Genomic DNA, 57,356 nt, shown 5'->3' with positions numbered 1-57,356 from the left:
TCTACGATAATGGCACTCGCGATTTGAAGAAGATCCAAATTCTTACGATGCTCTTTGAAGTCATTTATTATTTGCTGCTTTAGTGAAACGTCGAACTCAAATCTAAATCGTGGGTAACCACCTTGGTCTTCATATTGGATAACAAGGTATTGTGAATGGCTATAGAACATAGATGAGTAGAGCTCAAAAAGCTCATCAATTCTTTCAAAATCAGCAGTAGTGAAACTAAATTGATTGTGTCTGAAATCGAAATCGGTGATTTCTAGCGTGTTAATTAACGTTATCGTGAGCATGTAACAAACCAACTTTGGAGCTTTGATAAAACCTGAGTTGGTTGGCTGTTTATCCATGATTTCTAAGCATGAATTCGAGCGTAAGTTGTTGGTAAGGTAGGCTACTTGCGGAAGTTCGCTGATGTTAAATTTAATCATTGTGTATCGCTCTTTTTGTTGAAAGATTACTAGAAAACTGGCACGACAAATCCACCGCTGTTAAGCAGTGTCGAATTGAATGTCTGAATTTGATTGCTGAGTTGTTCATCATGTCTCCAATTTGCCAATAAAAATACAGTTCACACTTACTCGACGAATCGAGCGTTTGGTTATTAGTATTTTTATTAACAGTCGGATACACGAATCAATAGAAGGCATATCTGAACACCAAAGAGTAGTCTTTGGATGCAATTAACTTAGTCAGTAAAATTTCATCGACAAGGCTGAGTAAGCAAAAAATTCTTAGATGTGATCTAGGTCTCTAAATTGTGGGTGATTGCTCTAAAGCTGTTTAAGCCATTACTCATTTGATAAAGGGAGGGCCACTTTCTCCATTTATATATAAATATCCAAAAGTGGCTAAACCAAAGCTTCGCTTTGAAGAGAGTCGATTGGTTCATGAGCGCAGCTCATGGGGTACCTATGTTGTAGAACTGCTATTCCTGAAGTGGTGGGAAAAAGCGGTAAAGCAAGACAAATGGTATGCTGGTCAGTCATCACAGGATTATGAACTGGTTTTCGTTGAAGGAAGCCTGGATGTAGGAGCAGCCACTGGTGCAATCTTTATGATTTGTGATTGGATGAGTGAAACTAACACTGGGCACGCCAGTAGTAATGTATAGGGGGAGTGATGGATAACTTATCAGTTTTTTGCGCTGATGTTGGTTCAATCAGTGCCAAGAAGTTTGGGTGGGCTGCAAAACTATGGGGTCAAGCTGAGATTATCACAGGCACTGATATCGAATCATTCACGGTGTTGATTTCTAAATCGATTTTACGAAACGAAAAGGTTGCTCTTGGCTTTGAGTGTCCCCTTTTTGTTCCTATGCGACAAGATCCTAAAAGAGTGAATTCGGCTAGGTTCGGAGAGGGGAATAGAAGTTGGAGTGCAGGGGCTGGTACTGGCGCATTAGCCACGGGGCTCGTAGAAGCTCTGTGGGTTATGAACAGACTGAATGAGCTGCTAGGCTGGTCTCCAAACGCAGAGTTTTCTTGGAAGAAATTTCAGGAAACTGATGCTGTTTTTTTATGGGAAGCGTTTGTAACTGCTGGTGCCAAAGGTGTGAGCCATTCAGATGATGCGGTCATCGGCATCAATACGTTCTTAAACTCACTATCAGACTTTGAGGCCTCCAATGCAATTGATGAAAAAACTGTGTTGTCTCTTGTGGGGGCTGCTGCACTCAGGTCGGGGTGGAGTAACGATATAGAAATTTTAAGTACTCCTTGCCACGTGATAAAGGCCCAATGAAAAACCAAACTTAATGACTCTCGCAAATAGTAGCAAGCTCTGTAAGCATCACATTTGCTTATATAAGTGGTTAATTCGGCTTTTTAAAGCTCAGTTACAGCAGTAACCATCTGAGTGTGAAAAAAGGGCCAGCTTTGTGGCTTAGTCTGTACCAGCCCCAAAGTGAAGCTCTCTATGACAGTTGGGACAAAGTGCTAGAGTATTTTCAATAGTGTCTTTACCTCCATCGGCAAGCCTGATGATATGGTGTACCTCTAAGTAAGGGGTCTGATTACTTTTTCTAGTGAAAGGTGCGGGTGACTTACATCGTTCGCATGTACCTTTCGCTCTGAGTAATACTTCAGCCACGACATCAGGGTTTCTTTTGAAAACAGTTATTGTCGCTTGAACTTTCTCTGGATACTCCGAGGCTTGAGATAATCTCTTCGCTCTGTTTTCAGGAGTATCCAACAGTGCATGATTGATGGCGCTCTCTAGATTCTGATTGATGTAATCTATATGAGAACTATTTTCGATTGATGGTTTCTTATGCGGGGCAAGGGTTGCAAATATTTCTTCTGCTGAGTTGATCTCGAAGTAGTAAACCGTCAAATTCTGTTCGCTTCGTTGACGAAGAGCTAATTTACTTAGCTGTAAGTCGAACCTTCGAAAGTCACCTGTGAGCTTGATGTTAAACTCATTACTATTCGATTTAGGTGATACCCAAGCAGTAGACTGAGTTGAAAAGTCGTGTCGCCTAATACCCCAACGCCTGTTGTTATGTTTGGGTTGATGGTGAATGTAGATGTTAAATCCACTTTCTATCATCCCTTGAGCAATTGATAACAGGTGCGTATCTAAGCTGTTTCGTTTCATGGCGTCGTTTTCCAGTAACCAATAAAGAATGGGTATAATCTACATCGTTTTATGGACAAATTCAGTTGTTTACCATCGATAACGAATAGGCCACTTTCTCCATTTATATATAAATATCAAAAAGTGGCTAAACCAAAGCTTCGCTTTGAAGAGAGTCGATTGGTTCATGAACGCAGTTCATGGGGTACTTCTTATTCATTCCTATAGAGTTTAAGAATTCTTAATATGGTTAAGAATTGGTAAGAAACCTCAGGCTAGAGGGTTAGTCTGAGGGCTGTTGAGAGTTAACAGGGCTTAGCTATTCATTAAGGTAGAGCTCAGCCATGCCATCTAAGCGAGTTTTGACTTCTTTCCAGTTCGGCATCACGCTGCTGAGTAACCGCCAAAACTTCTCGCTGTGGTTGTGTTCTGCGATATGACAAAGCTCATGTAAAATCACATAATCAATGCACTCTTTTGGCGCTTTGATGAGGTGTGGATTGAGCATTAAGCTCCCTTTGGCTGAGCAGCTTCCCCATTGCTTTGTCATTGGCAGAACCCGAAAGCTGGGGATGCCTTCAACCCATTTAGCTTGGGGCAGTAACTCCGATAGACGTTCATGGAACACCTGCTCAGCGCGAACCTTGTACCAGTTCTTTACTAGCGCTCGAACCATGGCGGTTTTGTCTTCGTTAAACCTGGTCAAGGTGACCAGTAATTTGCCGCGTGTCATTTTTACTGAGGGCAGGGCATCGGCATCTTCGACGATTTTTAATACGTAGCGGCGACCGAGGTAGAACTGCATTTCACCGCTGATGTATTGCTTAGGTTGTACATACTCCAAGTGGCCTCTGAACTCTTTAAGCGCATCATAAACCCACTTAGCACGCTTCATCACGGCTTGATGAATATCTTCGCGCTCAGCGTCTTCAGGGGCGGTGACGACCACCTCACAATTAGGATGAACCTTAATTGTGATTTTACGCCTTACTTTTTGCTCCGAAGTGGCTTGCACGATTGGTTTACGAACGACTTCATAGCTGACAGCCTCATCGCCATAGACGAAGCTGTATTCCTCGTTGTTGCGCTCGATTGAGCTGACCGATGTCATTAATGGTGACCTGCCAAACCTAATCGAGTGATTTGCACAATTTCGTCGACCAAGATCTGAGCCTTATCGACGCCAAGATCGGCAAACAGTAACGGAAGAATCTCAAGGCTGATCTGGTTTTCGATTTCTACAGGGTTGATAGAAAACTCCGCGACTGCCTTGCGCACTTTCTCGTCAATCTCTAACGCGTAATTAAAGTATTGATCTTCAGTGAGCTGTGCCCCTGCTGTTTCATGTTTCAAAAACAGACCGAAGTAGGCTTGTACATGACGCTTAATTTTGGGGTCTAGCTCTGCGAAGCGATCTGTTGGCATTCCTTCGACTTTGCGCTCCTTCACTTGCTGTTCAAAATCAGCAAATAGGAGATATTGCTTAACAGGCGCATCAAACATCTCTTTGGCTTGTTGAATCGCTTGTTTCAGCAGCTTCGAAAAGTATTCTTGGGCGTATGGGTCATCGGCAAGGTCTTGCTCAATCATCTTAGTGACACGACCTGTGATCGCGTCCTTTTTGTTACGCGCTTCATCATCACTCAGTTGTTCTGGCTTAACATCTTTACCCATGCTACCTACCAGATACGCGCCTTTAGACTCTTGGATCTCAACGCCACCGATGTGCTTGTCTAACATGGTGCGAATACTCTCAGCGTACTCGTCGTAATCAATGGTTTCCTCGGCATCTTCACGTACCTGCTTGCGCAGTTCAGCCATAGACTTAAGTGTTTTTTTGTAGAGTTCGCGTTTATCGTCGAAGCTTTTATCTTCGAAGTAGGTGGCGGATTGCAGAGCAACTTTTAGGCAATTGGAGAAAGCCGTTAACGTTGCGTAGAAGTCTTCACGCTTCTTCTGATTGGTATCGGTGAGCTGTCCTTCAATAGTGTCAATCTTTGGTGCAAGAACCTGACGCAGAGCAGGGCCATCTTGTTTATTTGGCACTTCAGCGAAAATTGCCCATAGCTCACTATAAAGCCCTGGCAGCTTCTTATATTCAGTATCCATGCGGCTGTATAAGCCTTTAAGGTCATCGATATCAAAACCACCTTGGGTGCGCTCGGCCAAGTCTTGGTAGTCCGCAATGGTGGCATCGAGCTCTTTTAAGATGCCACGGTAATCGATGAGGTAACCAAACTCTTTTTTCTGATGCAGACGGTTCACACGAGCGATGGCTTGGATAAGGTTATGTTGTTTCAGCGGCTTATCGATGTACAGCACAGTGTTCTTTGGTTCATCAAAGCCTGTTAGAAGCTTATCCACCACGATCATCAAATCGGGGCCATCGTCTTTGGCGAACTCTTCAATGATGCGTTTGGTGTAGGCTTTTTCATCTTCGTTGCCGACATTATCCTTCCACCAATTTTGCACCATGTCTTTGCTTTCACCATCGACCGTATCGTGCCCTTCACGGGTGTCTGGCGGTGACATAGCGACAACCGAAGTCACTTTGCCAATTTGGTCAAGAAGCTTCTTGTATTGGATGGCAGAGGCTTTTGAGTCGCAAGCAAGCTGGCCCTTTAAACCTTGGCGTTTGAAGTTTTGGAAGTGGTCAGAAATGTCATGAGCGATAAGCTCAATACGACCTTCGGTTTGATAGATTTGGCCTTTCTGAGCGAACTTCTTCTTCAAGTCGGTACGCTGCTTTTCGGTCAGCTTATCAGTGATGCGGTCAAACCAAGCATCGAGCGCTTTGTCGTTGGTGCTTAACTCGGGTACACGTTCTTCATACAGCAAAGGCGTTACCGTTTTGTCTTCCACCGCCTGTTGCATGGTATACGAGTGGATGATCTTACCGAACTTGTTTTCTGTCTTATCATCTTGCAGTAGCGGTGTCCCCGTAAAGCCAATGTAAGCGGCTTTTGGCAACGCTTGTTGCATTCGAATGTTGTTCTCACCGTTTTGGCTGCGGTGGCCTTCATCAACCAGCACAATCATATCTGGGCTGTCGTTATAACACTCTGGCAGTTCAATCGCGGTGCCAAACTTGTTGATGATGGAGAAGATGATGCGCTCGTTGCCTTTGCCGATTTGCTCCGCTAAGCGGCGGCCTGTGGTAGCCATGGCCGTTTTACGATCTTTTTCTGACAATGCACCGCCAGAGGCAAAAGTACGTGCAAGCTGATCTTCCAAATCAACACGGTCAGTAACGACAACAACACGGCACTTGGCGAGCTCTTTAATCCAAATCAGTGCCTTGGACAAAAACACCATGGTGAACGACTTACCCGAGCCTGTTGTATGCCAAATAACGCCGCCGTTACGTGCGCCCTTTTCATCGAAAGAAGTAACACGATCAATCAGGGCTTTAATGCCAAACACCTGTTGATAACGCGCTACGATTTTGCCCGCTTTTTTATCAAATAAGGTGAAAAGCTGGGTCATTTCCAGTAGGCGGTCATGGCGAAGCAACGACACCAACAAGCGGTCTTGGTCTGTCACCATTAAATCACCGCCAGCAATCAGCGATAGGTATTCATCACGTACTTTGGTTGGGCGGTGCGCAAACAGTTTATCTAACTGTTCTGGCGTCAGTGGTGCGTTTTTAAGGCGTGCAAAGGTGGCATCGGTGATCTGTTCTTCTTTCCATTTCGCCCAAAACTTACTTGGTGTGCCGCAGGTGCCGTATAAGCCTTCATTTCCGTTCACCGACATAAGTAATTGACTGTAGGCAAATAGGTGTGGGATCTCATCGACTTTTTGGTTGCGGATGTTTTGCGAGATACCCTCGGCAACCGTCGGCTTGCCCTCATGAGATGAGTCAGGGCGCTTGGCTTCAATCACTACCCAAGGCAGGCCATTCACAAAGCAGACAATATCGGGAATACGTTTACCCGTGCCATGCGCATTTTCGACTTCAAGCTCTTCCGTAAAGTGGAACTGGTTGTTTTCTGGGTTTTGCCAATCAATGATATCAATCGTTGGGTTGGCTTTTTTACCCTCCACAAACTCGGTCACGCTAATGCCGTAGGTGAGGGCGTTATACAGCTTTTCATTCGCCGCTTTTAGCCCTTCATTCATGGCAGGGTTGGCAAGCTCATGGACGATTTTATCCATCGCAGCTTCTGATAGGTGGCGATCTTTACCCATAAACGAGAAGGTTTTGTGTTTGAGTACATCACGCAGTACATCAGGCAAAATGACCGTGGAAAAATTGCCACGTTTCATCACACACTCGTTCGGTGGAATGAATTGATAGCCAAGGTTGGTGAGCAAGGTTAACGCGGGAATTTTCGCGCTTTGTTCTTCTCGGAAGTTGGGTAAATTGCCTGACATTGTCGTCCCTTATTATTGAGTTGTTTTTGTTTTTATTGTTGCTTTTACTTTTAATGTAGTTTGCGTTTTTTGGCTTGATTGAAGTCGATAACGTTATTGGGAATGTCTTCGCTCTGCGTGTCAGGGGCAATCTCTTGGTAATATTCATCGATTGCTTGGTTGAGTTCCGCATTCATCTCGTCCAGATAGCTGTCATCTGGGATCCCACGCTTAACCATTTCAGCGTGCATCATCTGTCGACGCAGAGATCCAAATAACTGGCGGATGAGCTTGTCCTCGTTGTCGCCCAATTCGCTGTAGGTCTGCATCCAATCAATGAACATCTCTTCGTCAGGGTGAAAGTAGTCTTTCTTTTGTTTGGTCGAGCGAATTAAACTGTTGATCCACTCATCAAATTCAGCGCACTGTTCATGCCCTTTGGGTAGGGAGCCGATGCGGTACACTCGGTCTTCAAATTGCCAAGCGACATCATTAATGTGGCTTTGTACACTGCGGTCGCCGCGTTGACAAAAGAAAGGTCTAGGATGAAGTTTGATGAACTCATTGAACATCTCTTCGAAGCTCTCTTCATCGCACATTTCGAACTCTTCACCAAAGAACTGCATGTTGTTAAACAGCCGTTCCAGCAGTTGATTAGTAAATTCGAGCCAATCCCCTTTTTGAATGCCGACAAACACCATGGCGTAGCGGGTTTCGACATGCATGGCAATCAGTACCTTTTTGCGTTGAACGTTGACCGCATGCACCAACCAAGCACTGATTGGTACTGTTGGGGTATTCAACACATTCGCGGCTTCAGTGCCACTGACCGAATCCGTTGGCGGCGCTTCTAATGGAGAGACTTTTTTGCCATTGCGTTTTACGGTGAAAAAGTCCGCAGCGGCTTTGGTGCAGTTAAACACTAACATTGTGTAATACCTAGTTTTGGTAACGGCAATAAAGTGTGACGCAGGGCGTCACACTTTGGCCAACAGTTAAGAGACGCTTTACGCCGCAACTTCTTCATCCACTTTTACTCTGCGCTTACCCGTCAAGAGTTGTTGCATCAGTGCCTTTTTCTCTTGCTTAAAGTGAGCAAGCTTAGTCTCAAGCACTTCGGTTTCTTTGTCGGCAGCGGTGAGTACTGAGGCGATTTTTTGTTGTTCTTGCAGGGGAGGTAAGCGAAAGTGAGCTTTATTTATGCCTCCAATCGATAAACCAAATCTTGTAGCGCCTGTAGCCAATGTGAAGAAGTAATATCTTGTTTTTGGCATGGAAAACAAATAATTGATAAATGCACCATTAGCTTGTTGCTTATCTGTTCTGACAATAGCCAAGTGGTAACCACAAACTACCCCGTTTAAGTCCTCACTAACTAAAGCTGGGACGGCTATATCTCCAGGTGTTTCTGAGTCTTTGGTTATAATCACATCATCAACTTCAAGCGTAAACTTATCTATTTCTGACTGCTTGGCTGTAGCCTTCATGAAAGTAAGTTTTTGGGTGATGTTTGTGTTGTAGTAAACATCAGTGTAATTACACAGCTCTACAGGTATTTCACCTTCAACTGTTTTTTTATCAACAGGGCTTACAATCACTTTCGAAAAGTCATTTAAGTACTTATCTTCCCATTCCCCCTCAAACGCCTTGCCCGTCTCAGGGTTCACCAAACGCTTCTTACCCGTCAAAAGCTGCTGCATCAGGGCTTTGTTCTGCTGCTTGCTGGTTTCAATCAGCTTTTCAGTGGTGGCAATCGCTTTGTCCCATGTTGAGAGAATTTTGGCGATTTTGCGTTGCTCTTGGAGTGGGGGAATCGGTACGTGAATATCTTTTATAATCCCAGCACTAAGGTTTTGCTGACCGCCACTATTTGCTAGCTCACGTATATTTTCATACTGACTAGTTAAATATTGGTAGTAATAGTCCACATCGTGCTCTTTGTGCAAAAGCAAAGCTGCGCATGCCTGATTCGTAGATGCTTCGATGCCTAATTTGGCTACTTGACCTCGGGTTTTTCCCTGCCCATACATCGCCATCAGAATTGTATCTTCAGGAAATAATTTGGCTGATGAGTTATCTAGTCCTTCTTGCGTTATTTTTTGCTCGGTATCGGTAATTACGCCGAACTTTACCTCAGAAGTTGTTACCCAAGGTATATGCCCATTCCAGTATGAATCTTTATTCCTGCTTGGAGTTCCACCTGATGTTACTTTTGCTATATCATCAACGACACCTTTCTTCCAACCATTAGGCACCATAACCTAACTCCTCTAGGTAACCCGCCATTTCTGCTTCAAGGTCAGCCAATTCATTTTGTAGCGCTAAACGTTCAGTACGTACCGCAACCAAGTCGATCTCTTCTTCTTCCTCAAAGGTATCCACATAACGAGGGATATTGAGGTTGTAGTCGTTCTCGGCAATCTCTTCTAGGGTCGCTAGGTATGAGTATTTATCGGTAGTTTCACGCGCCTTGTAGGTATCGACAATCTTCTGGATGTTCTCTGGCGTAAGTTGGTTTTGGTTTTTACCCGACTTGAACTCACGAGAGGCATCAATAAACAGCACTTTGTTATCATCTTTGTGCTTTTTGAAGATAAGGATCGCAGCAGGGATACCCGTACCAAAGAATAGCTTTTCAGGTAGACCGATGACGGCCTCTAACAGGTTTTCATCGATAAGCTGCTTACGGATTTTACCCTCTGATGAAGCGCGGAAAAGCACACCGTGAGGCACAACCACACCCATACGACCTGTTTGCGGTTTTAGTGTCTCAATCATGTGTGAGATAAACGCATAGTCCCCCTTGGTTTTTGGTGGGATACCACGACGGAAGCGACCAAAGTGATCGTTAGCGGCATCTTCAAAGCCCCACTTATCAAGGCTGAACGGAGGATTCGCCGTAACCACATCAAAGTGGAGCAGACCGCCTTCTTTATCTTGTAGTTTAGGGTTACGGATCGTATCACCCCATTCAATGCGGTGGTTATCTTCACCGTGCAGGAACATGTTCATCTTCGCTAGTGACCACGTTGAACCAATCGCTTCTTGGCCGAACAGCGCGTACTGCTTAGAACCAGCAAAGTTCTTTTGCACTTGCTTACCACATTTCATTAGTAGCGAGCCTGAGCCTGCGCATGGGTCACAGATGCTATCGCCTGGCTGTGGCTCTAGGATTATGGAAAGAAGATCAGATACCTCTGGTGGGGTATAGAACTCACCCGCCGATTTACCGCTGCCAGCAGCGAAGTGTTTGATCAGGTACTCATAGGCGTTGCCAATTACGTCCAGTGAACCCACACGGCTTGGGCGTAGGTTTAGTGTGTCTTTGCCAAAGTCTTCCAGTAGGTGACGTAGAATGTCGTTTTTTTGCTTTTCGTCACCTAGCTTGTCGGTGTTAAAGCTGATGTCTTGGAATACGTTCTTTAGCTTAGTGCCGTTGGCTTCTTCAATGGCGTGTAATGCCGTATCTATGCGCGTACCGTTGCCAGCTTCAAAACGCGCTTCGTATAAGTCCCAGAAGGTCGCTCCCGCTGGAATCTTGAAGGACTGTTTTGACATCATGGCGGCGATCATCTGCTCATTGCCATCAAACTGCTTGGAAAGCTCATCAAACTTATCTTGGTGTACGTCAGAGATGTACTTTAAGAACAGCATAGTAAGGATGAAATCTTTGTAGATGGATGGATCTACTGTACCTCGGAAGGTGTCACAGGCAGCCCATACGGCTTTGTTGATCTCATCTTGATTGATTGGTGAATTTACCATGGTTTCCCAGCCTTAATTACTTCGATTTTAATTGGTTAGAATTCTGGATTAAGTCAGTAGCAATAGCATTAAGCTGCTGCTGACGGTTGTTGATAAGCTTATGAAGCAGTGCATTTTCCTTGATGCTGGCTTCATAGAGTTTGGCAATCGTGTTTTGTGTCTCGATATTTGGCAGTGCAATAGGTGTAGAGGCTAACACAGGTTTGCGAATGCTGATCTGTAAACTCCCCTCAGAGCCACGTTTTAGGTAACTCTGTGCAGGAGGTTGGTTTAGTTGCCATGTTATAAACTGTGTATTTACCACACCCTTGAGTTCTGGCTTTAAACGCAACAGAAACAGGCTAGGGGAGCAGACGGTACTTTCCAGTTCAGATCCCACATAGCATGCCAGTTGCCTTGCGCCTTTGGCACTGAATAGCACATCGCCTTGTTGTAGCCAGTCAGGTCGTTTTTTTCCTGTCAGATCGGTAACGATAAGGTTATCGGTTACCAGCTCTCCCAGATCTGAAATGTCCTTAGCTTGTACCGCTCGCACACCACCCGAGGGGATATCTCGGATAGCCCCTCTAAAAGGATATCCAGCCTGAATCGTGACAAGCTCGGATAAAGCGACAGATTGTGAGGTACGTTTTCCCTCGATCATGACAACACATTCTTTCGATATTGAGTAATGCGCTTATTTTGACAGGTTAAACAAATCTTTCAATTAGATTATTACAGTATTCACATGATGCAAAAATAAGTTTGACATTGCTCATATATGCAACTAAATTATTTATTGCAGTATATAAATGGTGCAGTTAGTTGCTAGTGTTCCTATATAGTGCTCCCGTTGTTTTTGAAAGCTAGTCTGAGATGAGGATGTGCAATGTCGAATGTATTGAAAGCGGAAGCATCGGGGTGTGCTGAGCAGTCCCTTTCTCAGTTATTAGCACATGTAAGCGCGGTAATTAAACGTAGCGTCCCTGGTCGGCATTGGGTGACGGCAGAGATAACCAGTGTAAATCGAAATCGTTCTGGTAATCTGTACTTGCAGCTATCCGATAACAGTGACGGTGGGAGTGAATCTCAAGCGCGTGCTGTTGTTTGGTCAAATAGAACCTCTATCATTGGCGCGTTTGAAAGGAGTACTCAAATGACCTTTTCTGAAGGTTTGAGCATTCTTTGTTTAGTCGAAGTTCAGTTTCATACCAAGTATGGACTCAACTTGACCATCGTAGATATTAATCCCAGTTACACGATTGGGGCATTTGAGCTAAAGCTACAGCAGATCCGCAACTGGTTGGCAGATAAAAGGGAATCAGGCTTAAATCAGTCCTTGAGAACACCAACGGAGTTTACAAGGGTTGCCGTGATTGCACCGCAAAATGCGGCTGGGTTGAGTGACTTTCGCAGTGTAGCGCACTTGCTTGAACAGCACGACTTGTGTCAATTCGACTATTTCTACGCATCATTCCAAGGTGAGGCTAGGATAAGAGCCATTGAGATGGCGTTTACTGAACTGGTTCAAAATGAACATGCCTATGATGCAGTATGCGTGATTCGAGGTGGTGGTGATAAGGCTGGCCTTAACGAACTCAGTGAACCTAGACTTGCTCGGTTGGTTTGCCGCTGTCCATACCCTGTTTTCACAGGGATTGGGCACAGTACGGATTCTGTCATCCTTGATGAATTTGCTAATCAAGCCTTTGCGACGCCGACGAAAGTCATTGATCACATCAAACATACGATAATCCAAAATGCTCAATCTGTTCGTGCGAGCTATTCAACTCTTCAAAACATAGCGCAGTCGATATGTGACCAACAGCGTCAATCAATTACACACCAGAAAGAACGCATTGGCATTGGGCAGAGTGCCTCACTAAGTTGTTGGCGGAAGAACGCTGTAGAGCTCGGGGAGCGCTTGTTCGAACGAGCCAATAACCGTGTAAGAGAAAGCGGTGACATGGTCAATCGACAGTTCCAATATCTGAGTGCCAATGCAAACCAGAAACTAAATGCTTCACGTATGGGACTTAATCGCCTTCATGAGCAAGTGTTTCACCAATCAAAAGGCGCGTTGAGCCGTGCCAAATCTGCCGCCCTTGCGGAGCAGCAGATTATGAAACAATCGAGTACAGCTATAGTGATGTTGGCGAAACAAGATGTTTTGTCGGATTACAGAGACTTAAAGCAATTATCCAGACATCAGGTACACAACCATAAGCAAGCAACTCGTCAATTTTGGCTCAGCTTGAGCCAGTATTCCAAAACCTCGATAGATATTGCCAGTAATCAGACGGTTGCTGCCTCAAGTTCATTGATTATGTATGCGCGTATGCATGTACAGGGCCAGCAAAATCAGATCCAACAAGACAAGAATGTCCTCTTTGTGAATGCCAATAGGGCTTTGGCTACTCACCAAGATTTAGTCCGAAATGACAAGCGATTAATTGAGGCCTATGACCCTCAGAGAGTTTTAGAACGTGGCTACGCACTGATGTGTGATGATGAAGGCCACGTAATTAAAAGCACTCAACAACTTGTAAATAATCAACAGTATACAGTCCAATTGCATGATGGCAGTGCGACGGTAACCAACCACTCGTTCCAGAAGGATTCGCAACATGAACCAGCAAACTAGCAGCAGTTACATGGATAATTACTCGAAGCTTAAAGCAGCAGCAGAGGAGCTTTCTCAGCAAAATGTCCCTGATGTTGATCGCATCATTCCATTGGTAAAACAGGGAACAGAAGCCTATCAGCACTGCATGAGCCGTATTCAGCAAGTAGAAAAAATGCTGCAAGAGATAGAGCAGCAGGCGAGCTCTAGCCAGTAAAATGTAAACATACAGAGGTAAAGGCTACTAATGCCTTTACCTCTAATCAAAAATGGGCAGTGCCATTGGGCTCTGATTGACGCAATCCTCGAATTATTTTTAAAGGCCTCCAGTATCTAATCCGTCAAGCACAGTCTTACAAGACCATTCTGAATATCCCTTCAACTGTAGACTGAGAAGCTGTGACTACACAATTAAAATTGATCTACGTCAAATGAATGTAATTTAATTTTATCGCATCCATTCGAACCAACTTTCACAAATATTGACTCAACTTGGTCGTAACTATCTGAATAATAGTGATTTTTACTGATTTTTTACTATTATAAATAATAATCTGTAATTTAATTATTATTTATAATATTTTCAATAAAATCAATGGCTTGAAGTGTTTGTTTCTTTAAGGTTACTATTTGTGTCGAAGGCAAAAACAATAATAAGAATACAACTATCACAACAATATAAAGGCTTTTTGCAATGACAAAAAAATCAAACACAGAGATCCGTAAAGTAAAGGAAGAGCTCGAGAAAGCGCAATCAAGAGCACGAGCCAGAACGTTATCACTGAATAATTTTTACAAGAAGGTCAGCACGCTTCAACAGAGTTTGGATGACGTACTGTACAAGCATGATCAGCGAGGTATCGAGGCTAGTATTACAGTCTATACCAAGGTCGCTAGTGCCTATAATGGTGTGCCACAGGCCACATTCGTCGATTTAATTCGGAACACTAAAGGCTGGAAGTTGGTGGGCGTTCGTCGTGATACGGGGATTCCAGCAGATATCCAGATCCACAATCTAGATAAGTACAAGGAGCAAATTGCTTACAAAATCACTCGTGATAAACACAGGATAGTTTGTCCTGACATACAGGATTAATTAACAAAGCCCTATTCGTAGGGCATCGATACAACAACTAAGGGGAATGCAACACTATGATTAATAAATAAAAAGGAATAATAATGATTCTCAATATACTAAAACGAAACCGCAAATATTTCGCCGCAGAAACAGACAGCAAACGCAAATGTAAACTGCTTATTGATTCGAATTCTGAAAACTTAGAGCTTGGTGAACACTGCCTAGCGGTAGAAGATATCTCTGTACGATCTAAGTATGGAACCGACTTAATTTACAAACTTAGCGCTAGCGCGGAGGCTCAAGCAGAGCAGGGCATAGTGTCGCTCAAGGCCGATTACAACTCTCAGTTAGTTAAAGAGTGCCGTAAGCTCGGTGGCTCGTGGGATAAAGAGCAAAACGCATGGATATTTCCTGGCTTTGTTGCTGATGAGGTAGAAGAGCTGGATGAAATATACAATAGCGCTCTTGTTACAGTAGAGATTACAGCCCTTGATGAAATTCGCGCACGTGCCAGAGGACTTGATTTCCTGGGGCGCCCGCTTTGCAAAGCTTTTTCTCGTGATTCAGGCGCTCGCATTGATAGCGAAGTTGCGCTCATTTCAGGATGCGCGACTTCGGGAGGCTGGCAAGAGAATTGGACTACCGTTCTCAAGGAAGATTCAGTACTTCGTTTTCAAATACCTTCAAAGATCCTTGAGATACATCAAGACGATCGGTTTGACGTCAAGATAATCAAATAGTCATAAAAATTACTGGAAGCTGGCTGCATGTAAGCAGTGCGGCTAGCTTCCCCACACCACTAACAATTGAAAATAAAGGTAATCTATTATGAATGAAGCAGTTATGTTGACGGTAGGTCAACACTATCCAATGCAGATCCCAGCACACGGACAAGGTGCCATTGCAGAATTTATGCGACCATTTGGTAACAGGCTGGTAGTTGTTATGCCTGATATCTCTCAATATGAAGAGAGCATCTTACGTCGTGGTGAGTTGTACTGTGGTCTACTTGAAAAGGATGGCGCTATTTTGTTGCTTTGGCAGTTCCGAGATGGCAAGACAAAGGTAACGACATTTGATAGCCCTTTTGACGCGAGGTTAATTCCTGACATTGTCATGGGAGAACTGAGCACTACAGAATCAAGATATTGTATTGATATCCATATTGTTGACTCTTCTACCCATGTAGTGAGGGGGTTACGCTCAATAACAATGCCACCAGGGTTGTCGAGAGAATTGATGATTGCTATGAAAAAGCAACTGGGAAGTCGCTCAAATGGTGAGGCTCAAATGAGTCGGTGGATGCAGAAGCCCCCACATAAATTAGCGAAGAAGACGCTAATGTGGAAAATGGGAGGTTGGTGCTCTGATAGCCAACAGGCATTTAGTTGTCTTTTGGCAGAAATGACTTAACACGAAAACAACGAGAACAACTGAGCTGAAGCTTTCATAGCGTTAGTACCAGTTCAGAATCTACAGGCCACTTTCTCTATTTATATATAATAGAGTAAAAGTGGCCTTTTCTTTACCCAAAGCTACCGCTTTGAATAATTCGATAGATTCATGGGCACTAGCCCATGGGATTCCAGTCCTTTCTTTTTTTTATTTAACCTCATACGCATGCAGTGGCATTTGAATGATGACTTGGATACTATTCCTATGAATAGAAGAAGGAAACGCTACATGGGAAGTCGTAAAATTGCTGTTCTCATTGACTCTGAGAACACCCCACATTCTAAATTGAGTTCTATCATCGAAGAGTTATCACGCTACGGTCAAATCATCGTCAAACGTGCATACGGCGACTTCTCAACTGAGCAACTCAAAAACTGGAAACAACCCCTCAATGAGCTTGCTATACAAGCGAAGCAGCAATTTGCATACACTACGGGCAAGAACTCCACTGACGCATTGATGATTATTGATGCAATGGATCTGCTTTACAGTCAGCGGTTCGATGCTTTTGCACTCATCTCAAGTGATAGTGATTTCACTAGCCTAGCAACAAGGCTGAGAGAGTCTGAAATGTACGTCATAGGAGTTGGGAAGGCAATGACGCCTGCTTCGTTTAAAAACGCCTGTGATGATTTTGTCGCTATTGAAAACCTAAACGGGGATAAGCCACAGGAAGAGTCCACGCAACCTCCTCAACAATCCACTCAGATAACTGGTGTTGAGAAAGAAATCTGGCAACTGATGCACCGAGCATGGCAAAACTATCATGATGAGTCTGGCTGGGCCAAACTGGGTGAGGTAGGGCAGTATCTTTAACGCTTGAAGCCTGACTTTGACCCGCGTAATTATGGTTTGAAGAAGCTATCTGATTTTTTCGACAAGTTCCCTAACCGTTACTCCACACGTCAATCGAAGCAATCGGGTTTGGAATTTAGACTGGTGACTAAAGGGAGTAAGCATTAGTTCTCGTTTTGCGTTCGATGTTCACAGCATTAGATACGCTCAGCCAAATTAATTTGATAAGACAATCTAGCAAGGCTGCCAAGTGGGTAGATAGATGAACATATGCTATTTGTAGTAATGGCATGGTGTTTCATTTAGAATCACTCGGACAAAGTTGGTCGTATTGGTAGTCAGATGAATAACTGGAAAAGCTGGAAAATCAAATATAGCAAGCAGATAGAACATGTTGCTGGTTATGAAGAAGCATTTGTCGACAGAGTTCTGAGCCAGATCCCTGAAATTTCTCCAGATGATGTTATCCCCCAATATCACTTCGTTGATGATTACAATGGTAATAGATACATAGATTTTATGATCCTTAACAAGGCGAAAGGATACTATTTACCTATTGAGCTTGATGGCACGTATAAAGATGTTAACCATCAGAAATGGAAAGACTTCCTTGTTCGTCAAAACTCATTGATTACCAAGTTCGGCATTGTACTTAGATTTAGCAATAAACAAATGTTAGGTGAGCCCAAGAGTGTTATTAATAAAATCCGACATACTCTGGATATCCAATCAAATAATAAGATAACAGAAGCATCTAAACAGAGAGAGCGAGAAAGTTTAATTTCATGGTATAACAATAAGTTAAGTGAGCTTTCTAGGGAGAATGACAACACCGAAAGCATTACAAGACAAATAACGGATCTGCGAGTTTTAGTTGAAGAAATACGCCTGTCGACTCCTGCGTTTCAGAATGAAGTAAAAGCGAGTCCTGAACCCGTAAAGTCAGAAGGAAAATCTAACTTTTGGCTTGGTGTTAGCATTACGCTCGCAGCGGTGTTACTTGTGGCTATTTTTATGACTAACAATCAAAATGATCCTTTTGAAAGTAAAAATCCTTCTTCTTTAGTGACGTTGAATCCAACGTCAGATAAAGAATCTGAGCACACATTAGCGACATCGAAAGAAAACTTTCAAGCCGTAACGCATGCGCTTGACGAAAATGAATTTAGTGTAGAATCATTACACTCAGTTGATGCTTGGCAAGAAGTTCCCGAAGAAAATATTAAACAGGTGTTATCCAATGAAGATTGGCCGCCTGCCAATACTATTGCTGTTGCATCGGCTTCAAAACACGAAGGGGCCTATAACGTTGTGTGTGGTGTAGTGGTTCAAGTAACTAATTTTTCAAAAGGTACGTACTTGAATTTTGAAAAAGCCTTTCCAGACACACCCTTCACTTCAGTTGTTTGGGATTCTGATGCTGACTATGTCCTAACCAACATCGCTTCGTTTAACGTTTTGAGAAACCAAAAAGTATGCGTTCATGGAGAAATTACCATATACAATGGACGTCCTCAGATGATCGTTAACTCCCCAAATCAAATTGAACTGTTTTAAGGTGAAAGTATGAATCGTAAGCTCGCACTGATGTTTGTAATGCTAAGTACTTCCTTTCTATCCAACGCGAAAGAGCCAAGAATTGAAGCAAGTAAAGCGGCTTTTCATGTAGGTGATACAGTGATGGCTTGTGGGACGGTAGCACAGGTTTCTAAAGGTAAAAAGGCACATTATTTGAATCTTGATAATCGTTATCCAAATCAGACATTAGCAGTGCTAATCTGGGACAGTAACTTACAGGGTTTTGAGCAGCGGTTTGGTAAGATTACTAAGTTTGAAAGCCAACGCGTCTGCGCACGTGGACAGATTACTGAGTACAAGAATTCACTTCAGATGCAAGTTTCAAACCCGCAATTTCTTCGATTGATGAAGTAGAAGTTTGTCTCTATATGCTTGTTTTTATGGCGTATATAGTTTTGGTTTATCAGGTGTGCTCGTAGGCGGCCAATTGTGGTAAATGGTAGTGGTGGTAACAGAGTCAGTAATTATTGTAGCGAAATCATTCAGTAATTGCTGAAGGACATCCTACACTATGACCCACACTTGATGACTGGCAGATCTTGCCATTTCGTTGTGTAGTGGGGCGTTAGCATTTCACGCCGCATGCCCCATTTCTGCGCTATTCCTTGTGCCCCTAGAAATAAGGTGTCAGATCCATAACGCTGGTTTATCGTGTCATACACAGCCATGAGTTTTGGGTCGTTGGGCATAGGGTTAAACAGATCTAACTGTTCATGTTTGCCATCGGTTAAGTCCAGTAGCCCTACGCCAATTTTGTAGAAGCGAACACCTTCAAAAAATAGCTCTTCTGCCAGTAAAGTGGCGGCTTTAGTGATTTGTGTTACATCTGAAGTAGGGTAGGCAAACCTATGAACCGCCCTGCGCGTTACAGCCTTTTCATCGAAGGGGGAGCTGTTAGCGAAGCATAACATCACCTTACACAGGCTTTTCTGCTGACGCGCCTTTGACGACGCTATATTCGCATGCTTTGCTAAAGCCTGGCGCAATGATTCCAGGTCGGTAATACGCTGACCAGCACTCCTTGTAGAGTAAATTTGTTTTTTGTCTGCCCTCGATTGATCCCAAGCTTTGCATGGTTGTCCGTTGAGCTCTCGGATAGTGCGTTCGACTTCGACGTTAAATTCTTTACGAGCTAACGCTGGTGGATAGTTAGCTAGCTCCAGTGCTGTATTGATACCCATGAACTTCAAACGAGCTTGTATTTTCTTACCAATGCCCCAGACGTCACCAGCACTGAGCTTTGACAGTATGGCTCTGCGATCGTTTTCGTTGTCGAGTACACAAACTCCGTCATACCCGTATATTTTCTTTGCGGCATGGTTAGCAACTTTAGCTAGTGTAAGAGTTGCTCCAAAGCCAACGCAAACGGGTAAACGACATTCTCGCCATACAGCTCGCCTCAGCTTCATTCCATGCGTTTTCAAGCATGGAATGGCAGGGTAACAACGTTCGAATGATAGGAAAGATTCATCGATACTGTAGATGTGCTGCTCTGGGGCGTACCGACCAATTACTTGCATCATTTTGGACGAGAGGTCGGCGTATAACTCATAATTGGATGATAAGGCGATTACGCCTTTCTGTTCACACAGTGCTTTAACTTGAAAGAACGGTTTGAACTTCTCAATGCCTGCATCTCTGGCCTGTCGATTTGCAGCCACCACGCACCCGTCGTTGTTAGATAGAACAATGACGGGCTTACCTCGCCAGTCGGGACGGAAGACTTGCTCAGCACTACAATAAAATGAGTTTGCATCTACTAAGGCATACACTATTTTGTTCTCAGTAGGTGGCTTGGCCTGTGACAACGTATGGATCGGATGACCACACCTTCTAAAGAGAAGGAATCACATTCTGTAATCAAGGCTGGTTGGTATTTGTTGTTTGCTGACAGTAGCAGCTTGCGATGAATATCAATCTGCTTACATATGAACTCACCATTGAGATTCGCGACGATAACATCGTTATGTTTTACATCCACATGTCGATCAACGATCAGCAAATCTTGATCAAATATGCCAAGCCCTTGCATAGAGTCACCACACGCACGCCCAATAAATGTTGCGCTGGGGTGCTCTACTAGCAGTTCATCTAGATCTAAAGAGAGCTGAGTGTACTCGGTAGCTGGAGACTCAAATCCAGTGATGCCAGCATGTGCGCTAATTGGAATAACTTTCATAAATAATACTGTATAAATAGACAGTGTTATTTTGGTGTGGAAAAGTCATTTTGGCAAGTGGCTGTGAACTGTTTGCGCAATGTCTCAGCAAATTTAATGTTGCGCTTTGAAGGCGGGTTCCTATGATTTCGTAAAATTACTATTGGCGTTAGCGAGATACTTAACCGATTCTGTAGGATCAAAACTCAAACATCGAAACGTCCTACAATGTGACTTTTGACTCAATTCAACAATGAACAATGCCTTGGTGATACTTTACGACATACAATCTAGATAATGTATAGCAAAACGTATCATTATTTATGAATCCATCAGACCTAGATAAGCTTAAAGAACTATCAATATTTACCACATCAGACGCCGCACAATTAGGCATAACGCGTGCAGCTCTTGGTCGCGCTGTGGAAAAAGGACTTCTAGAAAAACTACAAAGAGGGCTGTACGGATATATTGGTCGAGAAGAGTCAGAAATGCAGTCTTTTGCGGTGGTTAGTGCCAGAGCGAAGAATGGCATTATTTGCCTTCTGTCCGCTCTTAGATACCATAATCTTACTACCCAAGCCCCTTTCCAAATATGGCTATGCATTAAAAAAGGTGATAGGGCACCTAGCATTGAATATCCAAAAATTCAGATAATTAGGAGCAGGGAAACAGAGCACTTTGGAGTTATCTGCACAAAGATTGATGGTGTCCCTGTGCTGGTTACGGACATTGAGAGAACAATTGTTGATTGCTTTAAGTTTCGCAATAAAATTGGTGTTGATGTTGCAATTGAAGCACTTACAGAGGCACAGCGAGCCAACAAGTTGAACCAAGAGAGGATATGGGAGTATGCTAAACGCTACCGAATGACGAATGTGATGATGCGCTACATGCAGGCGCTAAGCTTGACGCTCTGACAGAATTGGAGATTAACGAGAGGGCCGCTGGCTCTCTCGTTTGTTTTTAATTGATGCCGCCGTTGGCGAAGGGGCGAGTTTACTTCTCACTCTCTTTTTTCTTGGGAATTGGGTTTCCTCGTTCTTCTTCGTATGCAATTCTAAACTTGGATACGCCAGATTGTGTGGCTGTGGGTGGAAGAGGAGTGAGTAGAGACTCATCACAGTTTTTAAGTCGCGAAGCTCTATCTCTTGCCAGAACGGCCCTCTTTTGTTCTGCTGTTTTACCAGCGCCATCCTTGCTTTTTCTGTTCTTGAGGCTGTATTTATTGTTAATCGCTTTAGCGATTTCATCATTCTTGTATTTTTCTGTGTTAAAGCTAGTTCGCTCATATCCTAGATTGGTGAGAATTGACTCTAGCCGAGCAACTGCCTGCTGAATGTCTTGTGCTTCATCTGCTCGTAGTTCCGCGACGCCTAGTTCTTCAACTTCTCCGATCCAGTCGCACAACTCATGTATTGGTTTAGCGCTGTTGTAAATCATATTGCTATCCTTGTGCACAAACTTTTCTCTGCGCTCATCAAGAGTCTTTGCTGAGATTTGATTTTGAAGGATGGCATACTGAAGGATTGGCTTCATCTCTTCGAAGTAACGAGGTTTCAGGTGCATGTTCATCCCATGCAGCTCAGGATCGTAATATTCTGTTGCGTATAGCTGCACAACCTCCATTCTGCTCACTGGCATTTTTGTTAGCTGATGCAGTGGAATGGTGATGATAGGCTTGCTGAGAATAACCTCATTGCCCCTTTTAATTAGTGCGCGGATGTGAAGACTAACCTTTTTGTCTTTTACTGTTGCCAGCTCATCCAGTTGATGCAACTTGGGAAATACTTTACTGTACGAAATCGAGTATCCATTATTATCGGATTTAATTTCAGAAGGGGTGTTTAGTTTATTTCGCAGAGCGATTGCTTGTTCTTCAATACTCATTTTAAATGCCTTTATTATTATTTTTATTGGCTTGAATATATGGTTGCATTAACTCACATTAAGGTCAATAATATTTATTAGTAATTGACAAGTTAATTTTATGCATTATGTAATTATTCTCAACTTTTTGTTAGGTTTGTGGGTTTTAATAAATAGTGAATGAATAACCGATTGGTTTACTAAATTAATTAATTTGTCATATTGTGTGTTCTTTATATTTTAAGGTGTTTTAATGTGGTATTTCTAATATTAAATGTCAGCAAGTTGTGGGAGAGATATATCTACCAATTAATATAACTTACGCAAGTTACAAATGTCATGTTGGTTAATATTACTTCACTTTAAATCAATGTCTTACGATAGATTGATAGCAAAAGCAAAGCCACCCGTAGGTGGCTGGAGTTAGAGCGAGAGGCTTGAACTCAAGTCATGGTTTTTGGTAAGGGCTTCGATGTCACTGCCACCAATACGGCTCAGTATCTTATCCAAATCGTCCTCATGGAGTATCTGAGGCTGCGCATTGTGCTTAAGCTTGAAATCATCCTGCTTCTGATAGTCGCCCGCATGCGTTTCAATTTCCACTCCAATAATGCTGAACATTTGAAGAATCCTTTCTATGAATTCGATGAGCATTTCGGCCATGCGCTGATTAACCAGAGCATTGAATTCGCCCCTAGTCATCTTTTTGTTGCTCGACCATTGCTGGTTGTACTCGAACTTATGCCAGCGGCGCTTGGTTGCTTTTACGCGAATGACGAATGCGCGAAGCTTAGGATTGAACCTCATGTAGTCTTTCTCGCCAGTCTGATTAAATAGCCTCTCATAGACAGGTAGGCTGACCGCATTAATAGCTGCTTTGACCTTGGCTTCATCTTTGAGCTTGTAGCGGCACACCACGTTGCAGTAGGCGTTATCCTCGATGGGCTGATTGAAGCCTAGCTGAACGTCTGGGTCAGGACTTATGCCAAACTTCCTCGCACCTTCTTTAATGTTCATCTGGCGAACCATGGACGCCTCTTTATCGTTAAGAGCAAAACATCCTGTTTCTAGCAGTGAACTAAACTTGTAGACGCCGCCGTGGCCGATCTTGCTACCTGGAATGTATTTGGCAGCGTTAATGCCATCCTTGCCACTGTTATTGCCATTATTAGCAGTTAGGCTCTTTTTCGCGTTCCTAGAAAGTCGGAAGCTAATGCCTGCGGGGTGTTTGTCGCCAAGTTTTTTGTAGCTAAGACTTGCAGCCACTCCAGCAAGTTCAAGTTGCTCCAAGAACTCAAGCAGGGTGGGCTGATAGTCAAGAACTTCATTTTGCTTGATGACGCTGCTAATGGCCCTTGCAATCCGTGCTTTTTGACTTGTTTGCCTTGCGGCTTTCGATTTGCCAATCTTGCTTTTATCGGTGTAGTCTTCTGTAACATCTTGGTCAAGGCGGTCGCCTGGATTTGGTACTGCTTCGAGTCCAAACCATCTTTCGTACTTCCTCATTAATTTGGTGGCTTTCTTTCGATCTTGCCAATGATTCAGTACTTTTTTAGTTACAGCATCTGTACCGCTATACACAAGGTGTATGTGCTCTTTTTTAGTGTCACGGTGTATAAAAAAAATGTACTTAGCGCCTTGCAGCCCGAGCTCTTTAACGTAATCTCTGGCAAGTTGAAGCCATTGCTTGCGTGTTAGATGTTCGCCTTCTCGGAGGCTAATCATCTCGTGAATCGGATCTTTTATTAAGCCTTTCATGCTTTTCACTGAGCCGATTTCCCTACCAATATGCGACCAATCCATTTGATGGTGTGGCAGGAAGGGGGTTAGTAGAGTCGGCAGTGGAGAGGCGATATTACCGCTAGTCAGGAACTCGGTTTTTGAGCTCAGAGGGTCGTGGTCATTGTGGTCTTTTGTTTTGCCCGCCACGTAGTTTGCTCTATTTAGTCCATCGAGCTGGTCGAGGTCTTTAGTTGTGCCAGCAACATAGTTAGCGCGGTCTTCGCCTTTCTGCGTAGCGCCATTATTCTTGGGCACGTTTTTGAATCTAATTCTGATCATGTGAGTTACCTTTATTATTATTTTTGGTGGTAAGTGGAGTAGGAAAGGCAAACTCGACTTGCTTTTGATTTGCTTGCAAATCAAGTTTGCTTTAGTTGTAGTAGCTTACGGTTTTTTATTGAATTGATAGCTCGTCATTTAGTGCTTTGTTGTCAGCGAGCTCTTGGAGCTGCTCTGCGCTAAGGAACTGATTTGCGATAACGATAGCTGTCTGTTCATCGAACTCTCCAATTCGCTGCTGACGGTGTGCTGTGACTACATTTTGAATGTCTTGCAGAAAGTTGAAGATGTTCATCACTTCTTCGTTATTTAGCTTCTCTTGCATTAACGAGTACTGAAGAAGACTGACGACCTCACCCATGGTGTCTGAAATGAACTGTTCAGAAGCGGTATTGGGCAGACTTGTCTCTTCTACTCTAAGTTGCGGAGTTAAATTGAAGCAGATCTGCCTTAAGTAGTCGCTTATATGCTTGTAGCCGAGGCGCTTTGCTTTTTCTCTCAAGAGCTTCTGCTCAGCTTGGGTCACATTCGCAGTAATCTTTTTTGTCTGCTTCTGTTCTTCGCTTTTTGTAGGTCGACCACGCTTGGAGCGTTTTTTAATGGCGATTTCTATTAGTTGTATGCGTTCGATCTTTTCTGTATTACTCATTTCTTCACTTTGAAAAGTGTCAGTTCGCATTTGTTCAAGTTCTTTTTTGCTGAGTCGAGCTATAAGCTCTTCGAAAGTTAGTTTAATCATTTTTGTAACCTTTATTATTATTATTTTTGGTAGGGATTTTTGGCGCAGAACCGTAAGGTTCGAGCACCACAGGCGTAGCCGAGGACGCCTCGCAGAGCAAGCGACTGGGATTTTCGAGGAACGAGAAAATATCAGTACTGGCTTGTTGCATGATATTTATTGAGTGCGATGACCTTATTGTTAAGTATCGTCCCGCACTCAATGAGTGTGATGTGTATTTGAGTTTTTAAAGAGCGTTTGGGATGTTTATTTATGACTATGTATATATGTTAAGGTTATTATTGTTACTAATCAACTGACATATATACTATTGTCTGGTAGGTTATTTGATTTTTCTGTTTGATGTTGGTTACACACAAATATCTTCCATTAAATGTGGATAATTAACAAAATGGAATATGCTTATGTTAGAAATCTCATTCATAAAAATGGTTGTTTGCGGAGTTTAACTTAATACAAAGTAAATTAATTTAGTCAAGTCACAAAGATGCGCTCACAAATGTTAGCTCAAGGGTTGAGGAGCAATATGTAGAGTTAGAGTGGGGTATTTAAATGGCAGAAAGGAACGCAAGAGTTCATATTTCCGCCGTTGGCGAATGCTCGAGTTTGCTTTGTGTTGTTGCTTAGCTCACAGAACAACGATGTCAGATATGGCCAGCCTTTAATGCCTAGTCTACTGACTATGTAGATATCTTTGATACTCACAAATATTTCGCCCATTATGGCGATTAAAATTTAGGCTTAAATATCCATTTGCTACATTATTTTCTCGGAGATGTGAGCATCAAGAGACTGACTGATTGTTACAATCAAAAAAGGAGCACATAGAGTGCTCCAAAGGAAAAGGGCAGTGTTTGGTTTACCTTATGCGGTGGCGAACTTGTAAGTGCGATAACCGCCAATCAGGTTACGGGCCTTGAAGCCATTATTAACGAGCTGACGATATGCAACGTTACCGCGTAACCCAACTTGGCAGTAGATTACGATTTCCTTGTCTTTTGGTAGTTCGTCCATACGGTGACGCAATTGGTCTACAGGAATGTTGATCGCATCTTTGATAAAGCCAACATTTTCAAGTTCGCCAGGATTACGTACATCAAGCAGGACTTGCTCGTCTGTTAGTGAGTCCATTTCATCAAAGTGAATTGGAGTGGCGTCACCCTTAATGATGTTGTTTGCCACAAAGGCTGCTTGGTTGATCACATCTTTTGCACTGCCATACGGCGGCGCGTAAGTGAGCTCAAGGTGTTGAAGCTGCTCGACCGTCATGCCCGCACGTTGTGCTACCGCCATCACATCAATTCGTTTATCGACACCGTCTTTACCCACTGCTTGCGCACCGAAGATCTTGCCTGTTTTTGGATCGAACAACATCTTGAACGAGACAATCTCAGCGCCTGGGTAGTAACTTGCATGGCTTGCGGTATGAACGTAGACCTTTTCGTACTCAACACCATCACGTTTAAGTTGTTTCTCGTTTTTGCCTGTTGAAGCAACCGCGAGGTCAAAAATCTTACAGATAGCGGTGCCTTGTGTACCTTGATAGGTTTCACTGCGTCCAAGCATATTGTCGGCAGCCATGCGACCTTGACGGTTAGCAGGGCCAGCAAGCGGCACCAAAGTTTGTGCACCTGTGACAAAGTCTTTTTCTTCGACCGCATCACCCACAGCGTAAATGCTAGGATCGCTGGTCTGCATCATTTCATTGGTGTAGATACCACCTAGTTCACCAATTTGAAGCCCTGCTTCTTTTGCCAACTTAGTCTCAGGGCGCACACCGATAGCCATGATTAAGATGTCAGTAGTTAGTGACTCACCATTGCTTAGAGTAAGATTGAGTTCACCTTCAATATGCTGGTGTTCGGTATCTTCACCAGAGCCGATGCTGGCTATATGCTCGTTCGGCACGTACTCGATAGCTTGAAGAGCAACGCCTAGTTTAAGGTCAATACCTTTCTCGCGAATTTCAGCGTGAGCAAAGCCCGCCATTTCACGGTCGACAGGTGTCATCACCTGATCGGCCATCTCAATTAGCGTGGTTTTAATTCCCAATTGGTGGAAGGCTTCCATCATTTCTAGACCGATGAATCCACCACCGACAACCGTTGCGTGCTCTGGCTTGTTCATCTGGATCGTTTGAATGATACGATCCATGTCTGGGATGTTACGCAGCGAATGGGTTAGTGGGTTATCAATACCAGGGATTGGAGGTACGATAGGGCCTGCGCCAGGGCTAAGGAGCAAGAAGTCATAGCTTTCTGTATACTCGCTATTATCCAATAGGTTCTTAACAGTAACCTGCTTGTTGTGTCGATCAATGGATATGACTTCGTTCATAACACGAACATCAACGTTAAATCGAGCTAAGAAGCTTTCTGGAGTTTGCAAGAGGAGCTTACTTCTATCCTTAATGTCACCACCTATGTGGTATGGCAAGCCGCAATTGGCGAACGAGACGAAACTTCCTCTTTCGAACATGATGATTTCTGCATCTTCACTCAAGCGACGAGCACGTGCTGCGGCTGATGCTCCACCAGCAACGCCACCAACAATAAGAATCTTTGTCATTACCTAACTCCAAATTTAATCGAAAGTACTTAATAAACCACTCTCTGTAAAAAGAGTGGTTTATTATTTACTTTTCTAATGACACAAATGGACCGCGTTCAAACATAATGATTTCTGCGTCTTCACTAAGACGACGAGCGCGAGCTGCTGCAGATGCACCGCCAGCAACCCCACCAATAATCACGATTTTGCTCATGGATTTCTCCTGCTGAATGATCGAAAACGCCTACACCTTACTTAAATAAATTAGCTAAGTCTAATGTTATTTAATCTATATTAGCATTGACTTAATAATATTAATTAGTAATATCTAATGAAATGTAATGTAGTAATGAAGAGGCATAAGAATGGGCGACAGTATGCTACAAAGTGCGACCGAAGCGAGTGAGCTGCTTAAAATTATGGCTCATCCAGAGCGCCTAATCGTGATGTGTAAGCTGATTGAAGGCGAGAAAGGGGTTGGTGAACTGTTTGAAGGTTCATCATTAAGCCAATCTGCTTTTTCACAACATCTCACCGTATTGAGAAAGCACGACATTATTAAAGCTAGAAAAGTTTCTCAGCAGGTATTTTATTCAATTTCTGATGAAAGAGTTGGTCCGTTGGTTGAGGCCTTTAAGCAAGTTTTCTGTAAGTAATTAGTTTGGCGGTTGCTATGTTTGAAGTTCCTTGGATGTCGCTGTTGGGCGGCATAATAGTTGGCGTATCAGCGATAACACTGATGCTATTTACTGGCAAGACTGCTGGGATCAGTGGGATCTTAAACGGTGCCGTTGAGAGCGCAGACCGCGTTTGGCGAATTGTTTTTTTAATTGCGATGGTATTAGGTGGCTTGTTTGCTGTTTATGTTCTTGGCGGGCATGTACCAGATCAGTACAGCGGTTCTCTTATTTTAGTTATCGTTGCTGGCTTGTTAGTCGGTGTTGGTACGCGTATCGGCAATGGTTGTACTAGTGGCCATGGCATTTGTGGAATAGGGCGTTTCTCAATCCGTTCTGTGGTCGCGACGTGTACTTTTATGGCCACAGCCATGTTAACCGTCTTGCTAGTATCGTGAGGAATAGTGTCGTTATGAAAACTCACGTAATGAAAAGTATTAAGCAAATGTCCGTTGTTGCATTTTCTGGTGTGCTCTTTGGTATTGGTATGGTGGTCTCTGGTATGGCTGAACCGGCAAAAGTGATTGGCTTTCTCGATATTACTGGGGCATGGGATCCAAGCTTAGCCTTCGTAATGGGCGGAGCACTTGCGGTGTTCGTTCCAGCTTATCTTTTATTAATAAAGCCAAGAAGCGAATCTGTGTTTGGTGATGAGATTGTATGCCCGACTTCTAAAACGATAGACAAAAAGTTAGTCGGTGGTGCAGCACTGTTTGGTATTGGTTGGGGCTTACTGGGTGTGTGTCCTGGTCCTGCGGTTGCCAGCCTTTTTACTGGCAACACACAAGTTCTGCTCTTTATAGCGGCAATGTTGGTTGGGTCATTCACCGCTAAAAGAGTGGTTCGTCAATAAAGAAAGTACTTCAACGTTAAAAAGAGTACTTAAACGCTAAAAAGTGAGTGTCGTAGAAACCGGGCAATGGTCACTCAGTTTATAGTCGAGTACATCTTGTGTTTTGAAAACGGTTTGAACACCAGACGACGCCTTTAAATCACCACTCGCAATGATGTGGTCTATCACCGAGCGGAATTGGTGGGTTTTATTCGGATTACGATTAGAGCGCACTTTACATTCCGCTTTAGTGTCTTTAGTCACTAGCTTTGCACTAGTATTGTCCGATATCACGTCCCACAACCAATCTCCTTGATAACCCAAGTTGTGGTTAAAGTCGCCAAGCACGACATAATGTTGTTTGTTGTCCTCGCGCGCCTTTATCCACTTAGCTAGTGCCTGTCCTTGTTGTTTCACTATCTTACAATCGCGGTTATTACGATACGCGCCACTGCAACCCGCTTTCAGATGTACAGAGAGTAGGTGAGTCTCGTTTTCTTGGTTTGGATTTAAAACAAGGTAGCTCGCGAAGCGAAGCTTGCTGTTGCCTCGTGTGATAGAGAAGTCTGGCTTGTCTAATACGCTTACGCCATTGCGCACGGCAAAGCCTGTGTATTGGTTGGTGTCGTTAAACTGAAGGTGTCGGTTGGAGGCGTTTGAACGATCGGAAAGATAAATAGTGAAGTCATTGCCAACGGCTTTTTGGATGGCAGCAGCACTTTCGACTTCTTGAAAAGCAAAAATGTCGGCTTGTGTTTTATCCACATAGTGGGTCAGCTTTTCAAAATCTTGTGGTGTTCTCGACACTTTTCCACCATCTATAGATAACCATTCTATGTTCCAACTGGTTAGATTGATGGAGTTTTGAGCAAATGAAAGAGAACTAAAAAGTAATATTAACGTAACAAAAAGTGATCGCATTTTGGCCTGTTGCACTCCTATCTTTTAGCGTATTCCTTTCCATCCTTTATCCTACAAGACCTCCAAAAATAGCAAGTAGATTTAGTACCAATTTTGCAATTTTCATGGTTTTCTTCGCAACTGAGATCAACGCCAATAAGATCGATTTCTTCTTGTTCGCTAGCCAATCTTTATTGATCAAAATCAATGTTTTCGAGTGGTGCTTCTCGTTAAATACGCCACAATATATTGTGTTGCCAGAATAAAAAATGACCCCATATAGTGTGTTTGTGGATAACTCTGTGAGTATGCTCGGGTAAGGAGAACAAAGTGAAACCAATCGTAATCAAACGCGACGGATCAAGAGCTCCGTTCAACAGGGATCGTATCCAAGCAGCAGTTGAAGCAGCAGCGGAAAACAAAGATAAAGATGTCGCTATTTATGCTCTTAATGTGGCTCTTGCTGTCGAGTTACAGTTAAGAGAACACGATGAAGTTCACATCCATGAGATTCAAGACTTAGTCGAAAATGAACTCATGCAAGGTCCTTACAAAGCCCTAGCGCGTTCTTACATTGAATATCGCCACGATCGCGACATCGCTCGTGAGAAGCAAAGTGCACTAACTCGCGAAATCGAAGGTTTGATTGAAGAAAGTAATCTGGATCTAATCAACGAGAACGCGAACAAAGACGGCAAAGTAATTCCGACTCAACGTGACTTGTTGGCTGGTATCGTAGCGAAACACTACGCGAAGACGCACATTCTTCCTCGCGATGTGGTTCAAGCGCACGAAGTGGGTGACATTCACTACCACGATTTAGACTACGCACCGTTCTTCCCAATGTTTAACTGTATGCTTATCGATCTTAAAGGCATGCTGACGCATGGTTTTAAAATGGGTAACGCTGAGATTGATACGCCAAAATCAATTTCGACTGCAACAGCGGTAACAGCACAAATCATTGCTCAAGTCGCGAGCCACATTTACGGCGGTACAACCATCAACCGTATTGATGAGGTTCTAGAACCGTACGTAATCACAAGCTACGAGAAACACCTAGAGATTGCAAAAGAGTGGAACATTGCTGAGCCAGAAGAGTTCGCAAAAGCGCGCACTGAGAAAGAGTGTTACGACGCATTTCAATCTCTAGAATACGAAGTAAACACGCTGCATACAGCGAACGGTCAAACCCCATTCGTTACGTTCGGTTTTGGTCTTGGTACAAGCTGGGCATCCCGCCTGATCCAGAAATCGATTCTGAAGAATCGTATTGCAGGTCTAGGCAAGAACCGTAAAACAGCGGTATTCCCTAAACTTGTATTCGGCATCAAAGATGGTTTGAACCACAAATCAGAAGATCCAAACTACGACATCAAGCAACTTGCGCTTGAGTGTGCGTCTAAGCGTATGTACCCAGACATTCTTAACTACGACAAAGTAGTGGAAGTAACCGGTTCATTCAAAACGCCAATGGGTTGCCGTAGCTTCCTTGGTACTTACGAAGAAAACGGTGAGCTGATTCACGAAGGTCGTAACAACCTTGGCGTCGTGAGCTTGAACCTTCCTCGTATCGCTATCCGTGCAAACGGAAGCGAAGAGAAATTCTACGAGCTTCTAAATGACCGCCTACGTCTTGCTCGTAAAGCACTAGAGACACGTATCTCTCGCCTTGAAAACGTGAAAGCACGTGTGGCCCCAATCCTATACATGGAAGGCGCATGTGGTGTTCGCTTGAAAGCAGACGACTCAATCGCAGATATATTCAAAAACGGTCGTGCGTCTATTTCTCTTGGTTACATCGGTGTACACGAGACAATTAACGCGCTATTCGGTACAGAAGCGCACGTTTATGATGACGCTGTTTTGCGTGAAAAAGCGGTCGCGATCATCAAGCATCTAAAAGATGCTGTGAATCAATGGGCTGACGAAACAGGTTATGGCTTCAGCTTATATGCAACGCCAAGTGAAAACCTATGTAGCCGTTTCTGCCGCATCGATGCGAAAGAGTTCGGCGTAATTGAAGGCGTAACAGACAAAGGTTACTACACCAACAGCTTCCACCTAGATGTTGAGAAGAAGGTGAACCCATACGACAAGATCGACTTTGAGATGCCTTACCCAGAAATCTCAAGCGGCGGCTTTATCTGTTACGGCGAGTTCCCGAACATGCAACGTAACGTTGAAGCACTAGAAAACGTATGGGACTACAGTTACACCCGAGTGCCTTACTACGGAACTAACACGCCAATTGATGAGTGTTACGAGTGTGGTTACAACGGTGAGTTTGACTGTACAAGTAAAGGCTTCACTTGCCCAAGCTGTGGCAACCATGATTCAACCAAAGTGTCAGTGACACGTCGTGTTTGTGGCTACCTAGGCAGCCCAGATGCACGCCCGTTTAACTTCGGTAAGCAAGAAGAAGTGAAGCGCCGAGTTAAACACCTGTAAGGTTAACTACCACTCGTTTTACACTTTGAAAATCAACTTTAAACAGGTTGATTTTCTCTTTCGCGATAACACAGAGACGCATTATGAATTACCACCAATACTATCCAATTGACGTTGTTAACGGACCGGGTACGCGCTGTACGCTGTTTGTGTCGGGTTGTGTGCATCAGTGCCGTGGCTGTTATAACCAGTCGACGCAACGTTTGGATTCTGGTGTACTTTTCACGCAAGAAGCGGAAGACAAAATCATCGCTGACTTAAACGACACGCGTATCAAACGCCGTGGCTTGTCGTTGTCGGGTGGAGATCCGCTTCACCCTGCTAATGTGCCTCATATTTTGAAGATAGTGAAAAGGGTGAGAGAGGAGTGCCCAGGTAAAGACATTTGGGTTTGGACTGGCTACACGCTGACGGAACTGAATGACGCGCAAAGGGAAGTGGTGCAATACATCGATGTTTTGATTGATGGTAAGTTTGAACAAGACAAGAAAGACCTCAATCTCGAATGGCGTGGCAGTTCAAACCAAATCATTCATCGCTTTACGGACATCTAATCAAGCATTCTCCGCACATAAAAAGGGCTCACGCGTGCATAACGGGTGAGCCCTTTTGGTGTGAGTTCGTTAATGTCTTTTTGGTTACGCTGTCACCGATTGGTCATCTTCAACCATATTATTTATCCAACGTTTAGATTGAATACGGTAAGTCGTCAGTACGCCTTTCACTAACTCTTCCGCGAGCAGAGACATCAAGACAAAATGCAAAGGCAGCCCTAACTCCATGCCTGTGTAATAAGTAAGGGGGATGCCAATAGCCCACTGACCGAACGTGTCGATGAAAATGCTATAGTGAATATCAGCGCCACTCTTTAGTACGCCGCCAATCCCAACCATGTTAAACACCCTCAAAATCATACCTAGCGCCATGACTAAACATACGTTAAGTGCCATGTCTGCATCGGTTAACGGGCTCAGTACCAATAGGTGATGAATCATGGGCGAGCTCAACCACACTAGGAAAAACAGCAAGGTGGCTAAGATTGCGCTGGTTAACACATACCACCACGCCGTTTTCTCGACTCGGTCATAATGTTTTGCACCAATATCATTCCCAAGAAGAACGGATGCAGCGACCGCAAATCCCATAAAGGTTGAAATCAGTACCCCTTCAATCGGTGATAAGAATGAGATGATCGCCAGTTCTGAAACGCCCAATTGACCATAGATGATGCTGTAAACGATCAATCCACCAGTCCAAAGCGCATCGTGGACCAACATGGGTAAAGAAACCTTAAAGTACTTTTTTCGATACTGTTTTAGGCGGCCTTGTACCCAATCGAACTTAGTCGGAATTAGGTAAGCATATCGTTTGTAGAAAAAATAAATCAAGACGGCGGTTTGGAAAAATCGAGAAACAAAACTACCTACGGCTGCACCAAATACGCCCCATTGAGGGAAACCAAATAAACCAAAAATCAAAACATAATTAAGCGCGACGTTAACGACAATGGCGGAGATACTAACGTTGGTTGCCAGTTTGGTTTGGCCCACGGAGCGCAATACCGATTCAATCGGTACTACTATCGCCGTAGCAATGAGGCTAAAGCCCGTAACCACAAGATAATCACGTGCATAAGTGACGTATTCAGGATTGTCTGACATAAAAGAGACGATCTCTTCATCAAAAATCGCATAAAGAACGATAAACGGCAGCGTCACCAAAATGGAAATAAACCAAGATTGCGCCAACGTTCTGCGAATTCCGGCTAGGTTTCCTGAGCCGTAGTATTGAGAAGCAAGTACGGTAACTGCACCGCACAGGCCAAAGACAACTGCTAGGTTGAAGAAAAAGATACGATTTCCAACTCCAACTGCTGCCGTTGCAGATTCTCCGAGTAGGCTTACCATGAAAATATCCACGACGCCGAGCAAAGTAAAAAGCATGGACTGAAGTGAAACAGGTAGGCCAATCGTAATCAGCTTTTGCCAAAATGCTTTATCGATGTATTCGCGTGTTAAGAGCATCGCATTTCTCCTTAAAGATTAATGCGAGTAGTTTATCCTCATGATTTGGCGGTGTATTTTTCAAAGGAATCCAAAACCTTTGTAAAACTCTCTACTAACGCACATGTGAGCCAATAAATCATGGAAGATAAACAAGAACGCTACGCGATTTCAGAAAAAACTTATCAAGAGTTTATTGATCACAGTCGAGTATTAGCACTTGAGGAGAGAGGTATTGTGCAGTGCGGCATTGCCACTTGTCGTGACTTCTTCTCTGTTTATCGTAAAAACCAAAAGAAACACATGCTGCTCTATACGGTGCGTGGTAAAGGGTGGCTAGAGAGTGGGGCTTGTCGATACGATTTGGAACCGGGCTCGTTGATTACAGTACCCGCAGGTGTTGAAAACGGTTTTGGTATAGAAGAAGAACCTTGGCAGATCGCGTGGCTTTTTCTTGCTCCTGATAGAGAGTGGCCGATATTAGAATGTGATGTTCGCTATCAGCTTTCATCTACACCTGAAGTGATGTATGCATGTATCCAAACACTACTACGCAGCATTCACCTTCCAATCGATTATGGTGGTGCGGTAGGTGAGCATAGTGTGGCTCAGTTAGAGCTGATGTTAAACATGCCGCCCTCAGAGTCGATATCACGCAGCCAATTGAGGCTTCGGCGTGTATTTGACCTTGTCCAACGTCAGCTCCATAAGGATTGGAGCGTTGAGCAGGTGGCGGCTCTATATCCATGTTCGGAGCCTCATTTGCATCGACTGACTCAAAAGCAGTTTGGTCGAAGCCCAATGGCACATTTAACGCGTATGCGCATGGAATATGCTGCTAGGTTACTTCGTTCAACAGAATGGCCAATTCAGCATATTGGAGAAATAGTCGGATATCCGACCAGCGCAAACTTTAGTACACGTTTTAAAGCGTGGTCGACCATGACACCAAGAGAGTTTAGAAAAAACGGTAGAGTGGATTGGTACGACGAGGAGTGAATCGTTCTTTTTCTGAACGATAGAGCGCACAAAACTCACCGCAATCCAGAATTTTGTTCTCTAATTGATGAAATAAGTGAAAAATCATTTCGTCATTTTTTGCGATAGTGTTAACGTGAGGTTCGGTACTTGAATTTCAAAGGGTTATGACTTTCATGTTTTCTAATCTCCCAACTCCCGTATTAGATCCTATTTTATCTCTATCCGTTGCATACCGTAACGATGAACGTCCAAACAAGGTTGACCTTGGCATTGGCGTATACAAAAACAGCGCAGGCGAAACGCCGATTATGAAAGCCATTCAAATGGCGCAGGATGTCGTTGTTGAAACTCAAAAAACCAAGTCTTATGTTGGTCTTGCGGGTTGCGAAGAATTTAATAAAAGCATGATCGATTTGCTGCTGACGGGAACGTCTGCAATGGATCGTGTTGCAGCTATTCAAACGCCAGGTGCAAGTGGTGCGCTGCGTATGCTCGGTGATCTAATGAAGATCGCACAGCCAGATACGACGGTTTGGATTTCCAACCCAAGCTACGTAAACCACAAGCCAGTGATGGAAGCAGCAGGCCTTAAAGTTAAGTTCTACCACTATTTCTCTTCGGAAACGAAACAAGTAGACACCGCAAAAATGATGGATGATCTTGCGAAAGCTGGGCCTTCAGATGTGGTACTTCTTCATGGTTGTTGCCACAACCCAACTGGTGCAGATATTGACTTCTCTGCTTGGCAAGCCATTACAGAATTGTCGCAGAAGAACGGTTTCATCCCATTTGTGGACATTGCTTACCAAGGCTTCGGTGATGGCCTAGAAGAAGACGCAAAAGGTCTTCGTTTTATGGCAGATAACGTTGAAGAGATGTTGATTACTACTTCATGTTCGAAGAACTTTGGTCTGTACCGTGAACGAACTGGTGCAGCGATTGTGGTTGGTAAGAACATGCATGATGTAACCAATGCAAAAGGTAAACTCCTCACTCTAGCTCGCTCGACTTACACGATGCCACCCGACCATGGTGCATCTTTAGTTAAGACCATTCTGCAGGATGACAATCTCACTTCCGTTTGGAAGCAAGAATTGAGTGAAATGCAACATCGTTTGGTTAGCCTTCGTCAAAGTTTGTGTAACGAGTTGAGAAACAACCATAATACAGATCAATTTGATTTCATTGAGGGTCACAAAGGCATGTTTACTGTGCTAGGCTTTAGTGGAAACCAAATGGCGCAACTGCGTGAAGATTATGGCATTTATGGTGTTGGCGATGGTCGAATTAACATTGCCGGACTTACCGAAACTCATATTCCATACGTAGCGGACGCAATTAAGAAAGTATTTCAAGCTTAATTGGAGTGTGGATGAAAAACTGGAAACTGATTCTGCCGCTTATGATGAGCGGCAGTTTAATTGCTTGTACGTCAACTCAAACGACGCAGGAACCTGTTGAGCCAGAGTCGCCAAAGGTCGAAGCGCCCGTTAAAGTCGAGCCAGAAGTGAAACCTGATGTAGATCCAAAGCCAGAGGTGGAGCCCAAACCAGAAGCGAAACCTGAGAAAAAGCCGGAACCAAAACCTAAGAAGCCAGTCAAGGTCACAAAAACACCCGATGGCATGTTAATTCTTGGTTCTGAAGAATGGGTTTATGTTCCTGAAATTGACCAGACTTTCAAGGCTAGAGTCGATACAGGGGCGACAACATCATCAATTAGTGCGACTGACATTGTTCCGTTTGAGCGTGATGGTAAAGACTGGGTTAAATTTAAGATAGATTTAGGTGACAAAGACACCAAAGAATTTAAAGTACCCGTTGAGCGCTGGGCTAAAGTTAAGCAGTCTTCGTCAGAAGAGGTGGATAAACGAGCGGTGGTAAAAGCCTACATTACCGTTGGGGATCACAAAGAAAAGACAGAGTTTACGTTAGCGGATCGCGGACATATGACGTTTCCAATTTTGCTTGGTCGAAGCTTTTTTAGAGATATCGCCGTTGTAGATGTATCGAAAAAATATGTGCAAGATAAACCTAAAAAAACCGCTAAAAACTGATGTATTACAGCTAGTTTCTGCTACAAGCTAATAATTCGTGATTAACAAAAAATGGCCTCCAAAATTGGAGGCCATTTTTATTGAATCATATGCTTGCTTGTGATGCCCTGGTAGTCATAGTCATAGTCATAGTCATAGTCATGTCCACTAAAATGCAAAACGAGCAGACATTACAATTTGCTGGCCATAGACACCATTATTTTTGAAATCTGCACCAAGCGATAGTTGCTGAGTTGAGTGGAATCGTGCGCCCAGATTGTAAATGGTGTTCGAATCGTCATTATCTATGATTTGGCCGATACGGCCATGTAGCTCAACATTTTGCATAAACCAAATACGAGTGCCAATATTCACTTCCGTGCGCCACTCGTCGCCCACTTTATCACTGTCGTTCTCTTTAATGTTGTGTACCAACATTTGGCCATAAATATCTGCAAATTGGCCTGCTGGCCCATTAAAGCCTATACCACCAGCAATGTCCCAGTCTCCGCTGAATTCACTGTCTGCGCGAGCAATGAAATGGGTATTCTCTGTAAAGTAGGTATTGAACTCGCCACCAAATGTACCAGGGCTAGTGCCCATGCGAAATTCCATCGTGTTGTAGTTGAAATTATTTGCGTGTGCGGAAAGTGGCAAAATAGCACACAAACCAAAGGCTGCAACCTTTAGAGCTTTACCTAGCATGGTGTCTCCGGGCAAGATGATTAAAATGAACAAAAAAATGGTCTGCAAAAAGCAGACCAAGATTGATAAAGCTATCATTTTAAGTGCTTGCCGTCACTATTTAGCTGTAATCGTCACTACATCATGTTGATATGCACAGCAATCGGGGTTTGTTTTACATGACCACGAGTTGTTCGACTTCAATCTCTGGTTTGTTCCCGCCTTCAAATTCGCCAAACAGACGGACTTTAGTCGTGTGATCAATCGGAGTATTTAGCTGAATATCGTCATCGAGTTCGACCATCACTTCACCGGAACCATCGCTAAAGACAAACTTATCCGCGCGAACTTGACGCAATAAGTTACCTTCAACGACCACATCTTTTTCAGTAAACATATTGGAGTCGTTTAGCAAGGCATCCAATTTTTCCACAGTGACAGGACCGTTAAACTGCAAGTTTGATTGGTTTTGAGCGTTATCTTTCGCGAACGCGATAGAAGGAGCAATAGCTAAGGCGGCGATTGTTGCGATAATTGTATTCTTTTTCATGTTACATCCTCATCGGTTTGTTTTGATGGGGTCATTAAAACAGGGCTTGTTTGAACCAATGATGATTTCAACATTCATATTCTATTCATTTGCTTGAGTAAGTGGGGACGATGACGTTATGATTGTTCATCTTCCTCTATTCCTTACAAACATTCATGAAATCAGCGATCCCATCTTTAATGGTTCAAGGCACCACTTCGGATGCCGGAAAAAGTGTCCTTGTGGCAGGTTTATGCCGTGTATTAGCACGAAAAGGGATAAATGTTGCCCCATTTAAGCCACAAAACATGGCACTAAATAGTGCGGTAACCAAAGATGGCGGTGAAATAGGTCGAGCACAGGCCGTTCAGGCACAGGCGTGTAATATTGAGCCAACTGTACATATGAATCCGGTTTTAATTAAACCTAACAGTGATACAGGTGCTCAGATCATTTTGCAGGGTAAGGCGATTTCCAATATGGATGCGGCTGGCTTTCATGATTACAAGAAAGTGGCGATGGATACGGTGTTAGATTCCTTCTCTCGTCTGACTCAAGAATTTGATTCGATCATTATCGAGGGCGCGGGGAGTCCTGCTGAAATCAATTTACGAGAAGGCGATATTGCAAACATGGGTTTTGCTGAGGCCGCTGATGTACCAGTGATCATTGTTGCTGATATTGATCGTGGTGGAGTGTTTGCACATTTGTACGGAACACTTGCGCTACTTTCTGAATCTGAACAAGCGCGAGTAAAAGGATTTGTTATCAACCGTTTTCGAGGTGATATTCGTTTATTGCAATCGGGCCTCGATTGGCTAGAAGAAAAAACAGGTAAATCTGTACTTGGTGTACTTCCTTTTCTCCATGGTTTGAATTTAGAAGCAGAAGACGCGATCACTGCGCAGCAAGAGTTGCACTCTGAGGTAAAACTGAATGTTGTTGTGCCTGTTTTAACCCGGATTAGTAATCATACTGATTTTGATGTGCTGCGATTGAATCCAGACATCAATCTACGTTATGTAGGTAAAGGCGAAAAAATAGATAAAGCCGACCTAGTTATTTTGCCTGGGACCAAATCAGTGAGAGACGATCTGGATTATCTAAGAAGCCAGGGGTGGGATAAAGATATCTTGCGTCATATTCGTCTTGGTGGAAAAGTGATTGGTATCTGTGGCGGCTACCAGATGCTTGGAAACTTGATTGATGATCCAAACGGCGTCGAAGGCCAACCAGGTCAAAGAGAAGGACTTGGCTTGCTTGATATCACTACGACACTAACTAACAGCAAACAGCTTACAAACACACAAGCACAGCTTTCTCTTAACGGCAAAACAGCCAATGTAAAGGGTTATGAAATCCACGTAGGGCGAAGTGAAGTACGGGGCCTGCAACCTCTTACATTCAGTTCCGGTGAAGCGGAGGGGGCGATCAGCGAGTGTGGCCAAATCATGGGAACCTACCTTCACGGGTTCTTTGACGAGGCAGATGCCTTAAGCCTGGTATCAGAATGGGTAAACGGCACCCAAATCAAACAACAAGACTTTGAAGAGTTAAAGGAGCAAGGCATTAATCGCATCGCAGATGCGATAGAACAACATATGCGCCTTGATTTTTTGTTTAAATAGCACATTAACTGATTGAACTTTATATTCAAATAACCAGTTCTTTCGCTTGCCTTGTATTGGAGTATCTCTATGAAAGCATGGAAACAGCATGCTTGCCTTGCGGCAGTATTAAGCATTTCATTTTCAGCAAACGCAGCAACGAACCTAAAAGTGTATGCAGCCTCTTCTATGACGAATGCGATTAACGAGATCGCGCAAAACTTTGAAGAAAAGTATGACGTTTCTATCACTCCCGTTTATGGTGGTTCTTCTTCTATCGCTCGACAAATTATCAATGGCGCACCAGCGGATGTATTCATTTCTGCGAACACGAAATGGATGGACTATTTGGTCGATAAAGACGTCATTTATCGTGACAATGTCACAAATCTAGTGCGCAATAGCTTAGTGTTAATTGCTCCTCAGTCTTCAGAATTAACCTCATTTAACTTTTCTGATGCAAAGGCATGGGAGAAGGCATTGCATGGAAATCGTCTTGCGTTAGGCAATCCGACGTCAGTACCTGCTGGTATGTACGCGAAAGAGTCATTGACTACACTGGGTGTATGGAAAGCGGTTCAAACTCACGTCGCACCAGCAAAGAATGTGCGCTTAGCTTTGGCGTTGGTTGAACGTGGAGAAGCGCCTTTAGGTGTGGTCTACAAAACCGATGCTCAGTTAACTGATAAAGTCAAAATTGTCGGCGAATTTGCGAGTGATACGCATGCGGCTATTGTTTACCCGGCTGCAATTGTGAATGATTCTACTGAGTCGGAGCAGTTCTTCCAGTACCTAAAATCGGACGAAGCTGCACGCGTTTTTGCTCAATATGGCTTTCAGCAATAAACCGGCCTTCAATTATAGGAACGAAGCGTGACAGAACTGGAATACCAAGCCTTAATGTTAAGCCTCAAAGTAGGCGCGTACGCAGTACTTTGGCTGATTCCTCTCGGCGTTTTTCTTGCTTGGCTACTTTCTCGAAAAACGTTCTTTGGTAAATCGATTCTCGATAGCTTAATTCATTTACCACTGGTATTGCCGCCAGTGGTAATCGGCTATTTATTGTTGATTTCTTTAGGACGACAAGGGTTCCTTGGAAAGTGGCTCTATGAAAACTTAGGGGTAGTATTTAGCTTTAATTGGAAAGGGGCAGTAGTCGCTTGTATTGTCGTGGCTTTGCCTTTGATGGTTCGTTCAGTACGCTTAAGCTTAGATAGCGTCGACCCTAAATTGGAGCACGCAGCCTCTACGTTAGGCGCTTCTCCTTTAAAAGTGTTTCTCACCGTCACGTTACCACTGACCATTCCCGGAATTATTACGGGCACGATGCTGTCATTTGCTCGTAGTCTTGGCGAATTCGGGGCGACGATCAGTTTCGTCTCTAACATTCCGGATGAAACCCAAACGATTCCGCTGGCAATGTACAACTTTATTGAAACGCCAGGTGCAGAAATGCAGGCGGCTCGTCTGTGTATCATTTCTATCGCGTTAGCCTTGTCTACATTAATGATCTCTGAATGGCTAAATCGTAAAGCGGCAAGTAGATTAGGTGCGAAGCAATGACGATTAAAGTCCAATTTAAACAAATGCTTGGTGAGACTGACTTCGACATCAAACTTAAGTTACCCTGTAACGGAATTAGTGCCTTGTTTGGACGATCTGGTGCAGGTAAAACGACGTTGATTAACATCATCAGCGGATTGGTCACTCCAAGGCAAGGGTATGTTGCGGTTGGTGAGCATGTTTTGTTTGACAGTGAACAGGGAATAAACCTACCAACGCACAAGCGTGGCATTGGTTATGTGTTTCAGGATTCACGTTTGTTTCCTCACTATTCGGTTCAAGGCAATTTGTTGTATGGCGTTAAAGAAAAAGATGACGAGTATTTTGATGCAGTCACCGAACTCTTGTCTATCAAACCGTTACTAAAGCGCTTTCCGGTATCACTTTCTGGTGGTGAAAAGCAACGTGTTGCGATTGCGCGCGCATTGCTATCTAAGCCCAATTTGCTTTTGATGGATGAGCCACTTGCCTCACTCGATATGCCAAGAAAGCGTGAGGTAATGCCTTTTCTCGAGGAGTTGTCGGAGAAGGTAAATATCCCTATTATCTATGTCACACACAGTCTCCAGGAAATTTTAAGGCTTGCTCAGCACCTTGCAATTATTGACCAAGGTAAAATTTCGAGTTCAGGTAAGCTTGAAGAGGTGTGGGCTTCTCATGCTATGCGTCCATGGCAATCTTTCTCAGATCAAAGCAGCTTATTTGAAGGCCGGATTGCTGAACATCATGAACGTTATGCACTGACTTGTATCAGCCTTGCACCTAATGTATTCCTGTGGGTGCAAAAGATTGACGGAACACCAGACACGCCAATACGCTTGCAAGTGCGTGCCAACGACGTTTCTATCACGCTCGAGCAGCCCAAGGCGACGTCGATTCGAAATATTCTGCCTGCTATTGTCGATTCCATCGAAGTGTTTAACGCAGCCGATGACAAACAGAGTATTAATGTATCACTCAAGCTAGACGAGAAATGTTATTTGTGGGCAACGATCACACCGTGGGCCCTTGACGATCTCAACCTAAAAATTGGTAGCCGTGTTTTTGCACAAATTAAAGGTGTCAGTGTGACACAAAAAGATATGGCACTAGCGCCTCATTAACCGTTTAGACTGATTTACGCTTCATGATCAAAAAAGGCCGCAAAGTGCGGCCTTTGTTACTAGAAGAATGTCGGAATTACTTCGCGAATACTTCTTTGAATTCACGCTTAAGAAGTGGGTCACGACGTGCTTTCTTAAGTTGCTTAACCATGTCTTTCACACAGTTGTGAAGCACATTATCAAGTAGTTGAGCACGGTATTCTTCTTTATCTTCATCTGTCATGTTTTCTGGCAGATTAAGAGTAGGAAACTCTTCCATCACATTAATACCAGCGAATGCTTGGCCTACAGAAACTAGAGCATGAAACTGTTCAAAGTTGTCTAGAATGTTCTGTGCACTTGCTGGCATTTCGTCCCATGATTCACGTACCGCTTCTTCAGACACTTCATGGATAGAGGTAACCATTTCGAACATTTGCTCTGGAACTTCGTCAAATTCGATAACTTTACGTAGCTCTGGAGAAATGCTGGCTAGATCGATTTTTTTGCTTTCGCTGTTAGTTGCTTCTGACATGGTGTGTCTCTCATTACAAAAAGGCGGGAATATTAATACCAAATGCATCAAATAGCTATACCCATTAGTCCGCAAGATGACCAAAGTGAATGAGTTTGTTGAACTTCTGCTCACAGGCCATGATTAGATAGGGTAACGTCCAGTCTAACTGCTTTATGCAATGGATTCCGTGATATTCAAACAAAAATATAGCACTTAATTATGAGTCGAATGCAACAACTCTATGAGTATGGTATATGTTTAATAAAGACATAATTAAAAATGGAACGCGTTATGCAACCGACAGGGACATCGATGCGAATCCTTCTGGTTGACGATGTTCAGCTAGACAGGATGCAGTTGGCTATTCGTCTAAAGCAACTTGGACATATTGTAAAAGCCGTAGGTAGTGGACTAGAGGCGTTAAATACCTACGAGAGTTTTGATCCGGAACTGGTGTTACTCGATATATCAATGCCAGATATGAACGGTTTTGAAGTCTCTCTTCATATAAGAGAAACGTTTCCGGATTGGATCCCTATTATTTTCTTGAGTAGTCACGAAGAGCCAGAAATGATTGCTAAAGCCATAGACGCGGGCGGTGATGACTATTTAATTAAGCCGGTAGATAAACTGGTACTGAACTCTAAACTTATCGCAATGCAGCGTATTGCTCATATGAGACGAGAGCTTAAGCAAGCGACAGCTCAATTGGAGCAAGTTAATCAACTTTTGACTCAGCAAGCGAATGAAGATGGCCTAACCAAACTCTATAACCGCCGTTATATCGACCATAAGTTGGAATCGATGGTTGCATGGCATGGCCGTCACAATATGCCAATGGCTTTGATTCTATTGGACGTCGATTTTTTTAAACCGTTTAATGATAATTACGGTCATATTGAAGGCGACCGTTGCTTGCAAGCGATTGCTAATCAACTAAAGGCGACGTTTTGTCGCTCTGGGGAATATGTAGGTCGATATGGTGGAGAAGAGTTTGTTGTGTTGCTAGGGTGTACCGACACTCAAACAGCAGAAAGAGAAGCCGAGCGTATACAAGAGGCTATGTATTTTCTCGATTACCCACATGAGTATTCTAGTGTGTCAAATAGAGTGACAGTGTCACAGGGTGTTTTTGTTTTTCAACCAACAGGGAAAGAAGTGCAATCAGACTTGTATGCAACCGTTGATAAAGCACTATATACATCAAAATCTTTGGGAAGAAACACACATACTGTAGTTAATTCTTTTTAAAACAAAGCCTTATGAATACCACTTTTTTGTTGCGTTGTCACGTTTTGGTAATTCTTTTAAAGTTAACTCAAGTAAGATAAGCAAACAGTACGAACGGATGTCGCAATCGGTCGTATACCTTATACCTTTGATTAGATAGATAACATCGGGATAGTGGCAACGATGAGTGCAGTTGTTATGCTGATGGGGAAGTTCGGTTTTGTTTTAAACCCGGACAAGCTTGTTAACTTTCACTATTGGTGAGGGTCTAACGAAGCTTTATGCAGTTACGTCCGGCCTTTTTCGCTTTGTAAAGTGCTTCGTCCGCTAATTTAATGACGTCCAGAGGAGCTTGCCCATTCCGGCTATCAGCAACTCCGAAACTTGCGGTAACAAAAACCGACTTTCTTTTCGAACTGTTGCTACCACGACGTTTTTGTCCTTGTTTATGGTTCTCAGGGCGAGATTCTTCATCGCGTAATATCATCTCGTATTCTGCAATCGATTTACGAGCTTCTTCCAAAAAGTTCTTACATTCGTCAGCGTATTTGCCTTTAAAAACGATGGTAAATTCTTCTCCGCCAAATCGATAAACTTTTGCGCCGCCTGGGGTTTTAGTGAGGCGCGAAGCGACCATTTTTAGAACGTCATCACCAGTATCGTGACCGTAGGTGTCGTTAAACTTTTTAAAATGGTCAACATCAAGCATTGCGATCGTGAACTTCTTACCCATGTGTTTTAGATCGAGATCAAGTGCACGTCTGCTCGGAATCAGCGTTAGGCTATCGGTGAAAGCCAGTTGATGGCTAGCGGAAGCGGCATAAATAATGATAAGCAGCCCTGTTAGCGTAAACATGGTGCTTGATATGTACTGCACATCAAAGAAAATGAACGTCGCAGACGCCAATACCATGGCAGAGTAGGTCATCGCATGGATAATTTCATTCTTCTTTAAAACAAGAATTCCAAGAAAACAGACAATACCCACGCAATATAAAACAAGAATTAAAGGCAGTTTAGAGACCGTCGGTACAATAAATAAAATACCGCTTGTCCATTGTTCAAACCCTCCTTCAACGTAATATGCTAGCGTTAGATAAGACCAAAGAACGAACATTGCTAACATCAAGATGTAAGTCAACATGGCTCTGGAGTCAAAACCTTCTTTACTAAACAAAAATACCGTAAGAAACGAGACAGGAAGTAACGTGGCTAAAATGGTTAGCTCAAGTAAAGCGGTACCACTTTGAAGCGGGACTTGTAGGCGGTGCTGTATCACGAAATAGGCTAGCAACATTGCCAAGCACACCATGGACTCTCTGCCTTGCTTAAATGAATAACAAAGGAGTAGCGCACAACCTAATAGTATGTACGGCAAGTTTGCGGCAATGCCCCAGTTTGCCTGAGTCATCTGAATAATGCTGTCCATGCCCGAACTCACTATGCCCAGTAGCAACAAAGGGAATAAGAATCTGAAGCCTGATGAAGTCATTGACGATGAGGACATCTATTACAAACTGCCTGAAAATAGTTGACTATATAATTGGTTAGGTAAATCGTTTTATCAATATGGATATTTATCCGTTATTGAATTTCGAACTTTGAGAACTAGCAAGAATACGTCTATTTGTTCCTTTTCCCAAGTATTTTGGAAGACATTACGGCAAAAAGAGAGAGATTGATTAAATTAAGAGCAATCAATAAGTTGTTATAAACAAGTCGTTGCTATACTCATTTCATAGGAAAAAGGAGATTTACAGATGCAGATAAGCTCAGATGTGCACAATTACATGGAAACCTTAGTAGGCCAGGTTCTCAGTTTGCCCGAATTTTTAGAACAGTATGACAACGAACAGTTAGCCGATATTGCTTGCCTTGCGCTTATCCAGCTCAAGCCTGTCTATATCCGTCATGATATTGATTTTTTGTCTTCACTTCCTGAACAAAAATTAGGCCAGTTTAAGCAAAGCGCGGATATAGCGGTGAAAAACGCCGCAGAAATGGTGAAAGAAGACAGGCGTAAGAACCGAGAGTATGATGTGCCTGTAATTTTTTCCCATACTAGTTATGATGATGACAAAGAGTTGGATTGGTATGAAAAACCGATCCTTAACGTTAATATTAAGTAAGAGTCGCTCAGTTGACTAATGAGCTGACCCAAGGAGGAATCGTGGGATTTTTTTCGCGTTTGTTTGGTGGTAGTGAGAAAACGGTTGAAGCCAAAAATATCGAACCAGTTGAATATAAAGGCTTCCTTATTTACCCAGAGAGCCTTTCAGAGGGCGGACAATATCGCATCGCTGGTCGAATAGAAAAGCATGACAATGATGAAGTGAAAACACATCGGTTTATTCGCTCCGATTTGCTTGGCTCAGAGCAAGATGCCAATGACCTTATGTTGAAGAAATCTCAAATGTTTATTGATCAAATGGGCGATAAAATCTTCGACTAGCAATTTACTGCAATTTGATTCCAGTCATCTTAAAAAGAGCCATTAGTGTATATGCTAGTGGCTCTTTCTTTTTAACGCTTAAATCTCTGTTAAGTCAGTATTTAATCGTTACCTGATTAGACCTCAGTCTAGTACGGTGTTGCGTTGTTATTTTTCGTGCACAGAGCGACAATCATTCATTACTTAGCGTTATATGTAATGAAATTTAGTATTTAAATTACAAAACACTTGAAGTAATGAGACGCGTTCGATACAAACAGAATAATAACAGGGCTGTTAGTCAAGGTGTTATTGTGCAAATGGGTGTCCCCAAACATCATCTTTCGTTTGCAATTGTCTTGCGTGGTAAACAGATAGAAATAAAAAAGAATTAGAGTAGAGCGACGCTCTGTTTTGGGACTAATTTATTGATATGTATACAAGGAGTATGCGTTTTGCAAATCGGTGTACCTAAAGAGATACTCGCGGGTGAATCGCGAGTGGCTGCATCGCCGAAGTCGGTTGAGCAGTTAATAAAATTGGGATTCGATGTCGCGATTGAATCCCAAGCGGGGGTGCTAGCGAGTTTCGATGATGCCGCTTATGAAGCAGCTGGTGCGAAAATCCTTTCTAGTGAAGAAGTTTGGGCATCTGGCCTTATTTTAAAAGTTAATGCGCCAATTGTGGATGATGAGCAAGGCATTGACGAAATTGCGTTACTGCAAGATGGAGCAACACTGGTTAGCTTTATTTGGCCGGCTCAAAATGCTGAGTTGATGGAACAACTTTCAAGTAAGAACATTAACGTTCTTGCCATGGATTCCGTTCCTCGTATCTCACGTGCACAAGCCTTAGACGCGCTATCTTCGATGGCTAATATCGCTGGTTATCGTGCAGTGGTTGAGGCAGCTCATGAGTTTGGTCGTTTCTTTACAGGTCAAATTACGGCTGCCGGTAAAGTACCTCCAGCGAAAGTATTGGTTGCGGGTGCTGGCGTCGCTGGCTTGGCGGCTATCGGTGCTGCAGGTAGCTTAGGTGCTATTGTCCGTGCGTTTGACGTCCGCCCAGAAGTAAAAGAGCAAGTTGAATCGATGGGCGCTGAGTTCCTGACCGTTGACTTTCAAGAAGAGTCTGGCTCTGGGGATGGCTACGCAAAAGAAATGTCTGATGACTTCAACAAAAAAGCGGCAGAGTTATACGCAGAGCAAGCTAAAGATGTTGATATCATTATTACGACCGCGCTCATCCCTGGTAAACCTGCGCCGAAGTTGATCACCAAAGAAATGGTCGACAGCATGAAAGCGGGCAGTGTAATTGTCGACTTGGCAGCCGCTAATGGCGGTAACTGTGAATATACAGTGAAAGACCAAGTTATCATGACGGATAACGGCGTAAAAATTGTTGGTTACACTGACATGGTTGGTCGTTTGCCAACACAATCTTCTCAGCTTTACGCGACAAACCTTGTCAATCTTCTAAAACTGCTGTGTAAAGAGAAAGATGGCAACATCAATATTGATTTTGAAGATGTTGTTATCCGTGGCGTTACCGTGGTGAAAGAAGGTGAAGTTACTTGGCCAGCGCCACCAATTCAGGTTTCAGCTCAGCCGCAAGTGAAACAAGAACAGCCTGTGAAGCCAGAGCCTAAAGTAGAAGAACCTACGTCTCCAACGAAGAAAATTATTGGTATGGCAGCGGCTGTTGGAGCCTTTGCATGGGTTGCATCGGTTGCTCCGGCAGCGTTTCTTTCTCACTTTACTGTATTTGTTCTAGCGTGTGTTGTCGGATACTACGTAGTATGGAATGTTACCCATGCACTTCATACTCCACTAATGTCAGTAACGAATGCTATCTCTGGCATTATTGTCGTTGGTGCATTACTGCAAATTGGACAAGGTAATGGCGTCGTTTCATTCCTATCTTTTATTGCCGTATTGATCGCGAGTATCAATATCTTCGGTGGTTTCACCGTCACCAAGCGTATGCTTGAAATGTTCCGCAAAGATAAATAGGAGTCACAATGTCTGCAGGATTAGTACAAGCAGCTTACATTGTTGCTGCATTATTTTTCATCATGAGTTTGGCGGGGCTTTCAAAGCAAGAGTCTGCTCGTAATGGTAACTACTACGGTATCGCTGGTATGACGATCGCGCTAATAGCGACGATCTTTAGCCCAGATGCGCAAGGTTTTGGTTGGATCATTATCGCGATGGCGATAGGTGGTGCGATCGGTATTTTCTATGCGAAGAAAGTAGAAATGACCGAGATGCCAGAACTGGTTGCGATTCTACACAGCTTTGTAGGTTTAGCTGCGGTTTTAGTTGGCTACAACAGTTACCTAGATGCGCCAGAAGCAGCAACACATGCTGAGCATGTTATCCACCTTGTAGAAGTATTCTTGGGTGTGTTCATCGGTGCCGTAACTTTCACCGGTTCAATTGTCGCATTTGGTAAGCTGCGTGGTGTGATTTCTTCGTCGCCACTTAACCTGCCTCATAAGCACAAAATGAACCTCGCAGCGGTTGTTATTTCTACGCTTCTTATGATCTACTTCGTAAAAGCAGATGGCAGCATGTTCGCTCTTATTGTGATGACTTTGATCGCGTTCGCATTCGGCTACCATTTAGTCGCTTCAATCGGTGGTGCTGATATGCCAGTTGTTGTCTCTATGTTGAACTCATACTCAGGTTGGGCAGCAGCGGCAGCAGGTTTCATGCTCGCAAATGATCTATTGATTGTAACAGGTGCTTTGGTAGGTTCATCAGGTGCGATTCTTTCTTACATCATGTGTAAAGCAATGAACCGTTCGTTTATCAGTGTTATTGCCGGTGGTTTTGGTCAAGAGATAGTGATTTCAGGTGACGAAGAGCAGGGCGAATATCGTGAAACAACGGCTGAAGAAGTTGCAGAGATGTTGAAGAACTCAAAATCAGTAATCATCACTCCAGGATATGGCATGGCAGTAGCTCAGGCACAATACCCTGTTCATGAAATTACTGATGTACTTCGTTCACAAGGTATTGAAGTTCGCTTTGGGATTCACCCAGTAGCGGGTCGTCTACCGGGGCATATGAATGTGTTACTCGCTGAAGCAAAAGTACCGTATGATATCGTTCTTGAAATGGATGAAATCAATGATGACTTTGCAGAAACCGATACCGTATTGGTTATCGGTGCTAACGATACGGTCAACCCAGCCGCACTGGAAGATCCGAACAGCCCAATCGCTGGTATGCCCGTATTGGAGGTATGGAACGCGAAAAACGTAGTGGTATTCAAGCGCTCAATGAATACTGGTTACGCAGGAGTACAGAACCCACTGTTCTTCAAAGAAAATACATCAATGCTATTTGGTGATGCGAAAGAAAGTGTTGAGTCTATTTTTAAAGCACTTTAACAATTCTTGATTTAAAACTATACAGGGTCAGCAATCGCTGGCCCTTTTTTGTTCCGTTTCAATGTTATAGTAATGCAAATCCTTCTGTTAGCAGATGTCAATTGCTTGTAGATTGATGTATAGTTTTGGCTAATGTAACAAGTGACGGTAACAGTTTGATTAAAAAGTTTTTGCTCGGTTTTGCAACTGTATTGCCGCTTTTTTCGGCACCTGCATTTTCCGATTCACTACCAGAAAGAATAGATACGTTTACAGAGCTATTTAACTATGAAGTAGCTCTTAAGTCGTACGATATTCGTATTCTGCAATCAAATTATCCTACCAAGTTACTTGCGCCAGATTCGCTTCTGCCGCAAACGTCTGACTATCCGTTAAAAGATATCCAACAGCTTTACAGCTTGGCGAATACTTGTCGTGGCAAATTACCATTAAGTCCTTTAATTACTGAGCCTTTAGTATTTACAAGAGCGATTTGTAAAGGGACGCAGCTGACACCTCGTTGGTTCTCGCGTAGTGGTCTCATTCACCCTGGTGGTGGGACGTACGCGGCACGTTATGTGGATAAGTATCCAGAACTCAAACTCAAACTATCTCAGTACATGCATATAAAAGAGCGTGATAACGAGGAAGGGGATGAGTTGCTAGAAAGCTTGAAAAACATGGATGACGACGCCATTAATGCTTTGATTGCAGGCGCGAGCATGTTTATTGAAGGTAACGAACTTTGGCTAAGACGTGGTGACCGTTACTTTGTTTTCGAGAAAGATATCTGGCAAGAGAACGTAGCGAATGCGGGTCTGTCATACGCTCTAGCCTCTCAAAGCAAAAGTTGCTTTGTTAAACGAGGCAATATTTGTTGGGATGTAGAAGATCACTCGCAAGTTTTGCGGATCAGTATGATCATACTGGTAATCGCCAATATTCTTTTGGTGATTGGTTGGGCGGTGTACCGTTGGAATAGCAAGCGAGAAGAACTACGTAGTAGAATGCTCGTGTTGCAAATTTTAACGCATGAGCTCAGAACACCGATTGCATCTCTGTCACTAACGGTTGAAGGCTTTCGTCGAGAGTTCGAGCATTTGCCTGAAAGTGTGTATGACGAATTCCGCAGATTGTGTGAAGATACGCGCCGCCTGCGTCAATTGGCAGAAGCAAGTAAAGATTATTTGCAATCTGATAACCAAATGCTTGCAACAGATTGGGTACCATCCGTTGCAGATTGGTTAGAATTTAAGATCGAAGAAGAATTTGATAGTGCCGTGCTTTTTAACATCAATGAAGATGTGGCTGCTAAAGTTAATGTGTACTGGTTAGGAACTTGTATCGATAACTTGCTTCGTAATGCGCTTAAGTACGGTGTCGCACCGGTTGAATTGGATGTCTCAACTAGTGAAGAAAAAATAGTATTCCAAGTCCGAGATGCAGGAGGCCTAACGGCTAAAGATTGGGCAAATTTGAAGAAACCGTTCGTAAGTAAGAGCGGGTTAGGACTTGGATTAACAATCGTTGAATCTATGGTAGGCCGCATGGGCGGAAAAATGTCCTTAATGGGACCACCTACAACTTTTATATTGGAGATACCTTGTGAAACAGACACTGCTTCTCGTTGAGGACGATAAAAACTTGGCTGACGGCCTGTTAGTAAGCCTGGAACAAGCAGGATATGAGTGTTTACATGTGGAGCGTATTGCAGACGTAGAGCCACAATGGAAAAAAGCTGACTTGGTAATTCTCGATCGCCAACTCCCAGATGGTGACTCTGTACAATGTCTCCCAGAATGGAAACAGATTAAAGACGTACCAGTTATCTTGTTAACGGCACTTGTTACCGTAAAAGATAAAGTTGCAGGCCTTGATTCCGGCGCGAACGACTACTTAACAAAGCCTTTTGCTGAGGCGGAGCTTTTTGCGAGAATCCGTGCACAGCTACGAGCACCGGATTCAGCAGAACAAAGCAACGCTGATAAAGTGATTACAAAAGACTTAGAGATTGACCGCTCGACTCGTGAAGTGACTTATAAAGACGAGCTAATTACGCTTACTCGAACAGAGTTTGATTTGCTGCTATTTTTGGCGTCAAACTTAGGTCGCGTGTTTACTCGTGATGAGCTACTTGACCACGTTTGGGGTTACAATCACTTCCCGACAACACGTACGGTTGATACACATGTACTACAGCTTCGTCAAAAACTGCCAGGACTGGAAATTGAAACACTTCGTGGTGTTGGCTACAAGATGAAAGCATAAGTCGTAATGAAAATACTACTCCCTGTAGTTCTCTCATTAGCGTTAGTGAAACCAGTCCATGCAATGGACTGGTTTCAAACTAACACGCCTTTAACACAGGCACATCAACACTTACTTGAAGATGATCTTGCGGGTATGTTCAACTCTCTTGTTGAACTCTGGCAAACGGAACCAAGTAAAGATTTGACTCCTCACCTTAATGATCTTCTTGGTCAGTCACTATCTAAAAACTGTGGCAAGGCTCTCACTGGTGTAACGCTGCCTGATTGGATAAGTGGTGTGAACGTTATTCGTCAGACTATTCAAAGCCCTGGGCGAGATACATTTAGATTGGTAATCAAGCTAAGAGCTACAACTGACATCGAAAATATTTCATTTAATCGATGGGTGGATGATTCTATATCCGCGGACAGTTCATTCAGCTATGAACAACAGCCGAGCGGGACAGAACTTGCCAACGAGCGTAGCTACTCGAAACGCTATAACTTAACAGGTAAACTTGAAGCTGGTTTATATCACTTAACCGTTGTTTCTACTGATAAACAAGAGTATCGAACTTGGGTAATACTTGGAGATTCAAACTCTTCTCAATATGTTCGTTGGACATCTAAAGAGAATTGGAAAGTAGAAAAGAGCGCACTTCGTAATCCCCATTGTCCATTACCGCAACTTGAAGTCGGTTTGTATGACTACATTGATGGCCAGTACGAGCAAATGTGGAAAAAGACTTACGAGTCTAACTATCCAAATTCATTGGAGCTAGCGGGTGTCCCAAACGATAGATACGTATTGGCGGTAAGTATCAATAGTCGCCGTTGGCAGGGCGATATAATTGTTGAGCAGGCTCAAACTATTAGCCGAACCTATGATCTTTCCCAGGAAGAATAGTTAAAGAAATACTACTTGTGCCGATAAAGGTTCAGGACGAACTAAAATCATAAGTGTAGTATGAAAAACAAATATAAAATTCTTGCCACTTCTGTTGCTACTATTCTTTTCGCTAATGCTGCTTCTGCTGCTACTTATGCGATAGAGGCTCGTAGTGATGCAATGGGGGGCGTTGGTACCGTATCAGCAACTTATCTAACTGCGCCTTTTTTCAACCCCGCTCTTACTGCGATTTATCGCCGAAATGACGATGCAGGAATGATCGTGCCAAGTTTTGGTGGCAGCTACGATGATCAATATGATCTAGTTGATGAAATCGAACGCATCAGCAAATTGACAGACGTCGATGAAATCAAAAAATCGATGGATGCTATCGATAGGAAAAAGACAGACTTTGATCTTGGTGGTGTCGTTGCCATTGGTATCCCCAACAAATTCTTATCTGCAACTGCATACGGTAAGCTATACACTGAATCATTCGTACAACCAAATGTTGATACCTCAGGTACTAATCCATTAGATGATAGCTATGTACAAGGTGTTTCTATTGGCGTGGCTGAAGCTGGTATTTCACTTGCTAAATACACTAATTTCATGAACCAACACCTTTCTTTTGGTGTTACTCCTAAACTTCAGCGTATATACACATACTCATACGCCACGAGTTTTCAGAATTTTGATACTAAAGACTTACGTGAAAATGAGACCGCGGAAACGATGTTTAACTTAGACGCAGGCGCACTTTGGTTCTTTGGCCCATATCGTCTCGGTATTTCAGCGAAAAATTTGATCGGAAGAGACGTTAAAACAAAATCATTCCAATATGGCAGCGATACGATAAAATCATACGAATATAGCATGCGTCCTGTATACACCGTTGGGGCAGGGATTGTTGCCGATTACTTTACGATGAGTGTTGACTACGATCTTAACGAAGAAAAACGTTTTTCATCCTTTGATGATAATACGCAAATGATTCGAGCTGGTATTGAATTTGATATTTTGCGTCAAATGGCATTACGAGCAGGGTATATGAAGAACTTAGCTCGAAGTAAGGACGAAGGAACCATTACTGCTGGTATCGGGTTGTCTCCACTTAAGTTGTTCGAATTGGATATCGCAGCTCAGTACACAAACGAGAACGCTATGGGTGCATCCATTAATTTCCTTGCTACCTATTAATTGAATCGTTATAGTCAGCTCCTCAAAATGAGGAGCTTTTTATGTTTGACGATTTACCCCCTCTATCTCACCAAGAGCAACAACAAGCTGTAGAGAGAATTCAAGAATTGATGGCGAAGGGCACAAGTACTGCAGAAGCTATCAAAATTGTTGCCGAACGGATTCGTTCTGAGTACGCAGAAAAACAACAGCAACAAAACTAATCAATTCATGGACAGGGCATACGCCCTGTTTTTTTGCCTTTCTATTTTCAATTCCTTTACATTCCCAAACACCACCCTAGTTACGCTGTAACTACAATTTACTAAACCTATATGATTTTAATCTTGTTCAATTGCCTTTAAGACTAAATAGCGAGTTAGTAAAATTTTACCCAATCGTGTTAACCTTAGTTTTCGTAGCACAGGTAATTAGGCATTTTTTAAAGAACTCATAAATTAAACTCAATAATATCAATTATTTACCTCGGGTATTTAATCTGCCGACCATATTGGTTGCGATTAATCTTGTAATTTAATTACAAAGTGCGAGAGGACTTCGTTCCCAGGTAGAGGATTATGCTGAAAAAAGAAAAAAAGATACACCGTAACTTATAACGGTAATTAAACTAGACTTATTAAATAAGCGATATAAGAACAGTAAGCACTCGCAGACATATGTAATAGATGAATCGAAGTTCATCTTATTGAGCTGCTTTTTTAGCCGAAATACGTCTCCTGGATTTGAGCGGAGCGTTACATATTGAACACGCTTAACCTAAAGTAGTTTTACTAAACTAGGCGACGTTGAAGTGGGTAATATGAAACCTCAAGAGTAGTAGAAATCAAGAACAGTAACGTCTGTTACAACGTAATGTTCCCTGACGTCCTTCCTGTTAAATAGTCCGATAATTAGAGAAGAAATTGGGAAAACATCGTTGATCTTTGGATGAGTAGCAGTAGTTTTGATGTTGTGTTCGCTCTATGTGGACTAGACTTAATATGAGAACAAAAACTAACCAAGGGAGGAATGATGGGTTACAAGCACGTTTTGGTTGCTGTCGACTTATCTAAATCTAGCCAAGCCGTTATCGAAAAAGCAATAATGCAAGCAGATAACTCAAGCAGCAAACTCTCATTTGTTCACGTAGATGTTGATCGCATAGTCATGGAAGCGAAGGAAGAGCAAGAATTGGAAAGAAGGCTGCAAGAGCTCGCTGATAAATGCTTATACCCAGTAAACGAGACCATGGTAGTAATCGGCGATCTTCATATAAAACTATCGGGAATCGTCAAAAAAGAGGGGATAGATTTAGTTGTCTGTGGTCATCATCACAACTTATTGAGTCGCTTTTTTTCATCGATACCAAAGGTTGTGAACGAAGTTGAAGCTGATTTATTAATCGTCTATTTAGACGAGTGATCGACAACTCTTGTTCGCACTCATCATTTTTTGTCAATAAAAAGCCGAACGTTTATGTTCGGCTTGGTGTATCGGTGATAATAAAAGTTTTTAGCCAGGAATGATTGATGCCTCATGAGATAAAACAGATGCAGACTCCGCGTTTGACTGCAGATCAAAATGTACGTTAACTTGCACGCCTTCTCGCTCAAAAGTGACATCATCAAAATCGGTCATAGCGATTTTGAATCCATTTCTAGCAAAAAAGCCAGTCACCATAGTTCGCTGCTTAATTTCTAATGCAGACGCGAGTAGCTTATCCATGGCATTCTCCTTGGTTATTGTGGGGATATGGGTAGAAGATACACATAGATTGGTATGAAATCAATTTTATATAAAGTTGCTTTTGATGAAAATTTTAATGTAAGTCAATCTATCATTTACCCCACGTGATTTATTCCACGCAAAACCTTGATAACAAGACGGAAGAGCATCCCACATTGTGATAGCAAGCATAAAGATGGGGGGGTTAATAAATGCCGCTGAAACAATATGTTACAAAGATTAGCGTTAGGCCTAGTTGAGTAGACAACGCAAAATTCTAAATCTGAACAACCGCCCTAAAATGACTCACTCTTCAATACTTGTGATAACTCAGACCGAATAAAAGTAGATATCTCAGCTAGCTTTCTTGGCAAAGGGTTTTGATAAGGGTAGGCAATATACATGGAATGTTCTATATCAAAAGTTTGCGATATTCGGATGTTTTTGTCTATATAGTTACTTTTAACAAGATAGTTTGGAATGACACCAACCCCAACTCCCTCAGAAACAAAGTTTATTAAAATAGAGGTGTTATCAACTTCGATAACATCAGTATATTGATTTTTAATTGATTCCTTATTCGAATGATGTTTGTAGATTAATAGTGTTTTGTTGTTGGCATTACTTACCCTAGATATCAAAACATCACTATAATCACCAATTTTATGTGCAATAAGAGTGTCATCAATAACATTATTAAGCCTAATCGCTAAATCTACATTGCTTTCTAATAAATTTTCTACATTGTTACTTGACGATATTTCAAAATCAACTTTTGGATATCGTTCTTTTAAGTCTTTAAGAACAGAACCAAAAATAGAAGAGGCTATAGA

General features: G+C 43.0%; 57 protein-coding genes and 1 pseudogene (2 of these 58 running past the window's edge). 35 read left to right on the top strand and 23 right to left on the bottom strand.

Going from position 1 to position 57,356, the window contains the following annotated elements; all coding sequences use genetic code 11:
* Positions 1–431, bottom strand: the 5' portion of a protein-coding gene (locus R7Q39_RS05710) for a hypothetical protein (protein WP_318075889.1). The gene continues 82 nt to the left of window position 1, outside the view; 431 of the gene's 513 nt are visible here — the first part of the coding sequence; its start codon is at positions 429–431; its stop codon lies beyond the left edge, outside the window.
* A gap of 416 nt (positions 432–847) precedes the next feature.
* Between R7Q39_RS05710 and R7Q39_RS05705 the strand changes: the two genes are divergently transcribed.
* Both R7Q39_RS05705 and R7Q39_RS05700 read left to right on the top strand, forming a co-directional pair.
* Positions 848–1,114: a hypothetical protein gene (locus tag R7Q39_RS05705; RefSeq protein ID WP_318075888.1), complete on the top strand. Its 267-nt coding sequence runs from the start codon at positions 848–850 to the stop codon at positions 1,112–1,114.
* A gap of 8 nt (positions 1,115–1,122) precedes the next feature.
* A complete protein-coding gene (locus R7Q39_RS05700) occupies positions 1,123–1,743 on the top strand; it encodes a hypothetical protein (RefSeq protein ID WP_318075887.1) in 621 nt (206 codons plus the stop codon).
* 141 nt (positions 1,744–1,884) lie between these two features.
* Here R7Q39_RS05700 and R7Q39_RS05695 read toward each other — a convergent pair whose 3' ends face one another.
* The 7 genes from R7Q39_RS05695 to R7Q39_RS05665 form a co-directional block, all read right to left on the bottom strand.
* Entirely contained in the window at positions 1,885–2,598 is a 714-nt protein-coding gene (locus R7Q39_RS05695) for an HNH endonuclease signature motif containing protein (protein ID WP_318075886.1), read from the bottom strand.
* A 298-nt stretch (positions 2,599–2,896) separates the two neighbouring features.
* Positions 2,897–3,688 (bottom strand): SprT family zinc-dependent metalloprotease, encoded by a 792-nt coding sequence (locus R7Q39_RS05690; RefSeq protein WP_318075885.1) that lies wholly within the window; start codon positions 3,686–3,688, stop codon positions 2,897–2,899.
* Complete coding sequence (locus tag R7Q39_RS05685) at positions 3,688–6,954, bottom strand: HsdR family type I site-specific deoxyribonuclease (RefSeq protein WP_318075884.1); 3,267 nt, start codon at positions 6,952–6,954, stop codon at positions 3,688–3,690. Before R7Q39_RS05685 ends, R7Q39_RS05690 begins: the two co-directional genes overlap by 1 nt.
* Positions 6,955–7,004: 50 nt before the next feature.
* Complete coding sequence (locus tag R7Q39_RS05680) at positions 7,005–7,862, bottom strand: DUF6933 domain-containing protein (protein ID WP_318075883.1); 858 nt, start codon at positions 7,860–7,862, stop codon at positions 7,005–7,007.
* A gap of 78 nt (positions 7,863–7,940) precedes the next feature.
* Positions 7,941–9,191, bottom strand: coding sequence for a restriction endonuclease subunit S (locus R7Q39_RS05675; RefSeq protein ID WP_318075882.1), 1,251 nt, complete (start codon positions 9,189–9,191; stop codon positions 7,941–7,943).
* Positions 9,181–10,698, bottom strand: a complete 1,518-nt coding sequence (locus R7Q39_RS05670; RefSeq protein ID WP_318075881.1) for a type I restriction-modification system subunit M — start codon at positions 10,696–10,698, stop codon at positions 9,181–9,183. The genes R7Q39_RS05675 and R7Q39_RS05670 overlap by 11 nt, the downstream gene beginning before the upstream one ends.
* 16 nt (positions 10,699–10,714) lie before the next feature.
* A complete protein-coding gene (locus R7Q39_RS05665) occupies positions 10,715–11,341 on the bottom strand; it encodes a restriction endonuclease subunit S (RefSeq protein ID WP_318075880.1) in 627 nt (208 codons plus the stop codon).
* A 225-nt stretch (positions 11,342–11,566) separates the two neighbouring features.
* Here R7Q39_RS05665 and R7Q39_RS05660 point away from each other — a divergent pair, with 225 nt between their 5' ends.
* The 9 genes from R7Q39_RS05660 to R7Q39_RS05620 all read left to right on the top strand — a co-directional run bounded on the left by R7Q39_RS05660 (position 11,567) and on the right by R7Q39_RS05620 (position 18,560).
* Positions 11,567–13,321 (top strand): exodeoxyribonuclease VII large subunit, encoded by a 1,755-nt coding sequence (locus tag R7Q39_RS05660; RefSeq protein ID WP_318075879.1) that lies wholly within the window; start codon positions 11,567–11,569, stop codon positions 13,319–13,321.
* A complete protein-coding gene (gene xseB / locus R7Q39_RS05655) occupies positions 13,305–13,517 on the top strand; it encodes an exodeoxyribonuclease VII small subunit (RefSeq protein ID WP_031812593.1) in 213 nt (70 codons plus the stop codon). The genes R7Q39_RS05660 and xseB overlap by 17 nt, the downstream gene beginning before the upstream one ends.
* 477 nt (positions 13,518–13,994) lie before the next feature.
* A complete protein-coding gene (locus tag R7Q39_RS05650; protein WP_318075878.1) occupies positions 13,995–14,396 on the top strand; it encodes a hypothetical protein in 402 nt (133 codons plus the stop codon).
* An 83-nt stretch (positions 14,397–14,479) separates the two neighbouring features.
* Positions 14,480–15,118, top strand: coding sequence for a hypothetical protein (locus tag R7Q39_RS05645; RefSeq protein ID WP_318075877.1), 639 nt, complete (start codon positions 14,480–14,482; stop codon positions 15,116–15,118).
* Between the two features lie 88 nt (positions 15,119–15,206).
* Positions 15,207–15,791, top strand: a complete 585-nt coding sequence (locus tag R7Q39_RS05640; protein ID WP_318075876.1) for a hypothetical protein — start codon at positions 15,207–15,209, stop codon at positions 15,789–15,791.
* Positions 15,792–16,061: 270 nt separating this feature from the next.
* Positions 16,062–16,649, top strand: a complete 588-nt coding sequence (locus tag R7Q39_RS05635; protein ID WP_318075875.1) for an NYN domain-containing protein — start codon at positions 16,062–16,064, stop codon at positions 16,647–16,649.
* Between the two features lie 3 nt (positions 16,650–16,652).
* Entirely contained in the window at positions 16,653–16,796 is a 144-nt protein-coding gene (locus R7Q39_RS05630; RefSeq protein ID WP_318075874.1) for an OST-HTH/LOTUS domain-containing protein, read from the top strand.
* Between the two features lie 174 nt (positions 16,797–16,970).
* Complete coding sequence (locus tag R7Q39_RS05625) at positions 16,971–18,185, top strand: hypothetical protein (protein WP_318075873.1); 1,215 nt, start codon at positions 16,971–16,973, stop codon at positions 18,183–18,185.
* A gap of 9 nt (positions 18,186–18,194) precedes the next feature.
* Positions 18,195–18,560: a hypothetical protein gene (locus R7Q39_RS05620; RefSeq protein WP_318075872.1), complete on the top strand. Its 366-nt coding sequence runs from the start codon at positions 18,195–18,197 to the stop codon at positions 18,558–18,560.
* A gap of 155 nt (positions 18,561–18,715) precedes the next feature.
* Here R7Q39_RS05620 and R7Q39_RS05615 read toward each other — a convergent pair whose 3' ends face one another.
* Together R7Q39_RS05615 and R7Q39_RS05610 are read right to left on the bottom strand one after the other, a co-directional pair.
* Positions 18,716–19,978: a Y-family DNA polymerase gene (locus tag R7Q39_RS05615; RefSeq protein WP_318075871.1), complete on the bottom strand. Its 1,263-nt coding sequence runs from the start codon at positions 19,976–19,978 to the stop codon at positions 18,716–18,718.
* A complete protein-coding gene (locus R7Q39_RS05610) occupies positions 19,978–20,385 on the bottom strand; it encodes a translesion error-prone DNA polymerase V autoproteolytic subunit (RefSeq protein ID WP_318075870.1) in 408 nt (135 codons plus the stop codon). The genes R7Q39_RS05615 and R7Q39_RS05610 overlap by 1 nt, the downstream gene beginning before the upstream one ends.
* A 302-nt stretch (positions 20,386–20,687) precedes the next feature.
* On the opposite strand from R7Q39_RS05610, the gene R7Q39_RS05605 reads away from it, so the two are divergent.
* Positions 20,688–21,284, top strand: a complete 597-nt coding sequence (locus R7Q39_RS05605; protein WP_318075869.1) for a type IV toxin-antitoxin system AbiEi family antitoxin domain-containing protein — start codon at positions 20,688–20,690, stop codon at positions 21,282–21,284.
* A 79-nt stretch (positions 21,285–21,363) separates the two neighbouring features.
* Here the strand turns inward: R7Q39_RS05605 and R7Q39_RS05600 are convergent, their stop codons facing one another.
* The 5 genes and pseudogenes from R7Q39_RS05600 to R7Q39_RS05580 form a co-directional block, all read right to left on the bottom strand.
* Complete coding sequence (locus R7Q39_RS05600) at positions 21,364–22,254, bottom strand: hypothetical protein (RefSeq protein ID WP_318075868.1); 891 nt, start codon at positions 22,252–22,254, stop codon at positions 21,364–21,366.
* Positions 22,255–22,656: 402 nt separating this feature from the next.
* On the bottom strand, positions 22,657–24,294 hold the full coding sequence (locus R7Q39_RS05595; protein ID WP_318075867.1) for a relaxase/mobilization nuclease domain-containing protein: 1,638 nt from the start codon (positions 24,292–24,294) through the stop codon (positions 22,657–22,659).
* Positions 24,295–24,409: 115 nt separating this feature from the next.
* The gene (locus R7Q39_RS05590) at positions 24,410–25,033 is read right to left on the bottom strand and encodes a plasmid mobilization protein (protein WP_140073257.1); all 624 of its coding nucleotides are present in this window, start codon (positions 25,031–25,033) and stop codon (positions 24,410–24,412) included.
* 864 nt (positions 25,034–25,897) lie between these two features.
* Entirely contained in the window at positions 25,898–27,601 is a 1,704-nt protein-coding gene (locus R7Q39_RS05585) for an FAD-dependent oxidoreductase (protein ID WP_318075866.1), read from the bottom strand.
* Positions 27,602–27,680: 79 nt separating this feature from the next.
* Positions 27,681–27,797, bottom strand: a pseudogene (locus R7Q39_RS05580) (pyridine nucleotide-disulfide oxidoreductase); the annotation flags it as partial.
* Positions 27,798–27,948: 151 nt separating this feature from the next.
* Between R7Q39_RS05580 and R7Q39_RS05575 the strand changes: the two are divergent.
* The 3 genes from R7Q39_RS05575 to R7Q39_RS05565 are packed head-to-tail and all read left to right on the top strand — an operon-like array spanning position 27,949 to position 29,113.
* Entirely contained in the window at positions 27,949–28,239 is a 291-nt protein-coding gene (locus tag R7Q39_RS05575; RefSeq protein WP_005376206.1) for an ArsR/SmtB family transcription factor, read from the top strand.
* Between the two features lie 5 nt (positions 28,240–28,244).
* Positions 28,245–28,658, top strand: coding sequence for a YeeE/YedE family protein (locus tag R7Q39_RS05570; protein WP_372036149.1), 414 nt, complete (start codon positions 28,245–28,247; stop codon positions 28,656–28,658).
* A gap of 14 nt (positions 28,659–28,672) precedes the next feature.
* Positions 28,673–29,113 (top strand): YeeE/YedE family protein, encoded by a 441-nt coding sequence (locus R7Q39_RS05565; RefSeq protein WP_213872431.1) that lies wholly within the window; start codon positions 28,673–28,675, stop codon positions 29,111–29,113.
* Positions 29,114–29,149: 36 nt separating this feature from the next.
* Here the strand turns inward: R7Q39_RS05565 and R7Q39_RS05560 are convergent, their stop codons facing one another.
* Positions 29,150–30,013, bottom strand: a complete 864-nt coding sequence (locus R7Q39_RS05560; protein WP_025767757.1) for an endonuclease/exonuclease/phosphatase family protein — start codon at positions 30,011–30,013, stop codon at positions 29,150–29,152.
* Positions 30,014–30,322: 309 nt separating this feature from the next.
* Between R7Q39_RS05560 and nrdD the strand changes: the two genes are divergently transcribed.
* Together nrdD and nrdG are read left to right on the top strand one after the other, a co-directional pair.
* Entirely contained in the window at positions 30,323–32,443 is a 2,121-nt protein-coding gene (gene nrdD, locus R7Q39_RS05555; protein ID WP_005388026.1) for an anaerobic ribonucleoside-triphosphate reductase, read from the top strand.
* 83 nt (positions 32,444–32,526) lie between these two features.
* Complete coding sequence (gene nrdG / locus R7Q39_RS05550) at positions 32,527–32,997, top strand: anaerobic ribonucleoside-triphosphate reductase-activating protein (RefSeq protein ID WP_005376213.1); 471 nt, start codon at positions 32,527–32,529, stop codon at positions 32,995–32,997.
* 84 nt (positions 32,998–33,081) lie between these two features.
* On the opposite strand, the gene R7Q39_RS05545 is transcribed toward nrdG, so the two are convergent.
* On the bottom strand, positions 33,082–34,467 hold the full coding sequence (locus R7Q39_RS05545; protein WP_318075865.1) for an MATE family efflux transporter: 1,386 nt from the start codon (positions 34,465–34,467) through the stop codon (positions 33,082–33,084).
* Between the two features lie 120 nt (positions 34,468–34,587).
* On the opposite strand from R7Q39_RS05545, the gene R7Q39_RS05540 reads away from it, so the two are divergent.
* The 3 genes from R7Q39_RS05540 (at position 34,588) to R7Q39_RS05530 (ending at position 37,483) form a co-directional block, all read left to right on the top strand.
* A complete protein-coding gene (locus R7Q39_RS05540) occupies positions 34,588–35,445 on the top strand; it encodes an AraC family transcriptional regulator (RefSeq protein ID WP_213907658.1) in 858 nt (285 codons plus the stop codon).
* Positions 35,446–35,600: 155 nt separating this feature from the next.
* Positions 35,601–36,788 (top strand): amino acid aminotransferase, encoded by a 1,188-nt coding sequence (locus R7Q39_RS05535; RefSeq protein WP_318075864.1) that lies wholly within the window; start codon positions 35,601–35,603, stop codon positions 36,786–36,788.
* Between the two features lie 11 nt (positions 36,789–36,799).
* Positions 36,800–37,483, top strand: a complete 684-nt coding sequence (locus R7Q39_RS05530) for an ATP-dependent zinc protease (protein ID WP_064354793.1) — start codon at positions 36,800–36,802, stop codon at positions 37,481–37,483.
* A 147-nt stretch (positions 37,484–37,630) separates the two neighbouring features.
* Here R7Q39_RS05530 and R7Q39_RS05525 read toward each other — a convergent pair whose 3' ends face one another.
* The gene (locus R7Q39_RS05525) at positions 37,631–38,167 is read right to left on the bottom strand and encodes a hypothetical protein (protein WP_318075863.1); all 537 of its coding nucleotides are present in this window, start codon (positions 38,165–38,167) and stop codon (positions 37,631–37,633) included.
* Between the two features lie 154 nt (positions 38,168–38,321).
* The gene (locus R7Q39_RS05520; protein ID WP_005376220.1) at positions 38,322–38,696 is read right to left on the bottom strand and encodes a YgiW/YdeI family stress tolerance OB fold protein; all 375 of its coding nucleotides are present in this window, start codon (positions 38,694–38,696) and stop codon (positions 38,322–38,324) included.
* Between the two features lie 155 nt (positions 38,697–38,851).
* On the opposite strand from R7Q39_RS05520, the gene R7Q39_RS05515 reads away from it, so the two are divergent.
* The 4 genes from R7Q39_RS05515 to modC all read left to right on the top strand — a co-directional run bounded on the left by R7Q39_RS05515 (position 38,852) and on the right by modC (position 42,948).
* Positions 38,852–40,303 (top strand): cobyric acid synthase, encoded by a 1,452-nt coding sequence (locus tag R7Q39_RS05515; RefSeq protein WP_318075862.1) that lies wholly within the window; start codon positions 38,852–38,854, stop codon positions 40,301–40,303.
* 69 nt (positions 40,304–40,372) lie between these two features.
* On the top strand, positions 40,373–41,128 hold the full coding sequence (gene modA / locus R7Q39_RS05510; RefSeq protein WP_005388039.1) for a molybdate ABC transporter substrate-binding protein: 756 nt from the start codon (positions 40,373–40,375) through the stop codon (positions 41,126–41,128).
* A 27-nt stretch (positions 41,129–41,155) separates the two neighbouring features.
* A complete protein-coding gene (modB, locus tag R7Q39_RS05505; RefSeq protein WP_225495875.1) occupies positions 41,156–41,845 on the top strand; it encodes a molybdate ABC transporter permease subunit in 690 nt (229 codons plus the stop codon).
* Entirely contained in the window at positions 41,842–42,948 is a 1,107-nt protein-coding gene (modC, locus tag R7Q39_RS05500) for a molybdenum ABC transporter ATP-binding protein ModC (protein ID WP_005376229.1), read from the top strand. Before modB ends, modC begins: the two co-directional genes overlap by 4 nt.
* A 76-nt stretch (positions 42,949–43,024) precedes the next feature.
* On the opposite strand, the gene R7Q39_RS05495 is transcribed toward modC, so the two are convergent.
* Complete coding sequence (locus tag R7Q39_RS05495; RefSeq protein ID WP_005376232.1) at positions 43,025–43,462, bottom strand: DUF3069 domain-containing protein; 438 nt, start codon at positions 43,460–43,462, stop codon at positions 43,025–43,027.
* 273 nt (positions 43,463–43,735) lie between these two features.
* Between R7Q39_RS05495 and R7Q39_RS05490 the strand changes: the two genes are divergently transcribed.
* Complete coding sequence (locus tag R7Q39_RS05490) at positions 43,736–44,695, top strand: diguanylate cyclase (RefSeq protein WP_017634619.1); 960 nt, start codon at positions 43,736–43,738, stop codon at positions 44,693–44,695.
* Positions 44,696–44,942: 247 nt separating this feature from the next.
* On the opposite strand, the gene R7Q39_RS05485 is transcribed toward R7Q39_RS05490, so the two are convergent.
* Entirely contained in the window at positions 44,943–46,181 is a 1,239-nt protein-coding gene (locus R7Q39_RS05485; protein ID WP_318075861.1) for a GGDEF domain-containing protein, read from the bottom strand.
* Positions 46,182–46,434: 253 nt separating this feature from the next.
* Between R7Q39_RS05485 and R7Q39_RS05480 the strand changes: the two genes are divergently transcribed.
* The 10 genes from R7Q39_RS05480 to R7Q39_RS05435 all read left to right on the top strand — a co-directional run bounded on the left by R7Q39_RS05480 (position 46,435) and on the right by R7Q39_RS05435 (position 56,220).
* Complete coding sequence (locus R7Q39_RS05480; protein WP_053303639.1) at positions 46,435–46,803, top strand: late competence development ComFB family protein; 369 nt, start codon at positions 46,435–46,437, stop codon at positions 46,801–46,803.
* A 41-nt stretch (positions 46,804–46,844) separates the two neighbouring features.
* Complete coding sequence (locus R7Q39_RS05475) at positions 46,845–47,126, top strand: HlyU family transcriptional regulator (RefSeq protein WP_005376244.1); 282 nt, start codon at positions 46,845–46,847, stop codon at positions 47,124–47,126.
* A gap of 434 nt (positions 47,127–47,560) precedes the next feature.
* On the top strand, positions 47,561–49,117 hold the full coding sequence (locus R7Q39_RS05470) for a Re/Si-specific NAD(P)(+) transhydrogenase subunit alpha (RefSeq protein WP_064354790.1): 1,557 nt from the start codon (positions 47,561–47,563) through the stop codon (positions 49,115–49,117).
* Between the two features lie 8 nt (positions 49,118–49,125).
* Positions 49,126–50,502: a Re/Si-specific NAD(P)(+) transhydrogenase subunit beta gene (gene pntB / locus R7Q39_RS05465; protein WP_005376248.1), complete on the top strand. Its 1,377-nt coding sequence runs from the start codon at positions 49,126–49,128 to the stop codon at positions 50,500–50,502.
* Positions 50,503–50,657: 155 nt separating this feature from the next.
* Positions 50,658–52,112 carry a sensor histidine kinase VxrA gene (gene vxrA, locus R7Q39_RS05460; protein ID WP_318075922.1) on the top strand — a complete coding sequence of 485 codons (1,455 nt, stop codon included), beginning with the start codon at positions 50,658–50,660 and terminating at the stop codon, positions 52,110–52,112.
* Positions 52,087–52,749 carry a response regulator transcription factor VxrB gene (gene vxrB / locus R7Q39_RS05455; RefSeq protein ID WP_005376251.1) on the top strand — a complete coding sequence of 221 codons (663 nt, stop codon included), beginning with the start codon at positions 52,087–52,089 and terminating at the stop codon, positions 52,747–52,749. The genes vxrA and vxrB overlap by 26 nt, the downstream gene beginning before the upstream one ends.
* A 6-nt stretch (positions 52,750–52,755) precedes the next feature.
* Positions 52,756–53,637: a DUF2861 family protein gene (locus tag R7Q39_RS05450; RefSeq protein WP_017820158.1), complete on the top strand. Its 882-nt coding sequence runs from the start codon at positions 52,756–52,758 to the stop codon at positions 53,635–53,637.
* A 60-nt stretch (positions 53,638–53,697) separates the two neighbouring features.
* Complete coding sequence (locus R7Q39_RS05445; protein WP_258510437.1) at positions 53,698–54,819, top strand: conjugal transfer protein TraF; 1,122 nt, start codon at positions 53,698–53,700, stop codon at positions 54,817–54,819.
* Between the two features lie 41 nt (positions 54,820–54,860).
* Positions 54,861–55,022, top strand: coding sequence for a YoaH family protein (locus R7Q39_RS05440; protein WP_005376257.1), 162 nt, complete (start codon positions 54,861–54,863; stop codon positions 55,020–55,022).
* Positions 55,023–55,830: 808 nt separating this feature from the next.
* Entirely contained in the window at positions 55,831–56,220 is a 390-nt protein-coding gene (locus tag R7Q39_RS05435) for a universal stress protein (RefSeq protein WP_042520919.1), read from the top strand.
* 90 nt (positions 56,221–56,310) lie between these two features.
* Here the strand turns inward: R7Q39_RS05435 and R7Q39_RS05430 are convergent, their stop codons facing one another.
* Both R7Q39_RS05430 and R7Q39_RS05425 read right to left on the bottom strand, forming a co-directional pair.
* The gene (locus tag R7Q39_RS05430; protein ID WP_005376260.1) at positions 56,311–56,523 is read right to left on the bottom strand and encodes a hypothetical protein; all 213 of its coding nucleotides are present in this window, start codon (positions 56,521–56,523) and stop codon (positions 56,311–56,313) included.
* Positions 56,524–56,819: 296 nt separating this feature from the next.
* Positions 56,820–57,356 carry the 3' portion of a LysR family transcriptional regulator gene (locus tag R7Q39_RS05425; RefSeq protein WP_318075860.1) on the bottom strand. Its footprint extends 303 nt past the window's final position, so the window shows 537 of its 840 coding nt (coding positions 304–840); the start codon falls outside the window, past its right edge; the stop codon is at positions 56,820–56,822.

This window comes from Vibrio sp. 947 (genome assembly GCF_033339115.1).
In the GTDB taxonomy this organism is placed as follows: Bacteria; Pseudomonadota; Gammaproteobacteria; order Enterobacterales; family Vibrionaceae; genus Vibrio; species Vibrio alginolyticus.
This window is presented reverse-complemented; position numbering and strand designations above follow the sequence as displayed.

Bases quoted from the DNA above. Each gene is read 5' to 3' on its own strand.
- modA (WP_005388039.1), top strand. From the start codon at position 40,373: ATGAAAGCATGGAAACAGCATGCTTGCCTTGCGGCAGTATTAAGCATT.
- R7Q39_RS05545 (WP_318075865.1), bottom strand. From the start codon at position 34,467: ATGCTCTTAACACGCGAATACATCGATAAAGCATTTTGGCAAAAGCTG.
- R7Q39_RS05440 (WP_005376257.1), top strand. From the start codon at position 54,861: ATGTTTGACGATTTACCCCCTCTATCTCACCAAGAGCAACAACAAGCT.
- R7Q39_RS05585 (WP_318075866.1), bottom strand. From the start codon at position 27,601: ATGACAAAGATTCTTATTGTTGGTGGCGTTGCTGGTGGAGCATCAGCC.
- R7Q39_RS05435 (WP_042520919.1), top strand. From the start codon at position 55,831: ATGGGTTACAAGCACGTTTTGGTTGCTGTCGACTTATCTAAATCTAGC.
- R7Q39_RS05695 (WP_318075886.1), bottom strand. From the start codon at position 2,598: ATGAAACGAAACAGCTTAGATACGCACCTGTTATCAATTGCTCAAGGG.
- R7Q39_RS05660 (WP_318075879.1), top strand. From the start codon at position 11,567: ATGTCGAATGTATTGAAAGCGGAAGCATCGGGGTGTGCTGAGCAGTCC.
- R7Q39_RS05540 (WP_213907658.1), top strand. From the start codon at position 34,588: ATGGAAGATAAACAAGAACGCTACGCGATTTCAGAAAAAACTTATCAA.
- R7Q39_RS05595 (WP_318075867.1), bottom strand. From the start codon at position 24,294: ATGATCAGAATTAGATTCAAAAACGTGCCCAAGAATAATGGCGCTACG.
- modC (WP_005376229.1), top strand. From the start codon at position 41,842: ATGACGATTAAAGTCCAATTTAAACAAATGCTTGGTGAGACTGACTTC.
- R7Q39_RS05605 (WP_318075869.1), top strand. From the start codon at position 20,688: ATGAATCCATCAGACCTAGATAAGCTTAAAGAACTATCAATATTTACC.
- R7Q39_RS05650 (WP_318075878.1), top strand. From the start codon at position 13,995: ATGACAAAAAAATCAAACACAGAGATCCGTAAAGTAAAGGAAGAGCTC.
- xseB (WP_031812593.1), top strand. From the start codon at position 13,305: ATGAACCAGCAAACTAGCAGCAGTTACATGGATAATTACTCGAAGCTT.
- R7Q39_RS05680 (WP_318075883.1), bottom strand. From the start codon at position 7,862: ATGTTAGTGTTTAACTGCACCAAAGCCGCTGCGGACTTTTTCACCGTA.
- R7Q39_RS05520 (WP_005376220.1), bottom strand. From the start codon at position 38,696: ATGAAAAAGAATACAATTATCGCAACAATCGCCGCCTTAGCTATTGCT.
- R7Q39_RS05430 (WP_005376260.1), bottom strand. From the start codon at position 56,523: ATGGATAAGCTACTCGCGTCTGCATTAGAAATTAAGCAGCGAACTATG.
- R7Q39_RS05600 (WP_318075868.1), bottom strand. From the start codon at position 22,254: ATGAGTATTGAAGAACAAGCAATCGCTCTGCGAAATAAACTAAACACC.
- R7Q39_RS05535 (WP_318075864.1), top strand. From the start codon at position 35,601: ATGTTTTCTAATCTCCCAACTCCCGTATTAGATCCTATTTTATCTCTA.
- pntB (WP_005376248.1), top strand. From the start codon at position 49,126: ATGTCTGCAGGATTAGTACAAGCAGCTTACATTGTTGCTGCATTATTT.
- R7Q39_RS05575 (WP_005376206.1), top strand. From the start codon at position 27,949: ATGGGCGACAGTATGCTACAAAGTGCGACCGAAGCGAGTGAGCTGCTT.
- R7Q39_RS05590 (WP_140073257.1), bottom strand. From the start codon at position 25,033: ATGATTAAACTAACTTTCGAAGAGCTTATAGCTCGACTCAGCAAAAAA.
- R7Q39_RS05490 (WP_017634619.1), top strand. From the start codon at position 43,736: ATGCAACCGACAGGGACATCGATGCGAATCCTTCTGGTTGACGATGTT.
- R7Q39_RS05620 (WP_318075872.1), top strand. From the start codon at position 18,195: ATGAATCGTAAGCTCGCACTGATGTTTGTAATGCTAAGTACTTCCTTT.
- R7Q39_RS05670 (WP_318075881.1), bottom strand. From the start codon at position 10,698: ATGGTAAATTCACCAATCAATCAAGATGAGATCAACAAAGCCGTATGG.
- R7Q39_RS05610 (WP_318075870.1), bottom strand. From the start codon at position 20,385: ATGAAAGTTATTCCAATTAGCGCACATGCTGGCATCACTGGATTTGAG.
- R7Q39_RS05525 (WP_318075863.1), bottom strand. From the start codon at position 38,167: ATGCTAGGTAAAGCTCTAAAGGTTGCAGCCTTTGGTTTGTGTGCTATT.
- R7Q39_RS05560 (WP_025767757.1), bottom strand. From the start codon at position 30,013: ATGCGATCACTTTTTGTTACGTTAATATTACTTTTTAGTTCTCTTTCA.
- R7Q39_RS05635 (WP_318075875.1), top strand. From the start codon at position 16,062: ATGGGAAGTCGTAAAATTGCTGTTCTCATTGACTCTGAGAACACCCCA.
- R7Q39_RS05485 (WP_318075861.1), bottom strand. From the start codon at position 46,181: ATGTCCTCATCGTCAATGACTTCATCAGGCTTCAGATTCTTATTCCCT.
- R7Q39_RS05640 (WP_318075876.1), top strand. From the start codon at position 15,207: ATGAATGAAGCAGTTATGTTGACGGTAGGTCAACACTATCCAATGCAG.
- R7Q39_RS05625 (WP_318075873.1), top strand. From the start codon at position 16,971: ATGAATAACTGGAAAAGCTGGAAAATCAAATATAGCAAGCAGATAGAA.
- R7Q39_RS05495 (WP_005376232.1), bottom strand. From the start codon at position 43,462: ATGTCAGAAGCAACTAACAGCGAAAGCAAAAAAATCGATCTAGCCAGC.
- R7Q39_RS05665 (WP_318075880.1), bottom strand. From the start codon at position 11,341: ATGATCGAGGGAAAACGTACCTCACAATCTGTCGCTTTATCCGAGCTT.
- R7Q39_RS05530 (WP_064354793.1), top strand. From the start codon at position 36,800: ATGAAAAACTGGAAACTGATTCTGCCGCTTATGATGAGCGGCAGTTTA.
- R7Q39_RS05685 (WP_318075884.1), bottom strand. From the start codon at position 6,954: ATGTCAGGCAATTTACCCAACTTCCGAGAAGAACAAAGCGCGAAAATT.
- R7Q39_RS05645 (WP_318075877.1), top strand. From the start codon at position 14,480: ATGATTCTCAATATACTAAAACGAAACCGCAAATATTTCGCCGCAGAA.
- R7Q39_RS05675 (WP_318075882.1), bottom strand. From the start codon at position 9,191: ATGGTGCCTAATGGTTGGAAGAAAGGTGTCGTTGATGATATAGCAAAA.
- R7Q39_RS05515 (WP_318075862.1), top strand. From the start codon at position 38,852: ATGAAATCAGCGATCCCATCTTTAATGGTTCAAGGCACCACTTCGGAT.
- R7Q39_RS05480 (WP_053303639.1), top strand. From the start codon at position 46,435: ATGCAGATAAGCTCAGATGTGCACAATTACATGGAAACCTTAGTAGGC.
- R7Q39_RS05445 (WP_258510437.1), top strand. From the start codon at position 53,698: ATGAAAAACAAATATAAAATTCTTGCCACTTCTGTTGCTACTATTCTT.
- R7Q39_RS05700 (WP_318075887.1), top strand. From the start codon at position 1,123: ATGGATAACTTATCAGTTTTTTGCGCTGATGTTGGTTCAATCAGTGCC.
- nrdG (WP_005376213.1), top strand. From the start codon at position 32,527: ATGAATTACCACCAATACTATCCAATTGACGTTGTTAACGGACCGGGT.
- R7Q39_RS05450 (WP_017820158.1), top strand. From the start codon at position 52,756: ATGAAAATACTACTCCCTGTAGTTCTCTCATTAGCGTTAGTGAAACCA.
- R7Q39_RS05690 (WP_318075885.1), bottom strand. From the start codon at position 3,688: ATGACATCGGTCAGCTCAATCGAGCGCAACAACGAGGAATACAGCTTC.
- R7Q39_RS05565 (WP_213872431.1), top strand. From the start codon at position 28,673: ATGAAAACTCACGTAATGAAAAGTATTAAGCAAATGTCCGTTGTTGCA.